The organism is Nocardioides sp. (assembly GCF_035429765.1).
In the GTDB taxonomy this organism is placed as follows: Bacteria; Actinomycetota; Actinomycetes; order Propionibacteriales; family Nocardioidaceae; genus Nocardioides.
The window spans coordinates 1-47,938 of record NZ_DAOMFK010000004.1 but is presented as its reverse complement, the minus strand read 5'-3'; the positions used below and the strand labels follow the sequence as shown (position 1 = coordinate 47,938).

Below are 47,938 nucleotides of genomic sequence, written 5' to 3'. Positions count from 1 at the left end.
GTCAGCGGAGCTGGACGCCGGCGAACTTCTTCTTGCCGCGGCGCAGCACCAGCCAGCGCCCGCCGACCAGGTCAGCCTCGGACGGCACGTGCTCGGGGTCGGCGATCCGCACGTTGTTGAGGTACGCCCCGCCCTCGCCCACCGTGCGTCGGGCCTCCCCCTTGCTCCGGGCCAGGCCGGCCGCCACGAGCAGGTCGACGATGCCCGGCAGGCCGGCCGCCCGGGGCAGGTCCACCGCGCCGGCCTCGGCCAGGGCAGCCTCCAGGGTCGGCAGGCTGAGGTCGTGCAGGTCGCCACCCCCGAACAGGGCGGCGGAGGCCGCCTGGATCCGGGCGGTCTCCTCGGCGCCGTGGACCAGGGTGGTCACGTGCTCGGCCAACGCCCGCTGGCCGGCGCGCAGGAACGGTTTCTCGGTCGTCTGCGCGTCGAGTGCCTCGATCTCCTCGCGCGGCAGGAAGGTGAAGATCCGCAGCAGCTCGCCGACCTTCTCGTCCTCGGCGTTCAGCCAGAACTGGTAGAAGGCGTAGGGCGACATCATCTCCGGGTCCAGCCAGAGGGCGCCCCCCTCGGTCTTGCCGTACTTCGTGCCGTCGGCCTTGGTGATCAGCGGCGTCGCGAACGCGTGGGCGCTGCCCCCGGCGGACCGCCGGATCAGCTCCACCCCGCCGGTGATGTTGCCCCACTGGTCGGAGCCGCCGAACTGCAGCGTGACACCGTGCTGGCGGTAGAGGTTGAGGAAGTCCATCGACTGCAGCAGCACGTAGCTGAACTCGGTGTAGCTGATCCCCGTCTCGAGCCGGCGACGCACGGTCTCCCGGGCCAGCATCCGGTTGACCGGGAAGTGCTTGCCGACGTCTCGCAGGAAGTCGATCGTGCGCAGCTCCGCCGTCCAGTCGAGGTTGTTGACCATCGTCGCGGCGTTCTCCCCGTCGAAGGACAGGAACGGCTCGATCTGACGGCGCACCCGCTGCACCCACTCCTGGACGGTCTCGGCGGAGTTGAGGGTGCGCTCTCCGGAGTCGCGCGGGTCGCCGATGAGACCGGTGGCGCCGCCCACGAGCGCGTACGGCGTGTGCCCGGCGTCCTGGAGCCGCTTCGCCGTCAGGATCTGCACGAGGTTGCCCATGTGCAGGCTGGGGGCGGTCGGGTCGAACCCCACGTAGAACCGGATGCTCTGCTCCCCCAGCGCCGCGCGCAGCGCGTCGCGGTCGGTCGAGACGGCGACGAGTCCACGCCACTCGAGGTCGTCGAGAACGTTCTGGGCGGGTGCCACTGGGGGTCCTTTCGGCGTCGGGCGGGCTCACCGGGTGAGCCGCCGCCCCAGTGTGCCCCATCCGCACCCTGCACCCCCACGCCGACCAGGCGAGAGGAACGACAGACGCCGCGCGGCGGTGGCAAGGGGCACCACCTGACGCGGCGGCGGCTGATGGCCGACGGGGGCGGTGACCGATAGCGTTCTCGGGTGAGCGACGACTACCGTGCCGTGAACCGGGCGCTCTGGGACGAACGGGCGCCCGCGCACGCGGCGTCGGTCGACTACGGCCTGGACCGGTTCACCGACCCGGGCTTCCTCTCCGAGGTCGTGCGCTTCGACCTCCCGCTGCTCGGCTCCGTCGAGGGTGCCCGCGGCGTCCACCTCCAGTGCCACCTGGGCACCGACACGGTCTCGCTCTCGAGGCTGGGGGCGCGGATGACGGGGCTCGACTTCAGCCCGGCCGCCCTGGAGCATGGCCGGGCGCTCGCCGCGGCGACGGATGAGCCGGTCGACTTCGTCGTGGCCGACGTGTACGACGCGGCCGACGTACTGCCCGCACGCGGGTTCGACCTGGTCTACACCGGCATCGGCGCGCTGTGCTGGCTGCCCGACATCCGACGCTGGGCCGGCGTGGTGGCGCGGCTGCTGGCACCGGGGGGACGGCTGTTCCTGCGTGAGGGCCACCCCGTGCTGTGGTCCTTGGCCGACCCGCGCCCCGACCGGCTGCTCGTGCTGGACTATCCCTACTTCGAGCAGACGGACCCGACGGTGTGGGACGAGGAGGGCACCTACGTCGCCACGGACGCCCGCTTCGAGCACAATGTCAGCCACGAGTGGAACCACGGCCTCGGGGAGATCGTGGGCGCGCTCCTGGCAGAGGGGCTCCGGCTGACCGGCCTGGTCGAGCACGACAGCGTCCCCTGGGACGCGCTGCCCGGACAGATGGAGCGCCTGCCCGGCGGCGAGTGGCGGCTCGCCGACCGCCCGTGGCGACTCCCCCACAGCTACACCCTGCAGGCAGCCAAGCCGGCCTGACCGCGGCCCACCCGTGAGGAGACAACGATGACCACGACGTCCGCGCCAGCCGCCCCCGACCCGGTGCAGGTGATCCGGTCCCGGGGATACATCAGCGCGCTGGTGCTCGCCGCGATCCTCGGCATCCCCATCTCGGCGATCGCCTACGGGTTTCTCGCCCTGGTCTCGCAGACCCAGCAGCTCGTCTTCGACGACCTCCCCCGCCAGCTCGTGGACGGCCCCGTCCCCGCCTGGTGGCCGGTGCCGTGGCTGGCCCTGGCCGGGCTGCTGACGGCCCTGACGATCCGCTTCCTGCCGGGGAACGGCGGTCACTCGCCGGCGTTCGGGTTCGTGACCGGTCAGGGCGCACCCAGCGGCCGGGACCTGGGCGGAGTGGCGCTGGCCGCCCTCACCACCCTCGCGCTCGGGGCGGTCCTGGGCCCGGAGGCCCCGCTGATCGCCCTCGGCGGCGGGCTCGCAGCGCTCACCGTGCGGCTGGCCAAGAAGGACGCCCCGCCGATGGCGCAGACCGTGATGGCCTCCGCCGGCAGCTTCGCCGCGATCAGCACCCTGCTCGGCTCCCCGATCCTGGGCGCCTTCTTGATCATGGAGGTCGCCGGGATCGGCGGGGCCACGCTCAGCCTGGTGGCCCTCCCCGGACTGCTCGCCTCCGGGATCGGCGCCCTGGTCTTCGTGGGACTGGACAGCTGGACCGGGCTGGGTGACTTCTCGCTGGGGCTGACCACGGTGCCACCGGAGGTGCCACCCACCCTGGCCACGCTGAGCTGGGCGCTGGCCATGGGTGCCGTCGGTGCAGTGCTGGCGTGGACTATCCGCTCGGCCGCCCTCTCGCTTCGCCCGCTGGTGCACCGCAACCGGGTCCTGGTGACCACCGCGTTCGGTGCGGCCATCGGGCTCCTCGCCATGGCCTACCAGCTCCTCACCGACCAGAGCTTCACCCAGGTGCTGTTCTCCGGTCAGGACGCCCTGCCCACGCTGGTGGAGAACGCAGCCGACTACTCCGTGGGGGTCCTGCTGCTGCTGGCCGCGGCGAAGGCCCTCGCCTACGCGTTGTCGCTGAGCGCGTTCCGGGGCGGCCCGGTGTTCCCGTCGATGTTCATCGGGGCCGCGCTGGGCGTCGCGGCGAGCGGGTTGCCCGGCATGGAGCTGGCGCCGGCACTCGGCATGGGCATCGGCGCCATGTGCGCGGGCATGCTGCGGCTGCCTCTCACCTCGACGCTGCTGGCGGTGCTGCTGCTGGGCGCGGACGGCACCTCCGTGACACCGGAGGTCGTCGTCGCGGTCGCGACCGCCTTCGTCCTGGTGAACGTGCTGCCCGACCCGACACGGACCACCGGCTGAGCGGTGGGTGCCGTCAGGGTCGGCACGTCGGGCTGGACCTACCCGCGGTGGCGTGGCGACTTCTACCCGGCCGGCCTGCCGCACCGGCAGGAGCTGGCGTACGCCGCGGAGCGGATGACGTCGGTCGAGGTCAACGGCTCCTTCTACTCCCTGCAACGGCCCTCGTCGTACCGGCACTGGCGTGAGCAGACGCCCGACGGCTTCGTGTTCGCGGTCAAGGGAGGACGGTTCATCACGCACCTGAAGAAGCTGGTCGGGGTGGAGACGGCGCTGGCCAACTTCTTCGCCTCCGGGGTCCTCGCCCTGGGCCCCCAGCTCGGTCCGATCCTCTGGCAGCTGCCCGAGGCGCTGCCGTACGACGCGGCCAGGCTCGCGCACTTCTTCGAGCTGCTGCCCAGGACCACCGTTGCCGCTGCCGCACTGGCCGCACAGCACGACGCGAAGGTCCCCGACGACCGGGCGCTGACCGTCGCCGACGACGACCGGCCGCTGCGTCACGTCCTGGAGTTCCGCAGCCCGACGTACGCCACCGACGAGGCGCTCGCGCTCCTCCGCGCCCACGACGTGGGCTGCGTGCTGTCGGACTCGGCGGGACGCTGGCCGCGGGTGGACGCGGCCACGAGCGACGTGCGCTATGTCCGCCTGCACGGGGACACCGAGCTGTACGCGAGCGGCTACCGCCCCGAGGCCCTCGACGAGTGGGCCGCGCGGTGCCGGGAGTGGGCGCGCAGCCAGGACGTGTTCGTCTACTTCGACAACGACGCGCGCGGGTTCGCCCCGCACGACGCCGTGGCCCTGCTCGGGCGGCTGGCCTGACGGCCGCCGGTCACCGAGGCGGCACCAGGTGCTCGGGCCGGACCGGCACCCGGGTCAGCGGGAGGCCCGTGGCGTCCCGGATCGCCGCCACCACCGCGGGCGTGGCCGAGATGGTGGGGGCCTCGCCCATTCCGCGGACGCCGTACGGCGCGTGCGGGTCGGGATGCTCCAGAAGCTCGACGTGCATGGGCGGCACGTCCGGTGCGGTCGGGACCAGGTAGTCGGTGAAGGAGGGGTTGAGCACCAGCCCGTCCCTCAGCTCGACCTCTTCCATCACCGCGAGGCCGAGCCCCTGCACGCTTCCGCCGAGGACCTGGCCGCGGGCCCCGGTCGGGTTCACCACCCGTCCCACGTCCTGCACGCAGTCGAGCGCCACCACCTTGACCAGCCCGAGCTCGGTGTCGACGTCGACCACGGCGCGGTGCGCCGAGAACACGAACTGCACGTGCGTGTCGCCCTGGCCGGTCTCCGGGTCGAGCGCGGTGGTCGGCCGGTGCCGCCACACCACGGTCCGGTCGACGGCCTCGCCGGCGAGCAGCTCCGCGAGACCCGACACCACCCCGTGCGGCCCCACGACGGCGTCGTCCGCCAGCCGCAACGCGTCGGCCGGAAGGCCGCTGCGCGTCGCGGCTCGGGAGAGCAGCTCGGCGGCGACCTCACGGCAGGCCGCACGCACCGACCCCGTCGTCATGTACGTCTGCCGCGAGGCGGACGTCGACCCCGCGTCGCCGACGAGGGTGTCGGGCGTGGCGACCGTGACCCGAGTGGTGCCGAGCTCGGTCCTGGCCACCTGCTCCTGGACGACCACCAGGCCCTGGCCCACGTCGACCGCGGCCGTGTGCACCACGGCGAGCGGAGCGCCGTCGACGACCGCCAGCCGCACCCGAGCGGTCGAGGAGTCGTCCATGCCTGCGGAGAAGCAGACGTTCTTCATGCTCACGCCGTAGCCCACTCCCCGCACCACACCCTCGCCGTGCGTGGTGTTGCCGAGCCCGCCTGGTCGGCTCCGGGGGTCCGCGGACGCCGGCGGCGGGAGCGGCAGGTCCCGGACGCGCCGGACCAGCTCGGCGACCGGCGCCGGTGAGTCGAGCCGCTGACCGGTGGGGGTGACCCCGCCCTCGGCCAGCGCGTTGCGGATGCGCACCTCCGCGGGGTCCAGGCCCACCGCCGCGGCGAGCCGGTCCATCTGGGACTCGTAGGCGAAGGCCGCCTGGACCGCTCCGAAGCCCCGCATCGCCCCGCACGGCGGGTTGTTGGTGTAGGCGCCGTAGACGTCCACGGCGACGTGCGGGACGTCGTAGGGCCCCACCCCCAGCGTGCCCGTGTTGCCGACCACCGCCTGAGTGCTGGAGGCGTAGGCGCCACCGTCGAGCACCACCTCCGCCCGCACGTACACCAGGCGGCCGCTCTCGTCGGCGCCGTGCTCGTAGCGCAGCCACGCCGGGTGCCGGTGGACGTGGCCGAGGAAGGACTCCTCGCGGGAGTAGACCATGCGCACGGGCCGACCGGTCCGCAGCGCGAGCATGCCGGCGTGGATCTGCATCGAGAGGTCCTCGCGTCCGCCGAAGGAGCCGCCCACCCCGGCGAGGGTGATCACCACCTGCTCCTCGCGCAGCCCCAGGGCCGGGGCGACCTGGCGGCGGTCCACGTGCAGCCACTGGGTGGCGACGTGGAGGTGCACGCCACCGTCCTCGGTGGGCACCGCGAGCCCGGACTCCGGTCCGAGGAAGGTCTGGTCCTGCATCCCGGTCTCGTACTCGCCGCGGACCACGACCGGGGCGCTGGCCGCGGGGTCACCCTTGCGGATCCGCAGGTGGCGGACCAGCGGACCCCGGCCGTCGGTGCGGGCCGGGGTCTCGCCCCGGGCAGCGGCACGGGCGTCGGTCACTGGCGCCAGCACCTCGTAGTCGACCTCGATCCGGGCCAGGGCCGCACGGGCGACCTCCGGGTCGTCGGCCGCCACCACCGCGACGGGCTCCCCCTGGTAGCGGACGACGTCGATCGCCAGGACCGGCTGGTCGGCGATCTCGAGGCCGTAGGCGTTCACCCCCGGCACGTCCTCATGGGTCAGCACCGCGCGGACCCCCGGCGTCGCCAGCGCCCGGGAGGTCTCGACGCGAAGGATCCGCGCGTGCGCGTGCGGGCTGCGCAGCGTGGCGCCGTACAGCATCCCGTCCATCCAGAGGTCGGAGGAGAAGACGAACTCCCCGCGCACCTTGGCAACGGCGTCGGGCCGGGTGACCTGGTCACCGACCCCGCCCGCCGTCCGCGGTGGAAGCGACGTGCTGGTCATCGCGCCCCTCCCGCCTCGCGAGCCTGCGCAGCCTGCCGGACGGCCTCCACCACCTGCGTGTAGCCCGTGCAGCGGCACAGGTTGCCGGCAAGGGCTTCACGGATGGTGGCGTCGTCGGGATCCGGGTCGCGCTCCAGCAGGTCGTACGCCGCCAGCACCAGCCCCGGCGTGCAGAAGCCGCACTGGACGGCCCCCGCCTCCACGAACGCCTGCTGCAGCGGGTGGAGGCCGGCTGCGCCCAGGCCCTCGACGGTGCGGACGTCGCTCCCCTCCGCCTGGCCCGCGGCCACCAGGCAGGAACACACGAGCACACCGTCGAGCAGGACGTTGCACGAGCCGCACTCCCCCTGCTCGCAGGCGTTCTTGGAGCCGAGCAGGCCCAGCCGGTCCCGGAGCAGGTGCAGCAGGCTCTCCTCGACCCGGACCCCCTCGGCCGCCAGCTCACGGCCGTTCACGGTGCAGCTCACCCTCATCGCACGGCCCCCCGCCGCTGGTGGTCGCTCCAGGCCCAGGTGAGGGTCCGCCGGGCCAGCACCGTGAGCGCGTGGTGCCGGTACGCCGCCGTGCCGCGGACGTCGTCGACGGGCGCGGCAGCCGCGGCGACCAGCGCGGCGAACTCCGTCAGGACGTCCCCGGGCACCGGCTCGTCGGAGCCCCAGGGCAGTGTCCGGGCCAGGTGCCGCTCCGCCTCGCTCGCCCGCAGTGGCGTCGGCCCGGCCGAGCCGATGCCCGTCCCCACCCGCCGGCTCCCGGGGTCCAGGGCGAGGGCGAAGGACACGACCGCGATCACCATGGCGCTGCGCGGCCCGACCTTGGCGAACTGCTGGGGCCCGGTGGCGACGGGCAGGTGCACCGCACGGACCAGCTCATCCGGGGCGAGGACGCTCCGCTTGGGCCCGAGGAAGAAGTCCTCGACCGGCAGGGAGCGGCGACCGCGGACCGATTCCAGCTCGACCTGGGCACCCACCGCGAGCAGGGGTGGGTGGGCGTCTCCGGCCGGCGACGCCGACGCGAGGTTGCCGCCGATCGTGCCGCGGTTGCGGATCTGCGGCGACCCCACCGTGCGGGCGGCCTGCGCCAGGGCCGGCGCGAGGTCGACCAGGTCGGAGAGAACCTGCGCCCAGGTGGTCGCCGCGCCCACGGTGAGGACCCCGTCCCCGACGGACCAGCCGGTGACCTCAGGGGCGTCGAGGTGGGACAGGTCGAGCAGCCCCTCCGGCCGGAGCCGCCCGGCGTTGACGTCCACCATCAGGTCGGTGCCGCCTGCCACCGGGACCAGCCCTGGCTGGGCGGACCGGAGCTCCAGGGCCTCGCCCCAGGTCCGTGGTCGCACCGTGCTGCCCGAGGTGGGGCCGCCGGAGGTCATCGGACCCTGGGCCTGTCGCTCCGCGCCATAGGGGCACTGTAAGCCCGACCGACCCTGCGCCGGGGCGGCGAGCGTCACAGCACCCGACAGACCGGCTCGGGGGGATTACGAGGTCGGCGCGGTGACCACCCGGAGCACGGAGTTGCCGGCCTCGGCGACGAGCAGGTCGCCGGCCGGTGTCACGGTCAGTCCCCGGGGCTGCCGGAGGCGGGCGGCCGACGCGGGGCCTCCGTCTCCGAAGTACCCGCTCGAGGTGCCGGCGACCAGGTCGATGGTGCCCGCGGCGAGGTCGAGCACGCGCACCCGGTGGTTGTCGCTGTCGGCGACGTACAGGATTCCGTCGCCGTCGAGCGCCAGCCCCCGTGGGTGGTTCAGCAGGGCCCTGGTCGCGGGGCCGCCGTCGCCGCTCTTGCCGGTGACCCCGCCGACGCCGGCCACGGTCCGGATGATCCCGGTCGCGGCGTCCACACGGCGGATGACGCTGTTCTGGGTGTCGGCGACGTACAGGTTGCCGCGGGAGTCGATCTGCAGGCGCTGGGGGGCGCTGAGCTGGGCTCTGGTCGCGGGGCCGCCGTCCCCGGAGTAGCCGGCGGCCCCGGTGCCCGCGACGGTGGTGATCACGCCGGTGGTCAGGTCGATCCGGCGCACCTTGTTGTCGAACCCGGCGGTGTAGAGGGCTCCGCCGTAGAGTGCGACGGTCTTGGGGTTCTGCAGCCGGGCCTTGGTGGCCGGGCCGCCTTCGCCGGTGCTGCCGGCCGTGCCGGTCCCGGCGATCGTGGTGATCACGCCGTCCAGGCCGATCCGGCGGATCCGGTGGTGCGCGGAGTCGGCGACGTAGATCACCCCGGCCGAGTCCACGGTGACGTCGTGGGGCCAGGAGAGGCTGGCCCGGGTAGCCGGGATCCCGTCGCCGTTGTAGGTGGCACTGCCGGTGCCGGCGACGGTGCTGATGGTGCCGTCGGGCGCGATCCGGCGGATCCGGTTGTTGTAGGTGTCGGCCACGTAGATGCTGCCGTCCGGTCCCATGGCGCTGTCGCGGGGGGCGTTCAGCAGCGACTGACCCGCCGGCCCCCCGTCCCCGCCGTAGCCGGGGGTTCCGTTGCCGGCGAGCGTGTCGATGGTCGAGGACCCCGTGACGGCTCCCCAGGAGGACCCAGCCCGGCTCACGGTCCCCGTCGCGAGCAGGGCCGCGACGCTGAGGGCCACCAGTGCGGCGACGAGGTGACGTGCGGCTCGGAGCACGGCTGCTCCCCTCTCGAGCCCGGACCGGCTGCCGGGAATCCTCGATCGTGCTCCCGACCGGTCCGGGACGTCAACCAGGGAGGTGCCTCAGCAGTGCCGGTTGTGCCTTCCCGCGGTGAGCCGTGCGCCGTTGGTGGGGTGCTGTCCGCGGTCGATCCCGTACGCCCGGATCCAGTCCATGATGGCGTAGGTGTGGTTCATCTCCGCCTGGCCGCTGCCGACCAGGGACAGCCGCACGGTCAGCGGCACCCGGGGGATGGCCGCGGCCGCACGGACGGTGCCGATGATCTTCCCGTCGAGGAACCAGGAGATGTGGTTCTTGGCCACCTCGACGGCGTAGGCACGAGAGACGCGCGCCAGCGGCCCCGACTGGACGGTCCTGCGCCAGGCCCGGCCATCGGGGTTGAAAGCGCCGATCTTCACCTGGGGTCGGCGCGGGGTGAGGTCGGCCACCGTGATCGAGCGGGCACCGCACAACCGCTGGGCCGGATCCTCCGGGACGAGCTCGAACTTGACCCGGTAGTTCTTGGCGCTGGTCTCGATCGACCACGGCCGGATGCGGAGCTCCCAGCGGCCGTAGGTCTGGGCGTTCCCCTGCAGGGTGGCCGAGGTGGTGCCGTGGTCCCCGGGGCCGGCGTCACCGGGCACGACCCGGCCGTACTTGCTGGCCAGCATCAGCCCGGCGTTGTGTCGCGCGGCCCTCCCGGACCCGTCCGAGACGTCGACCCACTGGCCCTGCCGCCGGGTGCCGCGGTACGGCTTGTCGGTCAGGGACTCGCCGTACTCCCAGGCGAAGTCGTAGACGGCCGCACCCCAGCTGTACCGGGGTGCCGCCATGGTCGCACCACCCGACCTCATCGACGCCGACGGCTCGTCCCGAGCCACGCCGGGGGAGATCAGTGCGGCTGCGAGGAGCAGCGCCGCCATCACGACGGTACGCAACACACGTCCACTCGTCATCGGGTGACCTCCGCACTCTCGGCACCGGTCTGCTGCTGGGTGGCAGAGGCCACCTTCCTGGCCAGCTCCTCAGGCCGGTGCACCTCGACGTACGTCGGGTAGGAGGGGAACCAGCCGATCTCGCTGCCCCCTGCGGTCCAGTCCTCGGCGCGGGCGCGGTAGACCACCTCGCCGGCGGACGACACGGTCCGCTGGAACTGGGCGAACCCGTCGCGGTCGACGGTGTCGGTGCCGACCGACTGCCACTGACCGTTGTCGAGCCGCTCCTGCAGCGTCACCGTGCGACCGACGAGGACGGGCGTGCCCTTGGGCGAGGTGTCCACCTTCACCACGAACGACTGACCGGCGACGGCCGGGTAGCGCAGGTACTCACGGGAGCCGAACACCCGGAGGACCCGGCTGTCGGACGGCACCACGGACAGCGCCAGCTCCTGGTCGTCCGCCTGGGACTTCACCGCCGGGGTGGCGATGCCCGCTGAAGAGACCCGCAGGCTGATGTTGAGCATGCTGCGAGCGGGGTAGGTGAAGTCGAACTGCCCGTTCGCGTCAGTGCTGGTGGTGAAGCCCTCGATGCGCGTCCAGGCGTCTCCGGGGCGGTTCATGTTGTACTCCAGCCAGATGGTCTGGGATCCGGCGGAGCCGAGGCCGCCCTTGAACGTCACCCCCTGGCCGCCGTAGAACTGGTTCGGCGCGAGGTCGAGCGACCCGGCGACCCGCTTCGCCGACGACGGCGGGGGTGAGACGAACAGCAGTGCCGCGAGGGCCAGCACCGGCAACCAGGCGAGGAGGGCGGCACGCGCGCGCCGAACCTGCATGAGAACTCCCAAGAAGTCTGCCGCGACGCGTGGCAGCGGCCGCGGTCCTGTGGTGATCATCGGCTGGAGTAAGGGCCCCCCGAGACGCAAACCCGAGAATCGGGACGTCCTGGTCTAGACACCCGGTGCACCGGTGGGGTTCGGGCCTGCCGACCCGGGTGGCGCAACCTGTCCAGACCGCCCTCCGGCGAGATCGTCGCCGAGACAGCCGCGGGCCATGCTGCCATGCCGCACGGGGGCGGTGGCAAATCGGCGCGGCCCCTGGACGTCAGGTGGGGCAGACGTCGGCTCCGTCCGGAATGAGGTTGCGGGCGCGCCGGGCTGGGGCGGGGACAATGGGTTCCATGTCGGACCTGTGGGTAGGCGTGCTCATCGCGCTGCTGGGCGGTCTCGCCGGTGTGGTCATCAACACCGCCGTGGTGCACCGGGAGCAGAACCGGGCCCACTGGCGCGAGCAGCAGCGCAAGGACGCCGAGACCCTGGGGCCGGTCCTGGTCTACCTGACCGACTCCGACCCGGCGCAGCTGGCGGGCACGTCCGCTGAGGCGCGGGCGCGGAGGCTGCAGGTGCTCGGCGAGCGCCGGGACCGGCTCCGTGAGAGCGTGGCGGTCCTCGGCGCCGGTCACCCCGACCCGACGGCCGGACAGCTGGCCAGGCAGCTCGAGGCGGCCCTGCACACCGCCCTGTCCTCGGCCGCGCGGGCCGGACTCGACGAGGCGGCGCTCTCCCAGGCGCAGCAGGACCACGCCCAGGCACGCGCGGTCACCGACCAGCTGGTCGCGGCCTCGGCGCGTTACGGGCGGCGTACGGATGAGACCGCCCTGGCCCGGGCCCGGCGGCGGCTGACGGGAGGTTCGTGACCGGCCGGGCCGCGACGTCCGAACCCCCGCTGAGGGGTCGCAGGTGGTGGGGCGGGTGGGGCTCGAACCCACGACCCAAGGATTATGAGTCCTCTGCTCTGACCGACTGAGCTACCGCCCCCGGCGAGGGCTTGCGTCCTGGCCCGGGGACCGGGAGAAGGCGCGCCCGAGCCTACTCTGTGCGCCATCCCAGCCGGTCGGCACAGCGCCGGCTACTCCAGGAAGAACGCCTCTGCGATCAGCACGATCAGGACCAGGCCCGGGAACACCGCCAGCGGCAACCACAGCCGCAGCCAGCTCTCGTGCCTGACCCGGCTGACGATCCCCATCACCATCGCCGCGAACGAGACCAGCAGCGAGGCGTACAAGGAGTAGACCAGAGTGAAGCCGCCCCAGTTGTCCTCGACGGCGTCGGCGCCACCGACGGCGTACGCCACCCCGAGCACGGCCAGGCCTGCTACGAAGACAGCCACGGCACCCTCTGCCAGCCAGACCGCCCACCGGGAGACTCTGCTGTGGTCGTGCGAGGACCCGGTCAGGTGAGCGGGTCCGGGAACGGGACCAACGGTCATCGAACTCACCTCTCTCTCGTGAGCTCTTGCCCTCCACCTCCATTCTCCTCCGTGCTGCCGGCGCGGCGCCGGGCCGGTAGGTGACCCTGGTCACGGAACGCGGAGTCGTCCGTGAGGTCAGGTGACTGCGCGCTGCATCTCGAGCAGCCGCTCCACCGGCCGGTAGCCCATGGTGGTGTTGGTGTGGTGCATCGCACCGTTGTCCGGCGCCGTCCAGGTGTGCAGCATCCGTCTCTCGGGGTGGTCGCGCAGCACGACCTCCAGCGTGGCCAGCTTCAGCCGAAGGCCCAGCCGCCGCCCCCGGTGGGCGGGCATGATGAGCGTGTCGTCCTGGAGCACGTCGCTGTCGTCGTGGGGCAGGAACAGCACCGAGTAGCCGCCGAAGACCCCGTCGGTACGCCGGGCGGCGGCCACGATCCGCCGGTAGGCGTGGCTGGTCCGCTCCTCGTACTCCCGCAGCCGCGCCAGGTCCCACTCGACCGGCCGGTAGTCGACCTCGCCCAGGGGCACGTCGGTCTCCATCCGCGTGAGCATCGCGCAGTAGGCATCGACGTACTCCCCCGGGCACCGGTCGCCCCACACCAGGACCTCGTACTGCTCGCCGCCGACGAGGCGGTCGAGCCGGTCCCGCTCCCCGGGAGGAACCGGGAGCCGGAGCACGAGGTGGTCCTCGGCGTGCACCACGGTGCAGCCCATCGCCCGGCCGAACGCGGGGCCGGGCGCGTTCCGGCCGTCGAGGGTGTCGTGCGCCTCGCCGACGGCCGTGGTGCGCCCCTGCGCTGCCAGGCGGCGCAGCCCCTCCTGGTACAGCGCGGTGCCGATCCCGCGACGGCGGTGCGCCGGCAGCACGGCGACCTCGAGGTCGCCGAGGTGGCTGTTGTCCCGGTCCGAGAGGCCGAGCTGTGCCGTGCCGACCGGTCTGGCGTCGACCACTGCCAAGAACAGCTCGCGGCGGTGGTAGGGAGACGGCTCGCGGAGCGCGTGGCGCAGGTGCGCCAGCGGCGGCACCACGGCGAACTCGCGGTCATGGCGGTGGGCGGTGCGCTGCACCTCCCAATAGCTGCGCAGCGCCTCCTCGTCCGAGGCCCGGACGGGGACGATCTCACAGCGGCTCATCCGGCCAGCCAACCCCGACCCACCCCTGTCGGGCAACCGGATTGCCTGCCATGCTCGGACCCATGCATCCCGAGCCCCTGGAACCCCTGCCCGAGGACTGGACCCGAGCGTTGGCCGTGGTGGCCCACCCCGACGACCTGGAGTTCGGCGCCGCCGCCGCGATCGCCCGCTGGACCGGCCAGGGCAAGGACATCGTCTACTGCATGGTCACCTCCGGCGAGGCGGGCATCGACGGGCTGCCGCCCGAGGAGTGCCGGCCCGTCCGCGAGGCCGAGCAGGTCGAGTCCGCGCGCGTGGTCGGCGTCACCGAGGTGGAGTTCCTGCACCTGCCCGACGGCATCCTGGAGTACGGCGTGCCGCTGCGCCGCGAGATCGCCGCCGTGGTACGCCGGCACCGGCCCGAGATCGTCATCACCGGCAACTTCCGGGAGACCTTCGGCGGTCGCAACCTCAACCAGGCCGACCACATCGCGGTCGGTCGGGCGGTGCTGGACGCGGTGCGTGACGCGGGCAACCGCTGGGTCTTCCCCGAGCAGCTCACCGAGGACCTCGAACCGTGGGGAGGGGTGCGGGAAGTGTGGGCGGCGGCCTCGCCGGAGGCCACGCACGGGGTCGACACCACCGCCACGTTCGACGCGGGGGTCGCGTCGCTGGAAGCGCACGCCGCCTACATCGAGGGCCTCGGCTGGGAGGACTTCGACGCGCGCGAGTTCCTCGAGGGGTTCGGCCGGGCGGTCGGGCAGCGGATGGGCGTGGCCCTCGCCACGTCCTTCGAGGTGTTCCCGATGGGCTGGGGCGACTAGCGCTGGAGCACGGCGACTCCGCGACGTACCTCGGCGTCGACCTGGGAACCAGCGGGCTCAAGCTGGTCCTCCTCGACGCCACCGGCCGGGTCGTCGGGGAGACCGAGGCGGCCTACCGGGTGCGCGCCGACCAGCCGGGCGTCGCCGAGACCGACCCCGCTGAGTGGGCGGGCGCGCTGGCCGCGGCCGGGCACGAGCTGAGCGCCCGGGTCGGCGGGCTGAGGACGGTCGCGGCCGTCGGGGTCACCGGCCAGATGCACGGGGTCGTCCTGGTCGATCCGTCCGGCCGGCCCGTGCGCCCCGCCGTGCTCTGGCCCGACCAGCGGGCGGCCAGCGTGCTCGGGTCGTGGCGGACCCTGCCCGCCGAGACCCGGGACCGGCTCGCGAACCCGGTGGCCGCGGGCATGGCCGGCCCGATCCTCTCCTGGCTGGCCACGCATGAGCCGGCCAGCCTGCACGTCGCCGACCTGGTCTGCTCCCCCAAGGACTGGGTGCGCGCCCGGCTCACCGCCGACCGGGCCACCGACCGCAGCGACGCGTCGGCCACCTTGCTGTGGGACCTGGTCGCCGACGACTGGTCGGCGCCGGCAGTGCGGCTGGCCGGCCTGCGCGCCGAGCAGCTCCCCGAGGTGGTCGCCTCCGACCGGGTCGTCGGCACCACCGGACCCGAGGCCGGCGGCTTCCTGCCCGCCGGCGTCCCTGTCGTCGCTGGCGGAGGGGACACCCCCTGCGCCCTTGCGGCACTGCAGGCGGGCGTCGACGACCCCGTGCCGCTGGTCGCGAACCTCGGCACCGGGATCCAGCTGCTGCGCCCCTCGCGCTCGGTCGGCGCGGCCGGCGTACCCGGGACGCACCTGTACGCCGACACCGCGGGCGGCTGGTACCGCATGCTCGCGATCCAGAACGGCGGTCTGGCCCTGTCGTGGGTGCAGGCGCAGCTGGGCGTCGACTGGGCCGGGCTCCTGCAGCTCGCCAGGAGCGCCCCGGCGGGCTCCTCCGGGGTGGTGTTCGTCCCGTTCCTGACCGGCGAGCGGGGTGGCGTGGCCGGGCCGGCCGCGACCGCGTCCTGGCGCTACCTGCGCAGTGACGTGGGGCGTGCTGACCTGGCCCGGGCCGCGTTCGAGGCCATGGCGTTCACGGTGCGACGGGGCCTGGAGCTGCTCGACGGCAGCGGCGCCGGGGTGCTCCTCAGCGGTGGGGGATCACGGGAGCCGTGGGTACGCCAGCTGGTGGCGGACGCCGTGGGACGCCCGCTGCGGCACGTCCGGCTGCGCAGCGCCTCGGCGGTGGGGGCGGCGCGGCTGGCCGCGCAGGGGGTGGGACACCTGCTGGACGTGCCCGCCACGGTGAGTGAGGTGGTCCCGGAGGCGGCCGGGGCCCTCGAGGAGGCCTACCGGCGCTGGTGCGCGGCCGTCGAGGAGGACGTGGACCCCGGGCCCGCCCGGGCGTAGATTGGACGGTTATCCCTCCGCTCGTCCGGGAGTGCGGATCCACCCGAGGAGGCCACCATGTTCATCCAGATCATCCAGGGCCGATGCAGCCGGCAGGACGAGCTCCGCGCGATGGCGAGCTCGTGGCGCACCGAGATCGGCGGTGGTGCCGTGGGCTGGCTCGGCGGCACCTTCGGCTTCACCGACGACGACCTGTTCCTCGGAGTGGTCCGGTTCGAGTCCCGGGAGGCCGCGATGGCCAACGCCGCCCGGCCCGAGCAGACCGCCTGGGCGGAACGGATGACGGCGCTGATGGACGGGCCGATGGAGTACCACGACTGCGACGACGTGAGCCTGCTCCTCGGGGGCGGCTCGGACGAGGCGGGCTTCGTGCAGGTGATCCGGGGCAGGGTCGACGACCCCTCCCGGCTGAAGGCGATGCTGGCCGACGCCGACACCCTGCACGAGATGCGGCCCGAGATCCTCGGTGCCACGCTGGCGATCGAGCCGGACGGGACGTTCACCGAGACCGTCGCCTTCACTGACGAGGACAGCGCCCGGGCGGGCGAGACGAAGAACGTGCCCGATGAGGTGCGCGGGGAGCTGGAGTACGCCATGCGCGCGGCCACGTTCTACGACCTGCACCACCCCTGGTTCGAGTCTCCGTAGCACTCGATCGTCGGGGGCGCGCCTGCGGGCGGTTCCTGGGCGCCGGGCGGTGCCGCGTCGGCGTACGTCTGGGTGCGGCCGGCGGCGTACCGCACGGCCCTGGGGTGCCCGACTTCGCTCGGCAAGCTCTCACTTCGCGGGGGCTGCACCCCGTGACAAGTGCTGGATTCCCCGGGCGGGGACTCCGACGCCCGAGCAGGCCCCACCTCCACACGCGTGGCTCCCCCGGTTGGACTCGAACCAACAACCCTTCGGTTAACAGCCGAATGCTCTGCCAATTGAGCTACAGGGGACTGCTGAAGCCCGCACAGATTAGCAAGGGCGCAGGAGCGGGGCGAATCCCGGCGTGCTCAGCCGGGGTCGACGTCCTGCCGGGCCGCGGCCAGCGCCTGGGCGACCACGTCGGCAACGACGGGGTCGTCGGGGTCGATGCCCGGGTCGTACTCGAGGAACCACTGCAGGGACCGGTCACCGCCCGCGGGACGACGGGCGATCACGCGGACCCCGCGCGTGCCGGTGACCGGCTGGTGCCGCTGGAGCACCACGCTGGCGGTGACCCGCTCCCGGAGCAGCTCGAGCAGCCGGCGGGGCTCGCCGAGCACCAGCTCGTGGCGGGGGCGCGGCAGACCCCAGCTGCCGACCTCGCCGACCCGCAGCCGGGACCCCTCGGCGTCCCAGTCGGCCGTCTCGACCTCCTCCCACGGGATGCGCCGGGTGGTGCCAGGCCCCTCCTCCGACGCGGGGACAGGGAGGTACAGGGCGTCACGGGTGCCGGCGACCACGCCGCGGTCGGACTCACACCAGGCCAGCACCCGCTCACCTCGAGCCACCGGCACGGATGGGCGACGCCGGGTCACTGCTCCCCCATCGCCAGCTCACGCAGCGCCCGGCGGTGCTGCTCGAGCGCCACCAGCTCGCCGAACATCCGGTTGTACTCGGTGGGGTGGTCGACCGGGTTGGTGCGCTGCAGCCTGGACTTCAGGTCGGCGACGCGGCGCAGCACGGTGAGCTCGCGCAGCCTGTTGACGTGGGCGGACACGTACGCCGTGTCGGGCTCCTTGACCGTCAGCAGCGGCTCCACACCCAGCGCACTGATCGCCGAGGAGACCGCGGGATCGGTCGCCGCGTCGCGCAGCCCGGCGGCCCACCCCGGGTCGTGGGCCCCCACCGACGGACCGCCCGAGGCGACCACGATCTCCCACACCGCTCGGTAGGTCGGGTGCGTGAAGTCGTGCGGCTCGACCTCGGCCACGCTGCGGCCGATCACGCCCGGGTGCTGGATGACCAGCTTCAGCGTCTCGCGCTCGAGGGAGATCCGGGGGTCGCGCAGGTCCGGCAGCTGCGGGCGGGGGGTCTCGGTCGGTTCGGCCGGCGCTGCCGGACGGTGGCCGCGGTCGTCGGTGCGGGGTCCGCGCGCGGCGGCGCGGCGTACCTCCAGGCGGGCCTCCTCCACGTCGACGCCGACCATGCCCGCCAGCTCCCGGGCGAAGGCCTCGACCTTGGAGCGGTCGCGGACGCTCGACACCAGCCGGGCGGCCTCCCGCAGCGCGTCGACCCGGCCGTCGGCGCGGTCGAGGTCGTACCTGCCCACGACGTTGCTCAGCACGAACCGGTACAGCGGGACCCGCCGCGCCACCAGCTCGCGGACCGCCGCGTCCCCCTTCTGCAGCCTGAGGTCGCACGGGTCGAGACCCGACGGCTCGACGGCGACGTAGGTCTGCGAGACGAAGTTCTGGTCGCCCCCGAACGCACGCAGCGCCGCCTTCTGCCCGGCCGCGTCGCCGTCGAAGGTGAAGATCACCTCGCCGCGGAACTCCTCGAAGTCGTGCAGGAACCGGCGGAGCACCCGGGCATGCTCGTCGCCGAACGCCGTACCGCAGGTGGCCACCGCGGTGGGGACGCCGGCCAGGTGGCAGGCCATCACGTCGGTGTACCCCTCCACCACGACCGCCTGCGAGGTCCGGGCGATGTCACGGCGGGCGAGATCGATCCCGTACAGCACCTGGCTCTTCTTGTAGATCGGCGTCTCGGGGGTGTTGAGGTACTTGGCCTCGATCCGGTCGTCGTCGAAGATCCGGCGGGCCCCGAACCCGATCGTGTCGCCGGTGGCGTCACGGATCGGCCACAGCAGCCGGCCGCGGAAGCGGTCGTACGCCGACCGGCCCTGCGCGACCAGACCCGCAGCCACCGACTCCTCGTCGCGGAACCCCTTCTGGCGCAGGTGGCCGAGCAGGGCCTCCCCGTCGCGGGGGGCGAAGCCGACGCCGAACCGCTCGGCCGCGGCCTGGTCGAAGCCCCTCTCGTCGAGGAACTGCCTGGCCGCCCGGGCGTCGGGGCCGGACAGGTGCTCGGCGTAGAACTGCTGGGCCACCCGGTGGGCCTCGAGCAGCCGGGAGCGCTGGGGTCCCCGGGGCCGCTCCTCGCGGACGTCCCCCTCCTCGCGACGCAGCGTCACGGCGTACTTCTCGGCGAGTCGCTCGACGGCCTCCACGAAGCTGAGCCCGTCGATCTTCATCAAGAAGGTGAAGACGTCACCCCCCTCGCCACAGCCGAAGCAGTGCCAGAACTGGCGCGCCGGGGTGACGTGGAACGACGGCGACTTCTCGTCGTGGAACGGGCACAGCCCCTTCCAGCTCCCGCCGCCGGCGGGTCGGAGGGTGACGTAGGAGGACACCACGTCGTCGATGCGCGCCTTCTGGCGCACCTCGGCGATGTCTTCCTCACGGATCCGCCCGGCCACCTCGCGGAGTCTACGTGGAGGCTCCCTCCCCGTTGACTTGCGCTCCCCGCCCTGTTGACTCGCGCCTCCCGCCCCGTTGACTCGCGCTCCCCGCCCCGTTGACTCGCGCCCCCCAACCCCTGCGTTGCCCGGGCCGCCGCTCACTGGGGAGAACGCGCGAGTCATCGGAGTACGACGCGCGAGTCATCGGAGTACGACGCGCGAGTCAACGGGAACAGGACGCAAGTCACCGGGGAGGGCCGAGGACGACATTGACGAGCGGCTCGCCGGCGGCGTACCTGGCCAGCTGGTCGCGGACCAGCCGGTAGGCGCGCGGCCACATCGCGCTGCTCGCCCCGCCGACGTGCGGGGAGACCAGCAGGTTCGGAGCCCGCCAGAGGCGATGGTCGGGCGGCAGTGGCTCGGGGTCGGTGACGTCGAGCGCGGCTGAGAGCCGGCCGGTCTCCAGCGCGTCAGCCAGGGCCTCGGTGTCCACCACCGACCCCCGGGCGACGTTCACCAGGAGCGCGCCGTCCTTCATCGACGCCAGGAACTCCGCGTCGACCATGCCGGCGGTCTCCGGGGTCGCCGGTACCACCACGACCACCACGTCGACGGCGGTCAGCAGCAGCGGCAGCTCCCCCACGGCATGAACGCCGGGCCGGGCCGAGCTGGCCACCCGGACCACCTCGACCCCGAACGGCAGCAGCCGGGCCTCGACCGCGGCCCCGATCTGGCCGTACCCCAGGACCATCACCCGCTTGTCCGCCAGCGCCGGGCGCCACGAGGGCCGCCACTCGCGCCGATCCTGAGCCCGGACGAACTCCGGCACCCCGCGCAGGGACGCGAGCAGCAGCGTGAGCGCGAGCTCCGCGGTCGAGTCGTCGTGGATGCCGCGGCCGTTGCAGAGGGTGACGCGGTCGGGGAGGTACGGCGCCACGTGCTCGATCCCGGCGGTGAGCGTCTGGACGACCCTGAGCCGCGGCAGGAGGGCGATCAGCTCGTTGTCGGCCCGCGAGAAGCGGTAGGGCTGCACGAACAGCTCCACCTCCTCCGCCGACTCCGGCGGGCCCGCGCCCTCCTCCGGCACCATGACCTCGTAGCGGAGCCCCGGAGGGGCCTCGCCGAGCCGGTCGGGCGGGAAGGGCAGCCACACCAGCGGTTCACTCACGAGCCGACCACCGCCGCGTGCCGGGCCACGGCGCTCGCATCGGTGAGCGAGGCGACCTGGTCCACCACCACCCGGACCCTGGCGGCGTCGTCGGGCGCAGCCGCCCAGTCGTCGGCGAAGGGTCGGTCCAGCCCCTCCGGCGCACGCGCCAGCAGCGCCTCCACCAGCTCGGTGATCAGCGTGCGCTGGCGCTCCATCAGCGCCAGCCGGTCGTCGGCACGCATCACGTAGTGGGCCGCGACGCCCTTGAGCACTGCGATCTCCAGCCGCGTGCGCTCCGGCACGACCAGCGACGCGGCGTACCTGACGAAGGGCCCCTCACCGGCGGCGAGCATCGCTGCCTGGACGCTCCCGCAGAAGCGACCGATGACGTCGGAGGTGAGGTTCTTCAACGCGGCCAGCTGCGCACGTGTGCCGTCGTACGACGCGCGCGGCCAGGCCTCCACGGAGCTCAGGCCGCTGAGGACGTCGTCAAGGGTGCCGTCGTCGGCGTCGGGGACGTACCAGTCGCGCACGACGTCCCAGACCGCCGGACGGTCCAGGCGGACCAGGTCGATCCGGCCGGCAACCACGCCGTCCTCGACGTCGTGGACCGAGTAGGCCACGTCGTCGGCCAGGTCCATCACCTGGGCCTCCAGGCACGGCCGCGCCCCGGGGGCGCCGGACCGCATCCACTCGAAGACGGGCCGGTCGTCGTCGTACACGCCGAACTTGACGCCGGTGCGCGGCAGACCGTCGGCGTGCACGCCCGCCGGGAGGGGCCCGGCATCACGCGGCCAGGGGTACTTCGTGCAGGCGTCGAGCGTGGCACGGGTCAGGTTGAGGCCCGCCGACCTGCCGTCCGGCGTGGTCGTCTTGGCCTCCAGCCGCGTGAGCAGCCGGAGCGTCTGGGCGTTCCCCTCGAACCCACCACAGGACGTCGCAAGCTCGGCGAGCGCGCGCTCCCCGTTGTGGCCGAACGGCGGGTGGCCGAGGTCATGGGCCAGCGCGGCGGTCTCGGTGATGTCGGGGTGGCAGCCCAGGGCCCGCGCCAGGTCGCGGGCGACCTGGGCCACCTCGAGGCTGTGGGTCAGCCGGTTGCGCACGAAGTCGTCGGTCTGCGGACCCACGACCTGGGTCTTCGCCGCCAGCCGGCGGGACGAGGCCGCGTGCACGACCCGCGCCCGGTCGCGTTCGAACGCGGTGCGCACCGGGGCGTCGACGCGCTTGGGCGGCTCCTCCACCAGCCGCTCGTGCGCGGCGGCGTCGTACAGCCCGGGGTCGTAGGGGTCGAGCGGTTTCGAGAACTCCATCGCAGGCGACCCTACTGCGACGTACGACCTCCCCGGCGGATCGGCTCGGATGCACACGAGGCGCGACTCAACGGGACACGACGCGCGACTCAACGGGACACAAGGCGCGACTCAACCGGGTGGGAGGCGCGACTCAACCGGGTACGACGCGCGACTCAACCGGGTGGGAGGCGCGACTCAACGGGGTGGGAGGCGCGACTCGACGGTCAGTAGGTGGAGACGTGGACGTGGTCGTAGTGGTTGGCGGTCGCCGAGCCGCGGTCGCTCAGCGCCCGCCACCCCTCGGCAGCGCGGACCGGGGTCCAGATCCGCTGCCGCCACAAGATGTCGTAGAGGTGCAGCTCGGCCGCGTGGGCGTGCAGGAACTCCGCGATCGCGGTCCCCAGCGCCACGTCGCTGGTCATGATGTCCAGCGCCCGGCCCGAGGCGTGCTCACCGTGGTTGTCCCAGCCTCCGTAGGAGGTGATCTGGGGGAACGCGTGGCACACCGACCGGTAGACGGCCACCGCGTTGGCGGTCAGCCCGTTCTCGACGCTGCCGTCGGGGCAGGGCGCCATGGAGAGGCCGGCCGCGACGGGGACCGGCTTCTCGTCGCTGAGGTAGCCGGCCGTCACCCACCGCAGCCGTCCGTCCAGCACCAGCTCGACCCGGCCGCCCGCCGTCCGGCCGGTGACCAGCACCTTCGTGGCCTCGTCGAGCTCACCGAGGTTGCGTGCGTCCTCGTCGGCGGAGCTCCACAGGTTCAAGGGGGCGGTGGTCCACCGCAGGGTGCCGCGCGCCTCGGCGGCCGCGACCACCTTCGCCGCCTCGCGGGCGGCGCGGGCCCGCACCCGCCGCTCGTAGGCGGTGGACTGGGCCACCAGCTTGGCCTCGGTGTGCCGCTGGACGGTACGCCGCTCCGAGCGCGACACCAGCGGCTCGCGCTCCCCGGCGGACGCGGCGGCGACGCCGGCTCCGGCGAGCATCCCCTCGGAGGGGAGGCTGGGCTGCGTACCGCCGGCCAGCACCCCGGCCGTCACGACCGAGACCGTGGCCAGACTGGCGAGGGGGGCGGCCAGCAGGAGCGGCCGGGGAAACCGTCGTGCATTGGTCTCCCGCTTGTGGCGATGCTGAGCCACGCGCTGGATCCTTTGCGATGGGGTGCAGGGCGTCGGTCCGATCCGTTTGGTAACGAAACGGACACAGCCCGAGAGTCAAGCACACCGGTCCAGTCCAGTGCCAATCAGGGCCCCGGCCCGGCGCGTGGCTCTCCTCACGTCGGCCGCCGCCCCGACCCAGAAGGGCCGGCGCTCAGGCGGGCCGGCGAGCCACCAGCACATCGCGCACGATCGCCTGGTCCACCCGGTGGCGCAGCGCGAGGTACGGCGCGCTCTGGAGCACCTCGAGCCCGGCCGCGGTCAGCAGCGCCGCCAGCTCGTCACGGCCGGCGACCCTGGTGTTCCACGACACCCCCAGCGCCCCGCCCGGGCGCAGCAGCCCCACCCACCCGGGCACGGCGGCCCGCAGCAGCTCCAGTGGCCGCCGGGCGAGCCCGCGGTCGGGGCCGCGGCTGCCGTGCTGGACGCCGTACGGCGCGTCGGTGACGACCGCGTCGAAGGTGGCCGGGCGGAAGAAGTCGCCGGCCCGCACGGTGTCGGCGCGGACGACGGTCACGTGCTGGAGGTCACCCGCCCGGTAGTCCTCCCGGCTCGCGGCGAAGGACGCCTCGGTACGCCGGGCGACCACCGTGCCCTCCCGTCGCACCGGATGGGTCTCGATCCGGTGCTTGAGCCGCTTGCGCTTGAGCCAGGTGCCCAAGAACGCGACGTACGCCTCGACGTCCTTGCGGTCCACGTCGATCCCCGCGGCGTCGTAGCCGTACATCACCGCCTGGTTGAGGGTGGTGCCCCGGCCGCACATCGGGTCGAGGATCCGCAGCCGCCGATCGAGCAGGTCCTCGGGCGCGGCCCGCCCGAGGAGGGTCGCGTTGAGCAGCAGGCGGGTGAAGGTCTCGTTGGTCTTGCCGGCGTACTTCAGCACGGTGAGCAGGTCGTCGTCGTAGCGGTCGGGCGGCACCAGCGCGACCGGGCGCAGCAGGTCCCCTTCCCGCTCGTAGAGCGCGAACGCGGTGGAGACGTAGGAGAGGAGGGCCACCTCGCGCTCGCCGAGGTCCGCGGCGAACGTCAGGTAGGGCACACCGCCGATCACCTCCGGACCGACCTCGGTCAGCCGGCCCCCCAGCACCTGCTCGTCGAACAGGCCCAGCTCGGCCTCGGTGAGCGCGACCGACGCCTCGGCGTACACCCGGTTCGCCGACGGCTGGACCAGCAGCGCGTAGCGACCCACCTCAGCCCCCGGTGGTCTCGGTCGTCGCCTCGCGCACGTGGCTGCCCCGGCCGTCGGCATCCGCCAGCCAGCCCTCGGGCAGGGCCACCCGGGCGCGGGGCGAGCCCTGCCTCCCTCGCGGCGCGCCGAGCTCGGCGACCGGGAACGGCTCGTCGGGGTCCAGCTCGGCCAGCAGTGCGTCGAGCGTGGCCATCGAGTCCACCAGGGCGAGCGCGTGCCGGAGGGGGCCTCCTGCCCGGAAGCCCTTGAGGTACCACGACACGTGCTTGCGGAACTCCTTGCAGCCACGCTCCTCGCCCATGTGCTCGCACAGCAGCTCGGCGTGGCGACGCATCATCGTGCGCACCTCCCCCAGCCTCGGCAGGGTCGTGACCGGCGCTCCGGAGAAGGCGGCCGCCAGGTCACGGAACAGCCAGGGCCGCCCGAGGCAGCCCCGACCGACCACGACGCCGGCCGCGCCCGTCCGCTCCACCATCCGGACCGCGTCGGCGGCCTCCCAGATATCGCCGTTGCCGAGCACGGGGATGTCGACGTGCGCCACCAGCTCGGCGATGGCGTCCCAGTCGGCGGCGCCGGAGTAGGCCTGCTGCACGGTGCGGCCGTGCAGCGCGATCGCCGCGCACCCGGTCTCCTGCGCGATCCGGCCGGCGTCCAGGTAGGTGAGATGGTCCTCGTCCAGCCCCTTGCGGGTCTTGACCGTGACCGGCACGGCGTACGGCGTGGTGGCGGCCACCGCGGCCTCCAGGATCTCGGCCAGCAGCCCGCGCTTCCAGGGCAGCGCGCCGCCGCCGCCCTTGCGGGTGACCTTGGGGACCGGGCAGCCGAAGTTGAGGTCGAGGTGGTCGATGCCGTGCTCGGCGCACAGGATCTCCGCCGCGCGTCCCACGTAGGTGGGGTCGGTGCCGTAGAGCTGCACCGAGCGCACGGTCTCCCGCGGGTCGAAGACCAGCATCGCCAGCGTGGTCGCGTCCTGCTCGACCAGCCCGCGGGAGGTGATCATCTCGCACACGTACAGCCCCGCCCCCTGCTCGGCGCACAGCCGGCGGAAGGCCGCGTTGGTGATCCCCGCCATCGGCGCCAGGACGACCGGCGTGGCGACGCGCAGGGCTCCCAGCCGCAGCTCACGCGGCAGGGTCACCGGTGCCGGGACCACCGGCTCACCCCCGGCTCTTGTCGGGCTGCTCCGGCTTGGGGCGGCTGACCTGGCCGTTCCAGGTGATCGGGTCGAAGCCGGGGCTGTAGAAGCTCACGCCCTGGAAGTCCCCGCTCGGCCCCAGCAGGTACAGCAGGCACGAGGTGGTGCGGTCGCCGGGCCGGAACGGCGACGGCAGCGGACGGCTCGGGCAGGGGGCGAACAGGCTCTCGAACGTGGAGGCCGGGATCAGGGAGTCCTCGCCGTCGGCGAGGTAGAGCGGCAGCTGGGTGCCCGCCAGGTTGCCCCGCCCCACGTTCGTCACGGACACGTGCACGAAGTAGGGCGTGGACCGTCTGGTCTTGGCGTCGAGGTCCCACGCCGACAGCTGCTGGATGCTCACCTTCTCCACCCTGGCGACGATGAGCCGCACGGCCGCCACCCGGTCCGCGGCCGGCTGCCAGGCCACCTGCGCAGGCTGGCCGAACTCCAGGTCGCTGCCCTGCAGCGTCAGGTCGACACCCGGGGGCACCGGCAGGTAGTCGCTCGCCTCCGCGGTCGGCGAGCCCGACCCCGAGCCGGGGCCGGAGCCGGACCCTGCGTCGGAGGCCGCGCTGGAGCCCTCGGAGCCGGCCGAGCCGTCGTCGCCGGTGCAGCCGACCAGCCCCGTGGCCGCCAGCAGCAGGGCTGCAAGGAGTGAGAGCCTGCGCATCTCAGGCCCCGACCAGCCGCTCGGCGACGTAGGCGGAGATCCGGTCCAGCCCGACCCGCTCCTGCGCCATCGAGTCCCGCTCACGCACGGTCACCGCCTGGTCCTCCAGCGTGTCGAAGTCCACGGTGACGCAGTACGGCGTGCCCACCTCGTCCTGGCGCCGGTAGCGGCGGCCGATGGCCCCGGAGTCGTCGAACTCCACGTTCCAGCTGCGGCGCAGCTCGGCGGCGAGGTCTCGGGCTTTCGGGGAGAGGTCCGCGTTGCGCGACAGCGGCAGCACCGCCACCTTGGTCGGCGCCAGCCTCGGGTCGAGCCGCAGCACCACCCGCCGGTCCACCCCGCCCTTGGTGTTGGGGGCCTCGTCCTCGGCGTACGCGTCGACCAGGAACGCCATGAACGAGCGGGTCAGCCCCGCTGCGGGCTCGATGACGTAGGGCACGTAGCGCTCGCCGGTGGCCTGGTCGAAGTAGGACAGGTCGTGGCCGGAGTAGGTGGCGTGCTGGGTGAGGTCGAAGTCGGTGCGGTTGGCGACCCCCTCGAGCTCCTCGAAGTCGCGGCCGGAGAACCCGAAGCGGTACTCGATGTCGGTGGTGCCCTTGGAGTAGTGGCTGAGCTTCTCCTGGGGGTGCTCGTAGTGGCGCAGGTTGTCGGGGTTGATCCCGAGGTCGACGTACCAGCGGGTGCGCTCCTCGATCCAGTAGCGGTGCCAGTGGTCGTCCTCGCCCGGCTTGACGAAGAACTCCATCTCCATCTGCTCGAACTCGCGGGTGCGGAAGATGAAGTTGCCGGGGGTGATCTCGTTGCGGAACGACTTGCCCACCTGGGCGATGCCGAACGGTGGCTTCTTGCGACTCGAGGTCACCACGTTGGCGAAGTTCAAGAAGATGCCCTGCGCGGTCTCGGGCCGCAGGTAGTGGAGCCCGGACTCGTCCTCGATCACCCCGAGGTAGGTCTTGAGCATCATGTTGAACTCGCGCGGCTCGGTCCACGCGCCGCGGGTGCCGCAGTTCGGGCAGGCGAGCTGGGTGAAATCGACGCTGTCGGGGTCGTCGAGGCCCCTCTTCGCGGCGTACTCCTCCTGCATGTGGTCGGCCCGGAACCGCTTGTGGCAGGACTGGCACTCGGTGAGCGGGTCGGAGAAGGTCCCGAGGTGGCCGCTGGCCTCCCAGGTGCGGGTCGGCAGGATGACGCTGGAGTCGAGCCCGACCACGTCCTCGCGCGCGGTCACCATGGACCTCCACCACTGGCGCTTGATGTTCTCCTTCAGCTCCACGCCGAGCGGTCCGTAGTCCCAGGCCGAGCGCGTGCCGCCGTAGATCTCGCCGCAGGGGAACACGAACCCCCGACGCTTGCAGAGCGAGACGACGGCGTCGAGGGCGGACGAGGGCTTCTTGGCCACGGGGCGGTCCTTCGTTGATCGGTCGAGCGGTCACCTCGGGCCTGCTCGAGTGGGACCGACCGGCTGCCGGCCCGAGGGGTCAGCCTAACGACCGGGCGGAGGCGACGTTGAGGTCGGCTCCGGGTTCGGCGATCTCGTAGGCGCTGGGCTCGTCCAGGGCGCGGCTGAGCAGCGGCACGGCGGCCAGCTTGACGTCGTACGCCGAGAGTGCGCGCCGGTAGGCACCGGCTCCGGCCCACCGGGTGACCAGCGCCCACAGGGTGGGGTCGTCGGCGTTGCGGCCGAGCGAGCCGGCGAGGTGTCCGGGCTGCTCGGCCAGCACGGCGGCCGCCCGCTCCGCCTCCGCGCGGAACGCCTCGGCCTCCTCCGCGGGCACCCGGAACCTGGTGACGACGAGCACCAGGTCAGGCTACCGCCGATCGGCGAGTTGACAACGGTTCTCAACTATTCTGAGAATGGTTCTCATGAAGTGGAGGCGTCCTGGTGGGGTGCTCGCACTCGGCGCCGCCCTGGCCGTGCTGCCGCTGGCCGGCTGCGGCACGGCGGCCCCCGAGCAGAGCGGGCGCCCGGAGGTGGCCGCGGCGTTCTACCCCCTGGCGTTCGTGGCCTCGCGGGTCGCCGGGGACCACGCCGACGTGGTCAACCTGACCCGTCCCGGCGGGGAGCCGCACGACCTGGAGCTCACCTTCACCGAGACCGTCACGGTGGCCGACGCGGACCTGGTGGTGCTGCTGGGCGGCTTCCAGCCGTCGGTGGACGAGACGGCCGCGAACGTCGCGCAGGGGCGGGTGCTGGACGCGGCGTCCGTCGTCGACCTGGAGCCGGTGCACACCTCAGCCGGCGACGAGCACGACCACGGCGACCTGGACCCGCACTTCTGGCAGGACCCCCTCCGGATGGCCGCCCTCGCCGACGCGGTCGCCGACCAGCTCGCGGCCATCGACCCGGCCCACAGAGACGACTACCTCGCCAACGCCCGGAGGCTGGACGCGGACCTCGCGGCGCTGGACGCCGAGTACCGCTCCGGGCTGGCCGACTGCGAGCTGGACACCGTGGTGGTCAGCCACGACGCGTTCGGCTACCTCGCGCGCTACGGGCTGCACTTCGAGGCGATCAACGAGCTCTCGCCCGACGCGGAGCCCTCCCCCGCCGACCTCGCCCGACTCCACGAGCTCGCCCGGGACGAAGGGATCACGACGATCTTCTCCGAGAGCCTGGCCAGCCCCGAGCTCGCCGACACCCTCGCCGGCGAGCTCGGCGTCACCACCGCCGTGCTCGACCCGGTCGAGGGCCTCAGCGACGCCACGGCGGACGAGGACTACCTGAGTCTGATGCGGACCAACCTGGCCGCGCTGGAGGAGGCGAACCGATGCTCAGCACCCCGGTGATCGACGTGCAGGGCGCCTCCGTCGCGCTCGGCGGCCGGCCCGTCCTGCGCGGCGTCGACCTGACCGTCACCGACGGTGAGTTCGTGGCGCTGATGGGGGCCAACGGCTCGGGCAAGTCGACCCTGGTCCGCGCGATGACCGGCCTGTGGCCGCTCAGCACCGGGTCGGTCCGGCTGTTCGGCGTGACGCTGGCCGAGTTCACCGACTGGCGGCGGGTGGGCTTCGTCCCGCAGCGAACCGGGGCAGCGGGCAACGTGCCCGCGTCGGTGCGGGAGGTGGTCGCCTCGGGACGGCTGACCCGGCGACGGCTCTTCCGCCCCCTCGGCCGCGCCGACCGGCGCGCGATCGACGCAGCGATCGAGGTGGTCGGGCTGAGCGACCGGGCCGAGGCCGGGTGCTCGACCCTGTCCGGAGGCCAGCAGCAGCGGGTGCTGATCGCCCGGGCCCTCGCCGGTGAGCCCGACCTGATCTTCCTCGACGAGCCCACCGCGGGGGTGGACCTGCCCAACCAGCAGGTGCTGGCCAGCACACTGGGAGTGCTGTCTCGCCGAGGCGTGACGATCGTGCTGGTCGCCCACGAGCTCGGGCCGATGGCCGCCCTGGTGGACCGGGCGGTCGTCATGCGGGACGGCCGCATCGCCTACGACGGGCCGCGGCTGGACGACCACGCGGTGCACCTGCCGGACTTCGGCGACCACGCGCACGCGGCCCACCACCCGGACCCCGGCAGCCACGACCACGCGCCGCACGTCGCCTCCCCCTTCGACCGTCCCGACGACGGAGGTCTGTGATGATCCACCTGCTGTCCCTGGAGTTCATGCAGCGCGCGCTGCTCGCCGCCGTGCTCACCGGGCTGAGCGCACCCGCGATCGGCACCTTCCTGGTGCAGCGCCGGATGTCGCTGATGGGTGACGGGCTGGGTCACGTCGCCGTGCTCGGGGTCGCCGTCGGCCTGCTGACCGGGCGCTCCCCTACCTGGACCGCCGTGGTGGTCGCGATCCTCGGCGCCCTCGCGATCGAGGCGATCCGGGCGCAGGGCCACACCAACGGCGACGTGGCGCTGGCCCTGCTGTTCTACGGCGGACTGGCCGCCGGCGTGCTGGTGACCGGCATCGCCGGTCAGAGCGCGGCCCGCCTGCAGGAGTACCTGTTCGGGTCGATCCTCACCGTCTCCGCCACCGACGTCCGGGTCACCCTCGTGCTCGCCTCGGTGATCATCGCGACCACGGTCGGCCTGCTGCCGCAGCTCTTCGCGGTCGCGCAGGACGAGGAGTTCGCGCGGGTGGCCGGACTGAACGTCCGGTTCTACAACATCCTGGTCTCGGTGCTGGCGGCCGTCACCGTCACCGTGGCGATGCGCACCGTGGGGCTGCTGCTGGTGTCGGCCCTGATGGTGGTCCCGGTCGCGGCCTCCCAGCAGCTGACGCGTTCCTTCCGCAGCACGCTGGGCCTGGCGATGTCGCTGGGAGCCCTGGCGGCCGTCGGCGGCCTGCTGCTCTCGGCGTACCTCTCGCTCACCTTCGACGCGCGGGTAGCCCCCGGGCCCTCGATCGTGCTGCTCGCGCTCGGCTGCTTCGCGCTCGCCTGGCCGCTGGGGGTCTGGAGCCGTCGGCGGCGGCACCTGCTGGCGCCGTTCACCGAGCCGCCCCCCAGCGGCCACACGGTCACCGACGAGCACCCCCACGTGCACGGCCCGGAGTGCGGCCACCCCGCGGTCCAGCACGGTGACCACGTCGACTACGTGCACGGGGGCCACCGGCACGCCGAGCACGGGAGCCACTATGACGAGCACTGAGGCCTCCCGGCCCCGACCGAGGCCGACCCGGCAGAGGGTGGCCGTGGCCGAGGCCATCCGCACCTTCACCGACTTCCGCTCGGCCCGGGAGATCCACGAGCTCCTGGTCCGCCGGGGGGAGCGGGTCGGGCTGGCCACGGTCTACCGCACCCTCCAGCTGCTGGCCGACCAGGGGGAGGTCGACGTGCTGCGGACCCCGGACGGCGAGTCGACGTACCGCGCCTGCTCCGGCAGCCACCACCACCACCTGGTGTGCCGCAGCTGCGGCGCGACGGTCGAGGTCGAGGGGCCCGCGGTGGAGCGCTGGGCGGCCAGCGTCGCCGACCAGCACGGGTTCACCGACCTCTCCCACACCCTCGAGATCTTCGGGACCTGTCCGGACTGCCGGTGAGCGGTCAGGAGCCGGGAGGCAGCGCTCCGCCGTAGCGGCGGTCGCGTCGGGCGTAGGTCTCGATCGCGGCCCACAGGTGACGCCGGTCCACGTCGGGCCAGAGCACGTCGCTGAACACGAACTCCGCGTACGCCGCCTGCCACAGCAGGAAGTTGGACAGCCGCTGCTCCCCCGAGGTCCGCCACACCAGGTCGGCGTCGGGCAGGTCCGGCACGTAGAGGTGACGGGCGAGGGTCCGCTCGTCGATGCGGTCAGGCCGTAGCCGGCCGGAAGCCACCTCCCGGGCGACCGCCCGGGTCGCGTCGACGAGCTCCGCGCGGCCGCCGTAGTTGACGCACATCGTCAGCGTGAGCACCGAGTTGTGCCGGGTCAGCTCCTCGGCGGCCTGCAGCTCCTTGACCACCGAGCGCCACAGCCGCGGGGCACGGCCGGCCCAGCGAACCCGCACCCCGAGCGCGTGCATCTCGTCGCGGCGGCGGCGGATCACGTCCCGGTTGAAGCCCATCAGGAAGCGCACCTCGTCGGGCGAGCGCGACCAGTTCTCGGTGGAGAAGGCGTACGCCGAGATCGCCCGCACGCCTATCTCGATCGCGCCCTCCACCACGTCGAACAGGGAGTGCTCGCCCTGCTCGTGGCCGGCCGTCCGCGGCAGGCCGCGCTGCTTGGCCCAGCGCCCGTTGCCGTCCATCACGATCGCCACGTGCCGCGGCACCAGCTCGGCCGGCACCGCCGGCGGCCGGGCGCCGGAGGGGTGCGGCGTCGGAGCTCGGGGCACGGGTTTCACGAGAGCAGCCTAATGAACCCTCCGCGGCGCCTATGCTGACCGGGACGGCATCGCGACGACGGGAGGAGCAGGGTGTACCACCCGCACGAGGCGATCGCCGACCAGCTCTTCACGTTCCTGCGGAACACCGCGGCGCTCCAGCTGCGCACTCCGCAGGAGGAGCTCGTGATGGACCGCTCCTGCTACGTGATCCTCTCCCTGCTCGAGGGCCAGGGCCCGCAGCGCCTGGGCCGGGTCGCCGCCGAGTTCCGGCTCGACCCCTCCACGATCACTCGCCAGGTGCAGGCCGTGGTGCAGCGTGGCTACGCGGAGAAGACGCCGGACCCCTCCGACCGGCGGGCCAGCATCCTCTCGCTCACCTCCCGCGGGCGCGACGCCGTGCGGGCCGCCCGGGAGGCGCGGCTGGAGTTCCTCGACGAGCTGCTGGCCGAGTGGACCGCCGCGGAGCGCGAGGAGTTCCTGCACGCGCTGAAGCGGTTCAACGCCACGACCGGGCGGTGGTTGGACTCCTCCCAGCAGCCCTCCTGAGCGGCGTACGCAGGTGAGCGGCGCACCCGCTGATCCCTGACCCCACCTGTCGCACCTGTCGCAGCGGGCACGGCAGACTCTCACTTCGTGGGGGTTGCCTCCCCTGCCAGGTGCGGGTTTCCCTGGGCGGGGAAACCGGCAAGGCGTGCACGCACGCCCGGGCTCACCGCTCGACGTAGGCCAGCGAGCGCAGCGAGCGCTCCAGGTGCCAGGCCAGGTAGGCGGCGACCAGGCCGCTGGCCTCCTTCAGGCTCCGGGGGTCGGCCCCGTCCACGACCCCCCAGTCCCCGGACAGCAGGGCGCCCAGCACCGCGACGGTCTCGGGGGCCGGGGTGGCCGAGCCGGGCAGCCGGCAGTCCACGCACAGCGCACCGCCGGCGGACGGGTTCAGCCAGCGGTGCGGGCCGGGGTCGCCGCAGCGGGCGCAGTGCTCGAAGGAGGGTGCGTAGCCCGCCACGGCCATCGAGCGCAGCAGGTAGGAGTCGAGCACCTGGCCGTGGGCGTGCTCGCCGGCCACCATGGCGCGCAGCCCGCCGACCAGCAGCAGGAACTGCTGCAGGGCCGGCTCCTTGTCCTCCACGGCGAGCCGCTCGGCGGTCTCCAGCATGACGGTGCCGGCGGTGTACCGGTCGTAGTCCTGCCCCAGCTGGACGGAGAAAGGAGTGAGCGTCTCGGCCTGGGTGACCACGTCCAGGGTCCGCCCCTCGGCCAGCATCAGGTCCACGTGCGTGAACGGCTCGAGCCGCGAGCCCCAGCGCGAGGAGGTGCGGCGTACGCCGCGGGCCACGGCGCGGACCCGGCCGTGGTGGCGGGTCAGCAGCGTGATGATGCGGTCGGCCTCACCCAGCTTGTGGGTGCGCAGGACGATCGCTTCGTCACGGTAGAGGGGCACCGGACCATTCTGCCCCGGTCAGGAACCGGTGCTCCGGCGCCGGCGCGGCGTTTCCCAGCAGGAGCGCGCGAAGTCGACCGCCAGCTCGTCGAGCCGGTCGGGGGTGAGCCGCCACTCCAGGATGCTGCGGGCGCGCACGAAGGTCGCGTGCGGCAGCTCCTCGGCGAGCATCGCGGCGTCCGCAGCCGGGTGGATCGGGTCGGCGGGGTGCCCGACCACCAGGGCGGGGGCGGTGATGCCGCGGCGCTGCCGGGCGGTCGGCGCCACCCGGCCGAAGAACATGCCGTGCACGACCGCGGCGACCGGTTCCGGGCGCTGGTCGAGGGTGTCCAGCAGGATCCCCGCCCAGAACGGGACCAGCCCCCGGGGCACCGGCCGGGTCGCCCACCGCACCGCCCGGACGGTCACGGGCAGGAACCGGGCGGCGAACAGCAGCGGCGCGAACGCCAGGATCGCCGCCTCCACCGCGTTGTTGAGCACCGGCATCTCCAGCAGCAGCCCGCGGACTCGCTCGGGCTCGGTCACCGCGACCTCCAGCGACACGTTCGCGCCCAGCGAGGTGCCGCCGACGATGGCCTGCTGGATACCCAGGTGGTCCATCAGCGCGACCACCTGGTGGGCGAAGTCGGTCACCGAGTAGACCAGCGGGTCCGCGGGCCGGTCCGAGCGCCCGTGCCCGAGCAGGTCGAGGGTGACCACGTGCATGCCCTCGGCCGCCAGGGCGCGGGCCAGCGGCTGGTGCATCCGGCGGGGCATCAGCTGGCCGTGGATCAGCACCACCCAGGCGTCGCCCGCGCCGTACTCGGTGAACTCCAGCCGGTCCCGCCCGTTGACGTTGTCGATGAAGAACTGACCGATCCGTTCGGACACCAGCATGGCGGCAATGTACCCGGCGGGCGGGCCCGCTCCGCTCAGGCTCGGTTGATGGCGCTGACGACGGCCTTGAGGGAGGCGGTGACGATGTTCGCGTCCAGGCCGACGCCCCACAGGATCCGGTTGCCGATGCCGCACTCGACGTACGCCGCGGCGGTGGCGTCGCCGCCCGCCGAGAGCGCGTGCTCGGCGTAGTCGAGGACGCGGACCTCGGCGCGGTCGGCCCAGCGCGGGTCGCCGGCCGCCTGCCGCTCCAGCAGCAGCTCGTTGAGGGCGTTGACGAAGGCGGCGATCGGGCCGTTCCCGGTGCCCTCCAGCGTGCGCAGCTCGCCGTCGAGGTAGACGTTGACCGTCAGCGCGTCCTTCTCGCCGGCCGCCGAGGAGGTGTGCACGGAGTTGAGCCGCAGCGGCTCGGCCCGCTCGAGGTACTCCGCGGAGAACACCTCCCAGATCTCCTCCGGCGACATCTCGCCGCCCTCGGTGTCGGTGCGCTGCTGGACCACCCGGCTGAACTCGATCTGCGCACGCCGCGGCAGGTCCATCTTGTGCTCGGCCTTCAGCACGTAGGCCACGCCGCCCTTGCCGGACTGGCTGTTGACCCGGATGACCGCCTCGTAGGTGCGCCCGACGTCGTGGGGGTCGATGGGCAGGTACGGCGCCTCCCAGGGCAGCTCTGCCACGGTGCCGCCGGCCTCGGCCGCCTTCGCCTCGAGGTCCTCCAGGCCCTTCTTGATCGCGTCCTGGTGGGAGCCCGAGAAGGCGGTGTAGACCAGGTCGCCCGCGTACGGGTGGCGCGGGTGGACCGGGAGCTGGGTGCAGTACTCCACCGTGCGACGGATCTCGTCGATGTCGGAGAAGTCGATCTGGGGGTCGATGCCCTGGCTGAACAGGTTCATGCCGAGGGTGACCAGGCAGACGTTGCCGGTGCGCTCACCGTGGCCGAACAGGCAGCCCTCGACCCGGTCCGCGCCGGCCATCATCGCCAGCTCGGTGGCCGCGACCGCGGTCCCGCGGTCGTTGTGCGGGTGCAGGCTGATCGTGGTGAACTCGCGCCGGCTGAGCTGGCGGGAGAACCACTCGATCTGGTCGGCGTACACGTTGGGGGTGGCCATCTCGACCGTGGCCGGCAGGTTCAGGATGATCTCCCGGCCGTCGTCGGGCTGCCAGACGTCGGAGACCGCCTCGCAGACCTCCACCGAGAACGGCAGCTCGGTGCCGGTGAAGATCTCCGGGGAGTACTCGTACCCGATGACGGTCTTGTCCAGCCACGACTCCGCGTGCTTCATCACCATCCGGGTGCCCCGGACCGCGATGTCCTTGACCTCGTCCATGCTCGCGTGGAAGACGACTCGGCGGAACATCGGTGCCAGCGCGTTGTAGAGGTGGATGTTGGCGTGGTGGATGCCGACCAGCGACTGCACCGTGCGCTCGATGAGGTCCTCGCGGGCCTGGGTGAGCACCGAGATCGTCACGTCCTCGGGCACCCGGTCCTGCTCGATGAGCTGGCGGACGAAGTCGAAGTCGATCTGGCTGGCGCTGGGGAAGCCGACCTCGATCTCCTTGTAGCCCATCCGCACCAGCAGGTCGAACATCTTCATCTTGCGAGCCGGGGTCATCGGGTCGATCAGCGCCTGGTTCCCGTCGCGCAGGTCGGTCGAGAGCCAGCGCGGGGCCCGGGTGATCCGGTTGCTCGGCCACTGCCGGTCGGGCAGCTCGACCGGCGGGAAGGCGCGGTAGCGCTGGACCGGCATGCCGCTGGGTCGCTGGGTGTTGGTGAAGCCGGAGTGCTGCAGAGTCATGAGGGTGTCCACTTCGCTGGGGGCGGGTGCCGGGCACGGCCGTGTCCTCCGCAGCGAGGAGACCGGCGTTAGGCCTCGCTGCGGCAGCGAAGAAGCAGGCTGCGACGCGTCATGGTGTCGGCCACCTTACCGCATCCTCGCCCGCCCGCACGTCTCGCCGGGCGCCCGGCCGGCGGCGCGGCGGATAATGCCGGGGTGGACCGACCCGGAGGAGCACGCATGCCCCGGCTGCTGATCGTGCACCACTCGCCCACACCCGCCGTGCGGTCGCTGACCGACGCGGTGGCCGCGGGGGCCACGGACCCGGCCCTGGGAGGGGTCGACCTGGTGGTCCGGCCCGCCCTCGAGGCGACGGCGGACGACGTACGCGCGGCGGACGGGATCGTGCTGGGCACGAGTGCGAACTTCGGGTACATGTCGGGGGCCCTGAAGCACTTCTTCGACACCACGTTCCTCCACGTCGGCGGCGCGCTCTCCGCCGGCGGCGGCGCGGCCGCCCGCGGTGGCGGTCGCCTCCCGTTCGGGCTCTACGTGCACGGGCGCTACGACACCACCGGCGCGGTCCGCTCCGTGCTCGCGATCACCGGCGCACTGCCCTGGCGGCAGGCCGCTGCGACGCTCGAGGTGCTCGGCGACGTGGACGCCGGCAGGCTCGAGGCGGCCTACGAGCTGGGAGGTACGATCGCGGCACTGCTGGCCGAGTGACCGAGGGGGTGCGGCGTGCCGCTCCAGGGCGTCGGTCCGCTCCACCGCGTCGTGCTCCCGGTGGCGGCCGCCCTGCTGCTCCTCGCGAGCTGCGGCGGACCGGCCCCCGACCCCAGCGTCGACCCCGACCAGGTGGACGCGGTGGAGCCGCCCCAGCTCGGCACCTGCCGGCAGCTCACCCCGGCCGACGTCGCCCGGCCCAGCAACGCCACCAGGACCGTGTCGTGCGAGGACCCGCACACCGCGGTGACCATCACCGTCGGGGAGCTCCCGCCCGCCCTCACCGACGCCGGGTACGACGACCCGGTGCTGGGCCGGTTCGCCTACCGGACCTGCTCGGAGGCGTTCATGACGCACCTGGGCGCGGACGAGAGCCTGGTGATGCGGACGGTGCTCAACTGGGCGTGGTTCCGACCCTCGGAGAAGGCCTGGGGCGAGGGCGCCCGCTGGTACCGCTGCGACCTCGTGGGAGGCGGCCCGCAGAGCGTGGCCTACGTCGACCTGCCGCCCGTGACCCGCAACCTGCTGCTCAAGCCCGAGGACCGGTGGCTGGTGTGCGCAGACGGTCCGACGGTGACCGGATCGGTGAAGATCCCCTGCTCCCAGCCGCACACCTGGCGGGCGGTCACCACCATCAAGCTCGGGGAGCCCGAGGACGACTACCCCGGCGACCGGGTGGTCGAGGTGCGCACCCGCGACTACTGCTCGGACTCGGTGGGGGCGTGGCTGGGGTACCCCGTCGACTACGACTTCGGCTACACCTGGTTCCACCGGGCCGAGTGGGAGGCCGGCAACCGGCGCTCGGTGTGCTGGGCGAAGACGGACCGGTGAGCAGGCGCCGCCGCGGCCCGGGAGGGCACCGCACCGGCCCGCTGGCGGCCGTGCTCGTGCTGGTCGCGCTGCTCGCCGGGGGCACCGGTGGCGGCACCGAGGAGGCCGAGCCGACCCCGGCGACCGGCCCGAGCTCGGCCGCGCCGGTCCGGGCGACGCCGCCTCCCCGGCCCTCGGTCGGGACCTGCTACCGGCTGGACTACGACGAGGCGCTCTCCCCCACGAACCGGTCCCGCCCGGTCCCCTGCACACGACCGCACACGGCGACGACGTACGCCGTCGGCAGCCTGGCGACCGTCGTGGAGGGTCACCTGCTGGCGGTGGACTCCGACCGGGTCCAGGCCCAGGTCGCGCAGGCCTGCCCGGCGCGGCTCGGCGGGTTCCTGGGGGCGACCCCGGCCCAGCTGCGGCTGACCTCGCTGCGCCCGGTCTGGTTCACCCCGACCCTCAGGCAGTCCGACGCCGGCCAGAGCTGGTACCGGTGCGACGTGATCGCCCTGGCCGGGCCCGAGCGGCTGGCGCCGCTGGTCGGCGACCTCGAGCGGGCGCTGGCCACCCCGGACGGGCGTCGGCGCTACGGGATCTGCGGCACCGCACAGCCGGGCACCCCGCGTTTCGAGCGGATCATCTGCGCCAGTCCGCACACCTGGCGGGCGCTGGCCAGCTACGACCTGCCCCGGGACTCCTACCCCGACCAGGACCAGGTGCACCGCCTCGCCGAGGACCGGTGCCGGCCGGCCGCCCGCGCGGTCGCCGCCGACACGCTGGACTACCAGTGGGGCTACGACTGGCCGACCAGGCAGGAGTGGCGTGCCGGCCAGCACTACGGCCTGTGCTGGGCCCCCGGCTGACCCTTCCCGCGTCAGAAGCCGAGCTTGCGGAGCTGGCGGGGGTCGCGCTGCCAGTCCTTGGCGATCTTCACGTGCAGGTCCAGGTACACCGGGGTGGCGAACATCGCCTCGAGCTGTGCGCGGGCGCGGGCGCCCACCTCCCGCAGCCTGGCCCCGCGGTGCCCGATGACGATGCCCTTCTGCGAGTCGCGCTCCACGTACAGGTTCGCGTGGATGTCCAGCAGCGGCTTGTCCTCGGGCCGTTCCGGGCGCATCCCCATCTCCTCGACGACCACGGCGATCGAGTGGGGCAGCTCGTCGCGGACGCCCTCGAGGGCGGCCTCGCGGATCAGCTCGGCGGCGAGGACCTCGTCCGGGGCGTCGGTGAGATCCCCCTCCGGGTAGAGCTGGGGACCCTCCGGCATCAGCCCGACCAGGAGGTCCGCGAGCAGCCCGACCTGGTCGCCGGACACCGCAGAGACCGGCACGACCTCGGCCCAGGAGACGCCCGCCTCCTCGCCGAGGTGCGCGATGTCGAGCAGGTGCGCGGCGATCCGCTCCGGCGTGGCCAGGTCGGTCTTGGTCGCCACGGCGATCTTCGTGGTACGCCGCACCTTGGCCAGCTCACGGACCAGGAACCGGTCGCCCGGCCCCACCTTCTCGTTCGCCGGGAAGCACACCGCCACCACGTCCACCTCGGCCCACGTGGACCGCACCAGGTCGTTGAGCCGCTCCCCCAGGAGCGTCCGGGGCCGGTGCAGACCCGGGGTGTCCACCAGCACCAGCTGGGCGTCGGGGCGGTGCACGATGCCCCGGACGACGGCCCGGGTGGTCTGCGGGCGCGAGCTGGTGATCACCACCTTCGTGCCGACCAGGGCGTTGGTGAGCGTGGACTTGCCTGCGTTGGGGCGGCCGACGAAGCAGGCGAAGCCGCTGCGGAACCCACTCGTCACCGGTCAAGGCTATCGGTCGACGCACCGGGGCGTGGGTCCGCGGCCCGGGGCTGCCGGCCCGGGGCGGCGCGCCAGTAGCCCATCGCGGCGTACGCCGCGTTCGGCAGGCCACGGTCGTGGCGCAGGTGGCGGCGGATGGCCCGCATCTGCCCGGACTCACCGGCCATCCAGAAGTAGCCCGGCGCCGCAGGCCACTCCAGCCCGGCGACCAGGTCTGCCAGTCCGCTCCGCCCGGGGCCCGGCGGCGCCAGCCACGTCACGTCGGCGCCGGGCGGCAGGTAGCCCGGCAGGGCGTCGGGTGCCTCGGCCCACACGCGCACCGGCAGCCCTCCTGCCGTCTCGACGATCCGGGCCATCGCGGGCAGCGCGGTGAGGTCCCCGACGAGGATCAGCCACCGGGCGTCGGCGGGAGGCGCGAAGGCCCCGTGCGGCTCGCTCAGGGTCACCTCGTCACCGACGCAGTCGCCGGCAGCCCACTCGGTGACCAGGCCGGTCGCGTGCAGGACCACGTCCAGCAGCAGCTCGGCGCCGTCCCAGCGGCGCACCGTGTAGTAGCGGCTCTGGAACTGCCCGGGGACGACCAGGCCGACCCACTCGTCGGGGATCCCCGAGGAGGCGAAGCCGGCGAGACCGGGCCCGGCGAGGCGCAGCCGCACCAGGTGCGGCGAGAGCGGCTCCCGGGTCCGCACCTGCGCGACGTACTGACGGCCCCGCCTGCTCACCCCGCCCACGCTACCGGCCGGGAGCGGTGGCCCGGCGCCACCGGTCACCAGGTGGGGCGCAGCGGGAACCCGTCATTGCCGTGCTCGTCGGTCCTGGCGGCGAGCACGTGGTGGAGCTGGATGGTGTTGTGCTCGAAGCTGACCCGGGAGCCGGCCATGTAGAGGCCCCACACCCGGGCGGTCCCCTCGCCCACCTCGGCCACGCACTCGTCCCAGTGCTCCACCAGGTTGCGGCACCATCCGGCCAGCGTCAGGGCGTAGTGGCGCCGCAGGTTCTCCTCGTGCATGACCTCCAGGCCGGCGTCCTGGGCGGCGGTGATGATGCGTCCCGAGCCGGTGAGCTCCCCGTCGGGGAAGACGTAGCGGTCGATGAACGGCCCGGTCTCCTGGGTCTTGTTGTGCGAGCGGGTGATGCAGTGGTTGAGCAGGCGGCCCTCCGGGCGCAGCCGGTCCCGCAGGAAGCCGAAGTACGACGGGTAGTTGCGCACCCCGATGTGCTCGGTCAGCCCGATCGAGCTCACCGCGTCGAAGCCGGACTCGATCACGTCGCGGTAGTCCAGGTGCCGCACCTCGGCGAGGTCCCCCAGCCCCTCCCGGTCGATGGCCTCCTTGGCCCACTGCGCCTGGGCGAGCGAGAGCGTGACCCCGAGGGCGCGGACGCCGTACTCGCGAGCCGCGTGCCGGACCATCCCGCCCCACCCGCAGCCCACGTCGAGCAGCCGCTGCCCGGGGCGCAGGTCGAGCTTGCGGCAGATCAGGTCGTACTTCTCCCGCTGCGCGTCCTCCAGGCTGGTGTCCGCCGTCGGGAACACCGCGCAGGTGTAGGTCATCGACGGCCCCAGCACCAGCTCGTAGAAGCGGTTGGACACGTCGTAGTGGTGGGAGATCGCCGAGGCGTCCCGGCCCATCGAGTGCCGCAGCCCCTCCACCGTGCGCCGCCACCGCGGCAGCCGCTCCTCCGCCGGAGGCGCCGGCGGCCGCAGCCGGGAGAGACCCAGGCCGCGCAGCAGGGGGACCAGCTCGGCCGGGCGGGGGCGGCGGAACTTCAGGTCGTCCTGGAGCGGCACCAAGGCGTCGTAGGGGTCCCCGGGGTGGACCCCCTCCAGGAGCAGGTCGCCGGAGACGTAGGCGCGGGCCAGCCCCAGGTTCCCGGGTGCGGTGAGCAGGTAGGACAGGCCGCGCTCGTGGGTGAGCCGGACCCCGATGGTCGAGTCGGCCGGGCCGGCGCTGCTGCCGTCGTACGCCGTGAACCGCACCGGCAGGCCGGCCACCGTGAGTGACTCCACGGCGTCCGCGATCGCGATCCTGGAGCTCATCGTCCTCTCACCACCTTGTCGTACAGGCTGTTCAGTCGGTCGTCGGGGTCGTAGCGCTTCTTGACGGCGGCCAGGTTGGCGCCATCGTAGAGCCGGTCGAAGGTGTCCCGGTCGTAGTAGGCCTCGGAGTACAGCGACTTGTGGCCGCCCAGCGCGCTGAGCCGAGCCTCGATGGCCCGGTTGCGCGGGCCCTCGGGCGCGTCGGGGCCGACGTGGACGGTGCCCCAGAAGCCGGCGTTGACGTACGTCGTGCCGGGCGTCAGCGGGTAGCTCGGCCAGCGGCGGGCGACCCCGTCCACCTCGCGGAGCCTCAGCGGGCAGAGCCAGACCGGGCGCATCCCGATCTCGGCGTCGAACCAGGTCAGGAACTCCGCCAGCCGGTCCACGGGGACCTCGACGTCTTGGACCACGCGCTCGCGCAGGGGCCGCCCGGCCCGCCGGTCCAGGCGGTCCACCAGCCCCACGCGGCGGTCCAGGGAGACCAGCCGGTGGTAGACGTCGGAGCGTCGCCACCGGCGCGGCCAGACCCGGCGCGCCACCGGGTGCTGGGCGCCGAAGGCGCGCGAGCACCAGAACCAGTCGGTGTCCCAGCGCCACAGGTAGTCGTAGGCGGTGAGCAGGTCGGTGGTCCGCTGCTGCAGGGAGCGGTAGTAGACCTGCTGGCCGGTGTAGTCGCTGGGGGTACCGGACCCGGCCGGCTCGTCCGGGCGAACCCACCGGGCGAGCGTGAGGGAGAGCTCGTCGGGGGCGAACGCGACCCCGTCGAGGCCGTCCACCTGCTCGCCCTGCCAGGTGCGGGTCGCCACGATCTCCGCGATCACCGCCGCTGCCTCCCGGGCGTCCGGCAGGCGGAGGTGGCGCAGCGCCACCCGCGGGCCGATCGGCTCCAGCTCGATCCGCAGGCGGGTGGCGTAGCCGAGCGAGCCGTAGGAGTTGGGGAAGGTCGCGAAGAGGTCGGCGTGCTCGTTGTCCGGCCGGGCCGTGACCACCTCCCCGGCGCCGGTGAAGACGTCCATCTCGAGGACCGACTCGTGCGGCAGCCCGTTGCGGAAGCTGGTGGACTCGATGCCGAGCCCGGTCACCGCCCCGCCGAGGGTGATCGTCCTCAGCTGGGGCACCACGAGCGGGACGAGGCCGTGGGGAAGGGTGGCGTCGACGAGGTCCTCGTAGGTGCACATGCCCTGGACGTCGGCGGTCCGGGCGACCAGGTCGACGCAGACCACCCCTCGGAGCCCCGAGACGTCCAGCCCCGGCGCCGCCGCGGACTCCCTGGGCCGGAACAGGTTCGAGGTGGGCTTCGCCAGCCGCACCGGCGCTCCGGCCGGGAGCGCGGCGTACGACGCCCTCAGCCGCGCGACGGCGCGCTCGTGCGCGGCCCACCCGACGACTGGCATGGTCCTAGAGTGCTGCATCACCCGGAGGCCGGCCAAGGGTCAGGTCCGCAGGGTGTCCTGCACGGCGCCGCGGGGGTCGGCGCGGTGGAGCACCACGTCGTGCCCCGCGAGCTCGCGGACCACCTCCACGTCGGCCGCCCGCAGGGCGGGCTCCTCGGTGAGGACCACGGCGGCCTCCAGCCCGCGGGAGCCGGAGGCGACCGCCATCGCCACGCACACCTGCAGCGCGCTGAGCCGGAGCGAGGGCAGGTCCACGGTGGCCGCCGCGTAGGTGCGGCCGTCGCGGTCCCGGACGGCGGCGCCCTCGTCCGCGGCGACCCGGGCGCGGGTGGCCCGGGCCAGGGTCAGGAGCTTCGTGTCCTCGGCGGACAGACCCGCCCCCGTCTCACTCATGGTCGTCAGCGTAGTGAGCCGGGCCTGCCGCCGGCTCGCTGGGCGCGACCACGCTGACCAGCACGGTGCCGACCTTGTTCCGCCGGCCGATCGCCTCCTCGGCCTCGAGGCGCAGGCCGTGGACCTCCACGTGGGAGCCCGGGATCGGCACCTTGCCCAGGTGCTTGGCCATCAGTCCCCCGACGCTGTCCACGTCGTCGTCGGAGACGGTGATCCCGAAGATCTCGTCCAGGTCGTCCACGGGGTAGCGGGAGGACACCCGGGCGGACCCGTCCGGGAGCCGCTCGACCTCGACCTGCTCGGGGTCGTACTCGTCGGTGATCTCCCCGACGATCTCCTCCAGGACGTCCTCGATGGTGACCAGCCCTGCTGTGCCGCCGTACTCGTCGACCACCACGGCGATGTGCTGGCGCATCGCCTGCATCTCCGAGAGCAGCGTGTCGACCGGCTTGGACTCCGGCACGAAGTGCGCCGGCCGCATGATCTCCTCCACCCGCTGGGTGAACTCCACGTCGGGGGCCTCGAAGTCGCGCCTGACGACGTCCTTGAGGTAGGCGAAGCCGCGCACGTCGTCGAGGTTCTCCCCGATCACGGGGATTCGGGAGAACCCGCTGCGCAGGAACAGCGACATGGTCTGGCGCAGGTTCTTGTGCCGCTCGATGTAGACCACGTCGGTGCGCGGCACCATCACCTCACGGGCGATGGTGTCGCCCAGCTCGAAGACCGAGTGGATCATCCGCCGCTCGCCGGACTCGATCACCGCCGACGCCTCGGCCAGGTCGACCAGCTCGCGCAGCTCGGTCTCGGTCGAGAAGGGACCCTCGCGGAACCCCCGGCCGGGGGTGATCGCGTTGCCGACCAGGATCAGCAGGCGCGGCAGCGGACCCAGGATGCGGGTGATGGCGCGCAGTGGCCCGGCGGTGAGCAGCGCGACCCGCTCGTCGTGCTGCAGGCCCATGGTCCGCGGTGCCACCCCGATGACGACGAAGGACACGACCAGCATGGCGCCGACCGCCGTGAGCACGCTCGGCCACCAGGCCTGGCCCCACGCCTCGAAGGTGAAGAGCGTGACCAGCACGATCGCGGAGATCTCGCAGAGCAGCCGCAGGAACAGCGCGGTGTTCAGGTACGGCGCCGGGTCGGCGAGCAGCTGCACCAGTCGCCGGGCACCCGAGCGGCCCTGCTCGGCCAGCTCGGCGGCCCGGGCCCGGGAGAACGGGGCCAGGGCCGCGTCGGCGGCGGAGAACACGCCGGCGGCGAGCACGAGCAGGGCGGCCACCAGCAGCAGCCAGACGTCACCCGGGGTCATGGCGCCTGCGTCGCGGCGCCCTGCCACTGGTCGAGCAGCTCGCCCTGGAGGCCGAACATCTCGCGATGCTCCTCGGCGGTGGCGTGGTCGTAGCCCAGCAGGTGCAGGATCCCGTGCACGACGAGGAGGTCGAGCTCGGCCTGGGTGCTGTGCCCGGCCGTCTCGGCCTGGCGGACCGCCACCGCCGGGCAGAGGACCAGGTCACCGAGGACGCCCTCCTCCGGGTCCTCGTTCACCAGGCCCGGCCGGAGCTCGTCCATGGGGAAGGCCAGCACGTCGGTGGGACCCTGCTTCTCCATCCACCGCGTGTTGAGCTCGGCCATGGTCGCCTCGTCGACCGCCTTGACGCACAGCTCGGCCAGGGGGTGCACCCGCAGCCGGTCCAGCACGAAGCGCGCCAGCGCGGCCGTCCGCGAGACGTCGAGTCCGTACCCCGACTCGTCGAGGACCTCGATGCTCATCGGCGGCGCTCCTTGTGCTCGGGGCCGGTGCGCGCGTCGAAGTCGTCGTACGCCGCGACGATCCGGCCGACCAACCGGTGCCGCACCACGTCGTGGGCGGTGAGCCGGTTGAACACGACGTCCTCGACCCCGTCGAGGATCTCCTCCACCACCTTGAGCCCGGACCTGGTGCCGCCGGGGAGGTCGATCTGGGTGACGTCCCCGGTGACCACGATCTTGGACCCGAACCCCAGTCGGGTCAGGAACATCTTCATCTGCTCCGGGGAGGTGTTCTGCGCCTCGTCGAGGATGATGAACGCGTCATTAAGAGTGTTGTGGGTGACCAGGAAGTCCTCGGTGACGTAGAGCGAGTCCTCGGCGGCCACCTGGATGCACACGCACTCGCTGCGCCCGGCCGGCTCGATGGACTGTATGAACCGCATCGGTCGGCCTCCCCCGGCCGCGTCGTACGCCCGCGCCTTGCGGCCCAGGCGGAACGGTGGCAGCCCCTGCGGCAGGCGGATCTCGACGACGAACGCGTCGTGCCGATGAGGGACGTCCCGGCCGTGAGCGCGACCCGGTGGACGCCCAGCGGCCGATCGGGTGCGCCAGGTGGCCACACCGCCCAGCGAGCGGACGAGGAACACCACGTCGTCCCGCAGCCGGGGTGATGTGGTGGAGTAGCTGACCCGGCAGCTGCGACCACGCTGGGTGACTGGTCCTCCATCGGTGTCGAGGAGACCCTGCAGCAGCCAGAAGCGGACCCATGCGGAGTTGAACAGGTAGGACTCAGGGACGAACTTGGTCGCCGAACGAGTGCCTGCGAGGCCGAGGTCCCGCAGTGTGGCCGTGACCGGGTTGGCGATGCGCAGTCCACCGCGCCCCCCAGCGGGATGGTGGAGGATGTGGTCGAACCGGCCCTTGGACCGCAGCTCGATGCCGTCGAGGGCCGCCCCCAGGGCCTCGGCGAGCTCCGCGTCCGCGGTCGAGAAGCTCGGCGTCGTCCGACAGGTGAGACAGCCGTCACCGAGGAGCAGCCCGAGGGCGTAGGGGTCCATCGGCACCGGACGGGGCTCGAACTCCACCGGATCGACGAGCGGGAGCTCGAAGCGATGCACGTGACCCCGCCTCAGCCGGCCGATCATGTCCCGGGTCTCCATGGTGCGCAGGAACCCGTCGCGTCGGTCCTCCGGAGTCATCACTGTCCAGAGGTGCTCCCCGCAGCAGAGAGTGGCGGCGCCGTCCTGAGTCGCCACCCGGAAGACGTCCTTGGCACCCTGCGGGTAGACCCCCATGACCGTCGTGGGCAGCCCGTTCGAGCCGACAACCCGGTCACCGACCCGCAGCGAGCCGATCGCGGCCCAGCCGCGTGGGGTCAGGACCGGAGTGTCCACAGGCTGCGCCCTACCGCGCATGTACGCCAGCGGCGCGACCTCGATGGTGCCGGCGGCGAGCAGCTTGGGGATCGAGTCGGGGTCGATCATGTCGTGCAGCGCGTCGTACAGCGGCCGCAGGTAGGGGTCGATCTTCTCGCTGAGCGTGCCGGGCAGGAAGCCGAGCCGCTCCCCCGCCTCGACAGCGGGCCTGGTGAGGATGATCCGGGTGACGTTCTTGGACTGCAGGGCCTGCACGCCCTTGGCCACGGCCAGGTAGGTCTTGCCGGTGCCGGCGGGACCGATGCCGAAGGTGATGGTGTGCTTGTCGATGGAGTCGACGTAGCGCTTCTGGTTCAGCGTCTTGGGACGGATCGTGCGGCCCCGGTTGGACAGGATGTTGAGCGACAGCACGTCGGCGGGGCGCTCGGTGGTCTCGGCGCGCAGCATGCCGGCCACCCGTTCCACCGTCTCGGTCGTCACGCCCTGACCGGTGCGGATGATCGCGACCAGCTCGTCGAGGAGCCGTTCGGCGAGCGCCACCTCTGCCGGCGGGCCGTGGAGGCTGATCCGGTTCCCGCGCACGTGCACGTCCGCACCGAAGGAGCGCTCGATCAGGCCGAGGTGCTCGTCGCCCGGGCCCAGCACGCTCACCATGTTGATGCTGTTCGGCACGACCACGACGTGCTTGGTGGTGGGGCCGTGCTGCGGCGGGGTGCCGTGCGGAGGAGTGTCGGTCATGGAGGCCCGGGCAGGGCGGCCTTTCGTTCGGTGCCTGTCGCCCCCATGCTACGGGAGGCGGCCCCCGCGGCCCATGCGGTTTGGCGCCGCCGGGCTCAGGGGGTGGTGACGGTGAGGATGCCCAGGCACATCTCGTCGGTGGTGCCCTCGCCCCACACGACGTAGCGGTCGGGCTGCCCGTCGAACGCGGGCAGCCGATCGCGCAGCCACTGCACGTGGCGGCAGGTCACCTTGACGGTGTCGAAGGGCCGCAGGTGGACCGGCGGGACCGACCGGGAACCCTGGTTGTCGAAGTCCCACACGGGGATGTCCAGCACGGTGCGGGCGGTGGGCGTCCCCGGGTTGACCTCGATCCGGATGGAGCGTCCCAGCAGGTGCATGTGGCCGGCGACCGCCCGGATGGTGGTAGGTCTGCTGAGCACTCGGACACAGGACTGCTCGCTGCCCGGGCGCGGCTGGTCCTGGCACAGCAGGTGCAGGAGGTTCGCGGTCTGCCCCGCCTGCGGGCCGAAGCGGGCCACCACGTCGCGAACTGCGGCGTCCCGGTCGCACAGGGGACTCTGGTCGTGCCCGGGACGGCAGGGCAGCTCGACCGGGGCCGGGAGCAGCATCGTGTGCAGCTCGGTCAGCCCGCTGTCGCCGGGGGCCAGCCGGAGCTGGGTCGCGGACACGTCGGGCCCGGGTCCGGCGAGCAGGTTGTAGTGCACCTGCATCACGATCCGGGTGCCTGCCTCGAGCCTGGTGCCGAAGCCCCGGTCGACAACGGACTCGCGGCCCCCGGGCGCCCAGGCCCCGAGCCAGGGAGCGTCGTCGAGCTGAGGCCCCTGTCCGAACCCGATGTCGCCGAAGCAGGTCCAGCCCTGGCCGGGGTCGGCCCGGTCCAGCGCCTGCGCGCTCCCGAGCAGGTCGGGCGGGACCCGGAAGAGGATGACGTGGTGCACGACCTCGCTGTTGCCGGGCAGTACGGCGGTGCCGGTGAGGAAGGCGTCGTGCCGCAGACCTGGGTCCAGCAGGAAGCACCGGTAGTCGTCGGTCCCGACCCCCTCGGGCGCGGAGGGGGTGTAGGCCTGGGGCATCCGCAGCGTGACCCGCCGCTCCCCCGGCCGCAGCGGCCGGGGCTTGGCCGCGGGCGCCGCCGGCGCCGGGTGGGTCGCGGGG

General features: G+C 73.1%; 46 protein-coding genes, 2 tRNA genes and 3 pseudogenes. 15 read left to right on the top strand and 36 right to left on the bottom strand.

Features of this window, described 5'->3' with window-relative positions:
- Position 1: 1 nt before the first annotated feature.
- A complete protein-coding gene (tyrS, locus tag PLP61_RS01040) occupies positions 2-1,273 on the bottom strand; it encodes a tyrosine--tRNA ligase (RefSeq protein WP_324499489.1) in 1,272 nt (423 codons plus the stop codon).
- A 189-nt stretch (positions 1,274-1,462) separates the two neighbouring features.
- Between tyrS and PLP61_RS01035 the strand changes: the two genes are divergently transcribed.
- Genes PLP61_RS01035 through PLP61_RS01025 form a run of 3 tightly spaced genes read left to right on the top strand, consistent with a single transcriptional unit; the run spans position 1,463 to position 4,447 of the window.
- Positions 1,463-2,290, top strand: a complete 828-nt coding sequence (locus tag PLP61_RS01035; RefSeq protein WP_324499487.1) for a class I SAM-dependent methyltransferase — start codon at positions 1,463-1,465, stop codon at positions 2,288-2,290.
- Positions 2,291-2,317: 27 nt separating this feature from the next.
- Positions 2,318-3,631: a chloride channel protein gene (locus tag PLP61_RS01030; RefSeq protein WP_324499485.1), complete on the top strand. Its 1,314-nt coding sequence runs from the start codon at positions 2,318-2,320 to the stop codon at positions 3,629-3,631.
- A 3-nt stretch (positions 3,632-3,634) separates the two neighbouring features.
- Positions 3,635-4,447 carry a DUF72 domain-containing protein gene (locus PLP61_RS01025; protein WP_324499483.1) on the top strand — a complete coding sequence of 271 codons (813 nt, stop codon included), beginning with the start codon at positions 3,635-3,637 and terminating at the stop codon, positions 4,445-4,447.
- 10 nt (positions 4,448-4,457) lie between these two features.
- Here the strand turns inward: PLP61_RS01025 and pucD are convergent, their stop codons facing one another.
- The 6 genes from pucD to PLP61_RS00995 form a co-directional block, all read right to left on the bottom strand.
- Positions 4,458-6,740, bottom strand: a complete 2,283-nt coding sequence (pucD, locus tag PLP61_RS01020; protein WP_324499480.1) for a xanthine dehydrogenase subunit D — start codon at positions 6,738-6,740, stop codon at positions 4,458-4,460.
- Positions 6,737-7,195, bottom strand: a complete 459-nt coding sequence (locus tag PLP61_RS01015) for a (2Fe-2S)-binding protein (protein ID WP_324499478.1) — start codon at positions 7,193-7,195, stop codon at positions 6,737-6,739. The genes pucD and PLP61_RS01015 overlap by 4 nt, the downstream gene beginning before the upstream one ends.
- A gap of 14 nt (positions 7,196-7,209) precedes the next feature.
- Positions 7,210-8,106, bottom strand: a complete 897-nt coding sequence (locus PLP61_RS01010) for an FAD binding domain-containing protein (protein ID WP_324499476.1) — start codon at positions 8,104-8,106, stop codon at positions 7,210-7,212.
- Positions 8,107-8,211: 105 nt separating this feature from the next.
- Positions 8,212-9,348: an NHL domain-containing protein gene (locus PLP61_RS01005; RefSeq protein WP_324499474.1), complete on the bottom strand. Its 1,137-nt coding sequence runs from the start codon at positions 9,346-9,348 to the stop codon at positions 8,212-8,214.
- 87 nt (positions 9,349-9,435) lie between these two features.
- Positions 9,436-10,308 (bottom strand): LamG domain-containing protein, encoded by an 873-nt coding sequence (locus PLP61_RS01000; protein WP_324499472.1) that lies wholly within the window; start codon positions 10,306-10,308, stop codon positions 9,436-9,438.
- Positions 10,305-11,123 carry a hypothetical protein gene (locus PLP61_RS00995; protein WP_324499470.1) on the bottom strand — a complete coding sequence of 273 codons (819 nt, stop codon included), beginning with the start codon at positions 11,121-11,123 and terminating at the stop codon, positions 10,305-10,307. The genes PLP61_RS01000 and PLP61_RS00995 overlap by 4 nt, the downstream gene beginning before the upstream one ends.
- A 344-nt stretch (positions 11,124-11,467) precedes the next feature.
- Between PLP61_RS00995 and PLP61_RS00990 the strand changes: the two genes are divergently transcribed.
- Complete coding sequence (locus PLP61_RS00990) at positions 11,468-11,983, top strand: hypothetical protein (protein ID WP_324499468.1); 516 nt, start codon at positions 11,468-11,470, stop codon at positions 11,981-11,983.
- A gap of 44 nt (positions 11,984-12,027) precedes the next feature.
- Here the strand turns inward: PLP61_RS00990 and PLP61_RS00985 are convergent.
- The 3 genes from PLP61_RS00985 to PLP61_RS00975 form a co-directional block, all read right to left on the bottom strand.
- Positions 12,028-12,104: transfer RNA gene (locus tag PLP61_RS00985), tRNA-Ile, on the bottom strand.
- Between the two features lie 91 nt (positions 12,105-12,195).
- Positions 12,196-12,456: a hypothetical protein gene (locus tag PLP61_RS00980; protein ID WP_324499466.1), complete on the bottom strand. Its 261-nt coding sequence runs from the start codon at positions 12,454-12,456 to the stop codon at positions 12,196-12,198.
- Between the two features lie 216 nt (positions 12,457-12,672).
- Positions 12,673-13,671 carry a GNAT family N-acetyltransferase gene (locus PLP61_RS00975; protein ID WP_324499464.1) on the bottom strand — a complete coding sequence of 333 codons (999 nt, stop codon included), beginning with the start codon at positions 13,669-13,671 and terminating at the stop codon, positions 12,673-12,675.
- 62 nt (positions 13,672-13,733) lie between these two features.
- On the opposite strand from PLP61_RS00975, the gene PLP61_RS00970 reads away from it, so the two are divergent.
- From PLP61_RS00970 to PLP61_RS00960, 3 genes are read left to right on the top strand one after another with little or no spacing between them, the layout of a single operon-like run.
- On the top strand, positions 13,734-14,474 hold the full coding sequence (locus PLP61_RS00970) for a PIG-L deacetylase family protein (protein ID WP_324499462.1): 741 nt from the start codon (positions 13,734-13,736) through the stop codon (positions 14,472-14,474).
- Positions 14,357-15,925, top strand: a complete 1,569-nt coding sequence (locus tag PLP61_RS00965) for an FGGY family carbohydrate kinase (RefSeq protein WP_324499491.1) — start codon at positions 14,357-14,359, stop codon at positions 15,923-15,925. Before PLP61_RS00970 ends, PLP61_RS00965 begins: the two co-directional genes overlap by 118 nt.
- 57 nt (positions 15,926-15,982) lie before the next feature.
- Entirely contained in the window at positions 15,983-16,573 is a 591-nt protein-coding gene (locus PLP61_RS00960; RefSeq protein WP_324499461.1) for a hypothetical protein, read from the top strand.
- A 217-nt stretch (positions 16,574-16,790) separates the two neighbouring features.
- On the opposite strand, the gene PLP61_RS00955 is transcribed toward PLP61_RS00960, so the two are convergent.
- The 11 genes from PLP61_RS00955 to PLP61_RS00905 all read right to left on the bottom strand — a co-directional run bounded on the left by PLP61_RS00955 (position 16,791) and on the right by PLP61_RS00905 (position 27,723).
- A tRNA-Asn gene (locus tag PLP61_RS00955) sits at positions 16,791-16,866 on the bottom strand.
- Between the two features lie 57 nt (positions 16,867-16,923).
- Positions 16,924-17,385 carry a hypothetical protein gene (locus PLP61_RS00950; protein WP_324499459.1) on the bottom strand — a complete coding sequence of 154 codons (462 nt, stop codon included), beginning with the start codon at positions 17,383-17,385 and terminating at the stop codon, positions 16,924-16,926.
- A 41-nt stretch (positions 17,386-17,426) separates the two neighbouring features.
- On the bottom strand, positions 17,427-19,313 hold the full coding sequence (dnaG, locus tag PLP61_RS00945; RefSeq protein WP_324499457.1) for a DNA primase: 1,887 nt from the start codon (positions 19,311-19,313) through the stop codon (positions 17,427-17,429).
- A gap of 226 nt (positions 19,314-19,539) precedes the next feature.
- Positions 19,540-20,463, bottom strand: coding sequence for a 2-hydroxyacid dehydrogenase (locus PLP61_RS00940; RefSeq protein WP_324499455.1), 924 nt, complete (start codon positions 20,461-20,463; stop codon positions 19,540-19,542).
- Complete coding sequence (locus tag PLP61_RS00935; protein ID WP_324499453.1) at positions 20,460-21,755, bottom strand: deoxyguanosinetriphosphate triphosphohydrolase; 1,296 nt, start codon at positions 21,753-21,755, stop codon at positions 20,460-20,462. Before PLP61_RS00935 ends, PLP61_RS00940 begins: the two co-directional genes overlap by 4 nt.
- A 206-nt stretch (positions 21,756-21,961) precedes the next feature.
- Positions 21,962-22,873: a VldE C-terminal domain-containing protein gene (locus PLP61_RS00930; RefSeq protein WP_324499451.1), complete on the bottom strand. Its 912-nt coding sequence runs from the start codon at positions 22,871-22,873 to the stop codon at positions 21,962-21,964.
- Positions 22,874-23,045: 172 nt separating this feature from the next.
- Positions 23,046-24,080 (bottom strand): TRM11 family SAM-dependent methyltransferase, encoded by a 1,035-nt coding sequence (locus tag PLP61_RS00925; RefSeq protein WP_324499449.1) that lies wholly within the window; start codon positions 24,078-24,080, stop codon positions 23,046-23,048.
- 1 nt (position 24,081) lies between these two features.
- Positions 24,082-25,233 carry a tRNA dihydrouridine synthase DusB gene (dusB, locus tag PLP61_RS00920; protein ID WP_324499447.1) on the bottom strand — a complete coding sequence of 384 codons (1,152 nt, stop codon included), beginning with the start codon at positions 25,231-25,233 and terminating at the stop codon, positions 24,082-24,084.
- 4 nt (positions 25,234-25,237) lie between these two features.
- Positions 25,238-25,924, bottom strand: a complete 687-nt coding sequence (locus tag PLP61_RS00915; protein ID WP_324499445.1) for a hypothetical protein — start codon at positions 25,922-25,924, stop codon at positions 25,238-25,240.
- Between the two features lies 1 nt (position 25,925).
- A complete protein-coding gene (locus PLP61_RS00910; RefSeq protein ID WP_324499443.1) occupies positions 25,926-27,323 on the bottom strand; it encodes a glycine--tRNA ligase in 1,398 nt (465 codons plus the stop codon).
- A gap of 79 nt (positions 27,324-27,402) precedes the next feature.
- On the bottom strand, positions 27,403-27,723 hold the full coding sequence (locus tag PLP61_RS00905) for an antibiotic biosynthesis monooxygenase (protein WP_324499441.1): 321 nt from the start codon (positions 27,721-27,723) through the stop codon (positions 27,403-27,405).
- 64 nt (positions 27,724-27,787) lie between these two features.
- On the opposite strand from PLP61_RS00905, the gene PLP61_RS00900 reads away from it, so the two are divergent.
- The 4 genes from PLP61_RS00900 to PLP61_RS00885 are packed head-to-tail and all read left to right on the top strand — an operon-like array spanning position 27,788 to position 30,897.
- A complete protein-coding gene (locus PLP61_RS00900; protein WP_324499439.1) occupies positions 27,788-28,711 on the top strand; it encodes a metal ABC transporter substrate-binding protein in 924 nt (307 codons plus the stop codon).
- Positions 28,693-29,502 carry a metal ABC transporter ATP-binding protein gene (locus PLP61_RS00895; RefSeq protein ID WP_324499437.1) on the top strand — a complete coding sequence of 270 codons (810 nt, stop codon included), beginning with the start codon at positions 28,693-28,695 and terminating at the stop codon, positions 29,500-29,502. The genes PLP61_RS00900 and PLP61_RS00895 overlap by 19 nt, the downstream gene beginning before the upstream one ends.
- Complete coding sequence (locus PLP61_RS00890) at positions 29,502-30,506, top strand: metal ABC transporter permease (protein WP_324499435.1); 1,005 nt, start codon at positions 29,502-29,504, stop codon at positions 30,504-30,506. Before PLP61_RS00895 ends, PLP61_RS00890 begins: the two co-directional genes overlap by 1 nt.
- Positions 30,493-30,897, top strand: coding sequence for a Fur family transcriptional regulator (locus PLP61_RS00885; RefSeq protein WP_324499433.1), 405 nt, complete (start codon positions 30,493-30,495; stop codon positions 30,895-30,897). Before PLP61_RS00890 ends, PLP61_RS00885 begins: the two co-directional genes overlap by 14 nt.
- Before the next feature lie 4 nt (positions 30,898-30,901).
- Here the strand turns inward: PLP61_RS00885 and PLP61_RS00880 are convergent, their stop codons facing one another.
- Entirely contained in the window at positions 30,902-31,681 is a 780-nt protein-coding gene (locus tag PLP61_RS00880; RefSeq protein ID WP_324499431.1) for an isoprenyl transferase, read from the bottom strand.
- Between the two features lie 72 nt (positions 31,682-31,753).
- Between PLP61_RS00880 and PLP61_RS00875 the strand changes: the two genes are divergently transcribed.
- Entirely contained in the window at positions 31,754-32,209 is a 456-nt protein-coding gene (locus PLP61_RS00875; RefSeq protein WP_324499429.1) for a MarR family winged helix-turn-helix transcriptional regulator, read from the top strand.
- A gap of 163 nt (positions 32,210-32,372) precedes the next feature.
- Here the strand turns inward: PLP61_RS00875 and recO are convergent, their stop codons facing one another.
- The 3 genes from recO to leuA are packed head-to-tail and all read right to left on the bottom strand — an operon-like array spanning position 32,373 to position 35,773.
- Positions 32,373-33,101, bottom strand: coding sequence for a DNA repair protein RecO (gene recO / locus PLP61_RS00870; protein ID WP_324499427.1), 729 nt, complete (start codon positions 33,099-33,101; stop codon positions 32,373-32,375).
- A gap of 18 nt (positions 33,102-33,119) precedes the next feature.
- Entirely contained in the window at positions 33,120-33,977 is an 858-nt protein-coding gene (locus PLP61_RS00865; protein WP_324499425.1) for an alpha/beta fold hydrolase, read from the bottom strand.
- Between the two features lie 35 nt (positions 33,978-34,012).
- A complete protein-coding gene (leuA, locus tag PLP61_RS00860) occupies positions 34,013-35,773 on the bottom strand; it encodes a 2-isopropylmalate synthase (protein ID WP_324499423.1) in 1,761 nt (586 codons plus the stop codon).
- A gap of 219 nt (positions 35,774-35,992) precedes the next feature.
- On the opposite strand from leuA, the gene PLP61_RS00855 reads away from it, so the two are divergent.
- From PLP61_RS00855 to PLP61_RS00845, 3 genes are read left to right on the top strand one after another with little or no spacing between them, the layout of a single operon-like run.
- Entirely contained in the window at positions 35,993-36,478 is a 486-nt protein-coding gene (locus PLP61_RS00855) for a flavodoxin family protein (RefSeq protein WP_324499421.1), read from the top strand.
- Positions 36,479-36,493: 15 nt separating this feature from the next.
- Positions 36,494-37,309 (top strand): septum formation family protein, encoded by an 816-nt coding sequence (locus PLP61_RS00850; protein WP_324499419.1) that lies wholly within the window; start codon positions 36,494-36,496, stop codon positions 37,307-37,309.
- Positions 37,306-38,160: a septum formation family protein gene (locus tag PLP61_RS00845; RefSeq protein WP_324499417.1), complete on the top strand. Its 855-nt coding sequence runs from the start codon at positions 37,306-37,308 to the stop codon at positions 38,158-38,160. Before PLP61_RS00850 ends, PLP61_RS00845 begins: the two co-directional genes overlap by 4 nt.
- Before the next feature lie 11 nt (positions 38,161-38,171).
- Here the strand turns inward: PLP61_RS00845 and era are convergent, their stop codons facing one another.
- The 11 genes and pseudogenes from era to PLP61_RS00790 all read right to left on the bottom strand — a co-directional run.
- Positions 38,172-39,092 (bottom strand): GTPase Era, encoded by a 921-nt coding sequence (gene era / locus PLP61_RS00840; RefSeq protein ID WP_324499415.1) that lies wholly within the window; start codon positions 39,090-39,092, stop codon positions 38,172-38,174.
- Positions 39,089-39,814, bottom strand: a complete 726-nt coding sequence (locus PLP61_RS00835; protein WP_324499413.1) for a siderophore-interacting protein — start codon at positions 39,812-39,814, stop codon at positions 39,089-39,091. Before PLP61_RS00835 ends, era begins: the two co-directional genes overlap by 4 nt.
- Positions 39,815-39,858: 44 nt before the next feature.
- Positions 39,859-41,130 carry a class I SAM-dependent methyltransferase gene (locus PLP61_RS00830; protein ID WP_324499411.1) on the bottom strand — a complete coding sequence of 424 codons (1,272 nt, stop codon included), beginning with the start codon at positions 41,128-41,130 and terminating at the stop codon, positions 39,859-39,861.
- Positions 41,127-42,524, bottom strand: coding sequence for an FAD-binding oxidoreductase (locus PLP61_RS00825; RefSeq protein ID WP_324499410.1), 1,398 nt, complete (start codon positions 42,522-42,524; stop codon positions 41,127-41,129). The genes PLP61_RS00830 and PLP61_RS00825 overlap by 4 nt, the downstream gene beginning before the upstream one ends.
- Positions 42,525-42,563: 39 nt before the next feature.
- A complete protein-coding gene (locus PLP61_RS00820; protein WP_324499408.1) occupies positions 42,564-42,917 on the bottom strand; it encodes a cytidine deaminase-like protein in 354 nt (117 codons plus the stop codon).
- Positions 42,910-44,226 carry a hemolysin family protein gene (locus tag PLP61_RS00815; protein WP_324499406.1) on the bottom strand — a complete coding sequence of 439 codons (1,317 nt, stop codon included), beginning with the start codon at positions 44,224-44,226 and terminating at the stop codon, positions 42,910-42,912. Before PLP61_RS00815 ends, PLP61_RS00820 begins: the two co-directional genes overlap by 8 nt.
- Positions 44,223-44,687 carry an rRNA maturation RNase YbeY gene (gene ybeY, locus PLP61_RS00810; RefSeq protein ID WP_324499404.1) on the bottom strand — a complete coding sequence of 155 codons (465 nt, stop codon included), beginning with the start codon at positions 44,685-44,687 and terminating at the stop codon, positions 44,223-44,225. Before ybeY ends, PLP61_RS00815 begins: the two co-directional genes overlap by 4 nt.
- Positions 44,684-44,998 (bottom strand): annotated as a pseudogene (locus PLP61_RS00805) (PhoH family protein); the annotation flags it as partial. The pseudogene PLP61_RS00805 and the gene ybeY, both read right to left, overlap by 4 nt.
- A 276-nt stretch (positions 44,999-45,274) precedes the next feature.
- Positions 45,275-45,724 (bottom strand): annotated as a pseudogene (locus PLP61_RS00800) (LAGLIDADG family homing endonuclease); the annotation flags it as partial.
- A gap of 345 nt (positions 45,725-46,069) precedes the next feature.
- Positions 46,070-46,780 (bottom strand): annotated as a pseudogene (locus PLP61_RS00795) (PhoH family protein); the annotation flags it as partial.
- A 95-nt stretch (positions 46,781-46,875) separates the two neighbouring features.
- Positions 46,876-47,938 (bottom strand): hypothetical protein (locus PLP61_RS00790; RefSeq protein WP_324499402.1); only part of this gene is annotated, 1,063 nt, incomplete at its 5' end.

Bases quoted from the DNA above. Each gene is read 5' to 3' on its own strand.
- PLP61_RS01030 (WP_324499485.1), top strand. From the start codon at position 2,318: ATGACCACGACGTCCGCGCCAGCCGCCCCCGACCCGGTGCAGGTGATC.
- pucD (WP_324499480.1), bottom strand. From the start codon at position 6,740: ATGACCAGCACGTCGCTTCCACCGCGGACGGCGGGCGGGGTCGGTGAC.
- PLP61_RS01010 (WP_324499476.1), bottom strand. From the start codon at position 8,106: ATGACCTCCGGCGGCCCCACCTCGGGCAGCACGGTGCGACCACGGACC.
- PLP61_RS01000 (WP_324499472.1), bottom strand. From the start codon at position 10,308: ATGACGAGTGGACGTGTGTTGCGTACCGTCGTGATGGCGGCGCTGCTC.
- PLP61_RS00995 (WP_324499470.1), bottom strand. From the start codon at position 11,123: ATGCAGGTTCGGCGCGCGCGTGCCGCCCTCCTCGCCTGGTTGCCGGTG.
- PLP61_RS00990 (WP_324499468.1), top strand. From the start codon at position 11,468: ATGTCGGACCTGTGGGTAGGCGTGCTCATCGCGCTGCTGGGCGGTCTC.
- PLP61_RS00975 (WP_324499464.1), bottom strand. From the start codon at position 13,671: ATGAGCCGCTGTGAGATCGTCCCCGTCCGGGCCTCGGACGAGGAGGCG.
- PLP61_RS00970 (WP_324499462.1), top strand. From the start codon at position 13,734: ATGCATCCCGAGCCCCTGGAACCCCTGCCCGAGGACTGGACCCGAGCG.
- PLP61_RS00960 (WP_324499461.1), top strand. From the start codon at position 15,983: ATGTTCATCCAGATCATCCAGGGCCGATGCAGCCGGCAGGACGAGCTC.
- PLP61_RS00935 (WP_324499453.1), bottom strand. From the start codon at position 21,755: ATGGAGTTCTCGAAACCGCTCGACCCCTACGACCCCGGGCTGTACGAC.
- PLP61_RS00915 (WP_324499445.1), bottom strand. From the start codon at position 25,924: ATGCGCAGGCTCTCACTCCTTGCAGCCCTGCTGCTGGCGGCCACGGGG.
- PLP61_RS00900 (WP_324499439.1), top strand. From the start codon at position 27,788: ATGAAGTGGAGGCGTCCTGGTGGGGTGCTCGCACTCGGCGCCGCCCTG.
- PLP61_RS00895 (WP_324499437.1), top strand. From the start codon at position 28,693: ATGCTCAGCACCCCGGTGATCGACGTGCAGGGCGCCTCCGTCGCGCTC.
- PLP61_RS00890 (WP_324499435.1), top strand. From the start codon at position 29,502: ATGATCCACCTGCTGTCCCTGGAGTTCATGCAGCGCGCGCTGCTCGCC.
- PLP61_RS00885 (WP_324499433.1), top strand. From the start codon at position 30,493: ATGACGAGCACTGAGGCCTCCCGGCCCCGACCGAGGCCGACCCGGCAG.
- PLP61_RS00865 (WP_324499425.1), bottom strand. From the start codon at position 33,977: ATGCTGGTGTCCGAACGGATCGGTCAGTTCTTCATCGACAACGTCAAC.
- leuA (WP_324499423.1), bottom strand. From the start codon at position 35,773: ATGACTCTGCAGCACTCCGGCTTCACCAACACCCAGCGACCCAGCGGC.
- PLP61_RS00855 (WP_324499421.1), top strand. From the start codon at position 35,993: ATGCCCCGGCTGCTGATCGTGCACCACTCGCCCACACCCGCCGTGCGG.
- PLP61_RS00830 (WP_324499411.1), bottom strand. From the start codon at position 41,130: ATGAGCTCCAGGATCGCGATCGCGGACGCCGTGGAGTCACTCACGGTG.
- PLP61_RS00825 (WP_324499410.1), bottom strand. From the start codon at position 42,524: ATGCCAGTCGTCGGGTGGGCCGCGCACGAGCGCGCCGTCGCGCGGCTG.
- PLP61_RS00820 (WP_324499408.1), bottom strand. From the start codon at position 42,917: ATGAGTGAGACGGGGGCGGGTCTGTCCGCCGAGGACACGAAGCTCCTG.
- PLP61_RS00815 (WP_324499406.1), bottom strand. From the start codon at position 44,226: ATGACCCCGGGTGACGTCTGGCTGCTGCTGGTGGCCGCCCTGCTCGTG.
- ybeY (WP_324499404.1), bottom strand. From the start codon at position 44,687: ATGAGCATCGAGGTCCTCGACGAGTCGGGGTACGGACTCGACGTCTCG.